Below are 57,671 nucleotides of genomic sequence, written 5' to 3'. Positions count from 1 at the left end.
ATGAGGTCACTCTGCGCAGCTACCTTCGTCCCGGCGATGTCATGCCCGGTCAGGTAGGGCTCGATGACCTCGGCCACCTCGTCGATGTCATCGGGCGGGGTGGGGCTGAGGCAGATGAAGATGAGCCCGCCGATGACGCGGAGGTTCACCGAGCGCAGAGAGAAGCAGCTCCGGTCGAAGCCGGGAGCTTGAACGCCTGCAGAGATGAGCTCTCCGGCAGGGGTGTAGGTCCATTGGTGGTAACCGCACACGATGTTGCCGACCGATCCGGACAGGTCACCCAGCAGCCGAGTCCCCCGGTGACGGCACACATTGTGGTGGGCACGGATCTCACCGTCGTCATCGCGGATGACGATGACGGAGTAGGCTCCGATGTCGACCGTGAGATAGTCACCGGGCTCGGGCACTTCGGCAGCAGAGGCAACGAAGATCCAGGTCGAGGCGAAGATCGCCTCGATATCGCGGGAGAAGAACTCCGGGCTGATGTAGAACGGCGCCGCCAGCGAATAGCCGGGCACACGTTCGTCGATGAGCCGGTCGATATCGGTCCTGCCGTGCCCGCCCGATCCGGCAGCCGCACCCGACCCAGCGGGTCCGCTCGTGCTGGAATCGGTCCGCTTCTGCTCTGGCGCCAGAGTCAATTCGTCCACCACCTCGTCGTGTCTCGGCCGCGCCTGCTGTCGGCCCCTTCGCCGACCGCGACCGTGGAGTTCGTGCTCCTGCCCCCAGTGTCCACCAGAGGTTTGCTGAAGAAAAGCGAATCTTCTTCATCCGAAACGTGCAATACTATTGCATGATCGATCCGCGTCTCCACGTCCTTCGGGTCCTTGCCGAAGTCGGCACTCTCACCGAGGCGGCACACCGCCTCGGATACACCCCTTCGGCCGTATCCCACCAGCTCAGAGGCCTGTCGAAAGATCTCGGCGTGCGCATCGTCGAACCGCGCGGTCGCGGACTCGTCCTCACCCGCGCCGGTCAGCTCCTCCTCGAGCGCTCTCAGGAGCTCTTCACCAGGTGGGAGGAGATCCGAGGCGAGCTCGACGGCCTCGGCACCAGTCGAGATACGCGCACCAGACGGCTGCGACTGTGCGGCTTCTCCACTGCCGCGGCCGCCCTGCTTCCACCGACAGCCCTGACGGTAATGGAGCGATTCCCGGGCGCCGAGGTCACGATCATCGAAGCCGACCCCGAGGAGTGCTTCGACCTTCTCATCTCCGACCATGCCGACGTCGCCGTGGTCGTGGCCACCGACCCGCTGCCGCCGCGCAGCGATCCCCGCTTCGAGCAGTCGGCACTGTTCAGCGATCGCCTCGATCTGCTGGTTCCCGTCGGACACCGCCTGGCAGAGAAGTCAGCTGTGGCGTTGAGCGAGGCCGCCGAGGAGTCCTGGATCCTCGACCGGGCGGGTTCACCGTATCACCGTCTGGTGCGCACGGCGTGTGCGGCTGCCGGTTTCCAACCGGGACAGGCCCATCAGTCTCGGGAGTGGGAGACGGGTGCGTCGTTGGTCTCGGCGGGACTCGGGGTCGCGCTCATTCCTCGCCTGGCACGCCTGCCGGACGGCTTCGATGTGGTGCGCGTGCCGCTGCGCGGTGATCCGGTGCCGTCACGGAAGATCCTCTCGGGCATCCGCCGCGGTTCGGGCGCTCAGCCGATCATCGCCTCGGCGTTGGAGGTCCTCCGGGAGTCTGCTGAAACGGCGGCCCACCAGGAGGCCTGACCATCCGGACCTGCGGTCGCATTCGACGCCGCTTCCGCGCGACGACGGTGGTGAGGACGATCCCGGCGATCAGCACCAGAACGGAAACCACGGCCACAACGAAACCGGTGATGAAGAAGCCGGAGGCGAAATCGTCGAAGGCGTCGACGTTGCCGCCGCCTCCGAGGAGGAACAGGAACATCGGGATGACGAGGATGCACAGCCCCACCCCGAGACCGAGGACTCCGGCGATGATGAGGAGGATTCCCGGCACCACGGACGGTTTCTTCGCAGGCACACCTCCCGACGGGAACCCACCGGGCTGGATCATCTGCGGGTGATGCGTCATCCGGGCCTCCTTCCTCTCCCCCGATCCTATCGGGGACTCGAAACCACGCCATGACCTGCGCGTAGAGTTGAAGCACATACTTCGAAAGACGGGCACCACGATGGACGATATGACCGCCGATGATCGGTCCAACCAGGTCGACAACGAAACTCGGACTTCCGCACCCGAGGACACGGCCGCCTCGGTGAGAGGTGGGACGCTCAAACGGACGATCGGCCTGAGCGAGCTCGTCTTCTTCGGACTCGTCTTCATCGGTCCCGCGGCCGCAGTCGGCGTATTCGGCACCCTCGATGCCCGCTCGGGCGGGGCCGTGGCACTCGTCTACATCGTCGCGACGATCGTCATGGCCTTCACCGCGGTCAGCTATATGCGCATGTCACGGGAGGTTCCCCGCGCGGGCACGGTGTTCGCCTACGCCTCGGCGGGAATCGGAAAACCGGCCGGTTTCGTCGCCGGCTGGATGATCCTCCTCGACTATCTCTTCATCCCCTCGGTCGCCTATCTGTTCACCGGGATCGCTCTGAACTCGATCTTCCCCGCGCTGCCCGTCTGGGTGTTCGTGGCCGTGGCCGTCATCCTCACCACCGGGCTCAATCTCGCCGGGGTCAAGGTCGCCTCCCGCGTGATCACCGGGGTCGTCCTCGCCGAGGTGGCCGTCCTCGCCCTGGTCCTCGTCCTCGGCATCGCCTACCTCGTCCAGCATGGGCCGACGCGGGGATGGTTGACCCCGCTGACCGGGGTCGATGCGTTCTCCGTGACAGCGGTGCTCGCTGCCGTGTCCGTGGCTGTCCTGTCGTATCTCGGCTTCGATTCGCTCGCCACATTCTCCGAGGAGGCCAAGGGCGGGCCGCGGATCGTCGGCCGTGCCACGCTGATCTGCCTCGTGCTCGCAGGTGTCTTCTTCGTCGCGCAGACCTGGGTGGGCAGTCTGCTCTCACCGTTGACTCCGGCGAACCTGCAGGCCGATCCCGCGCTCGAGGGAGCCGCCTACTACGACGCCGTCGACTCGACTCTCGGCCCGTGGCTGCACTGGCTGCTCGCCTTGGCCAAGGCCGTGGGCGCGGCGTTCTCCGCGATGATCGGTCAGGCCGCAGGCTCCCGCATCCTCATGGACATGGGACGATCCCGTCAGGTGCCGAAATTCCTCGCCGAGGTGGCCCCGAAGACCGGTGTTCCGTGGAAGGGAATACTCGTGGCCGCCGGCGGCAATGTGATCGTGGCCGGGTGGGCGGCGACCCGTGCCGATGGTCTCGACCAGCTGACCTCGATCGTCAACGTCGGGGCGCTGACGGCGTTCATCTTCCTTCAGGCCTCGGTGGTCGGATACTTCCTCGTGAAGAAGCAGGGCAGCGAGACTCCCAACTGGTTCAACCACGGCGTCATTCCGGTCATCGGCGCCGGTCTGCTCATCGCAGTGCTCGTCAGCGCAAACCCGCTGGCCCTGGTCATCGGGGCGGTCTGGCTCGTCATCGGCATTGCCGTGTTCGCGGTGAACAACCGGCGGCGCGCCCACGCCTGAGCCGGTCCGGCGGCCCATCATTCAGCCGCCGGTTGCGGGTGTGACCGGACGGACCGGCTCGGGAGTCTCAGTCCTGCAGGCGGGTCGTTCCGTCGTGGCCGCCGGAGGTGTTGAGCTGTTTGGCATAGCAGCTGTCGGGGCCGAGACCGTGCGATGAGCACCAGGACAGGGCGTCTTCGGGATCGTCGTAGCCGATGCCGACGACGGTGACCCAGAAGTTGTCTTCCTTGAAGCTGTTGAAATCACCGGACCAGAGGAGCTTCACACGGGGGAACTCTTCGCGCAGTCCTTCGAATTCCTCGAGGATCGATTCTTCGTCCCAGGTCTTCCCTTCGGCTTCGAGTCCGACTCGCTTTGAGCTCAGCTGCGGCACCCATTTGCCGTTGAGTTCACTCTTCGCTGTCTGCCCGTCGGTGTCAGCGAGCTGTTTGAGTGCCTTCTTCGGGTCATCCGGGAGTGCAGATTCTGCCTCGGTGGGTTCGGGCGCTGAGCTGGCTGTGGCCAATCCGTCAGCACTGGCGGCGTCCGTCGGCTCATCGGTGGAGGCGACATTGGCGGGGTCCTCGGAGTCCTTCGAGAAGAACGTCGCCGCTCCCCATCCGATGCCTCCGGCGAGGACGATGCCGACGATGACAAGGAGCGCGATCAGCCCGCCGCGCTTCTTCTGTGCAGGCGGTCCGGCCTGCTGATACGGTCCCGGACCGTAGCCCTGGGGCGGTTGGTAGGCGGGCTGTCCGGGCTGCTGATGCATTCCAGCGGCGGCAGCTGGGCCGCCGACAGGGAAGGCTTGGGCGCCCTGGCCTTGGGAGGGTCCGCTCTGCTGGTGGGGAGGCTGACCGTTGCGGTGAGGCGGTCCGCTCTGCGAGTGCGGGGTCTGGATATAGGGACGCTGCGGCTGAGGTGACTGAGGCGGCGGCGGAGGTGTGCCCCATCCATTGCCCGGCTGGGATCCGGGCTGCGAGGACCATTGACTTCCCGACCGGTCGTTGACGTCCCATTCGTTCTCATCCCCACGCCCGGGAGGGTTCGTACTCATCCGTCACTCCAGATCGATCACGCCGTATTTCAGAAAAAGTCCCAATATAGAACTTCTCTTGCATTAACAGCCTAATATAAGTTGTGAACTACACATGCTTGATCTGCTCAGTTGATTGTTTAGATGTGAATGACATTGCGGAGCTGTCGGGCAACTGCACTTGAGGACTGGGTATGCACGACGAATCCGACGAGACGACACCGACCGCTGCCGAGGATCCGAAGGATCAGACCGCCGAGGACCAGGAGAGTCCCGAAGACGAGGTTCCGGACGCCGCCGAGACCTCGGATGATCCTGCAGCTCAGGATTCTGAGGCCACCGAGGAGACCGCTCGCTGGGCGCCGCCGGAAGACGGCACGCCCACCACCGAGCAGACAGTCGACCCCTACCAACAAGCCCCCTACCAGCAGACGCCCTATCAGCAGGTGCCTTATCAGCAACGCCCTCACCAGCAGGGCCCCTACCAGTCCGGTCCTGTGCCCTACCCCGCACCACCGGGCTACCCGGCGAATGCCCCGAAGTCGAAATTCGCCTCGGCGCTGGCAAAGGGAGCGACGTGGAAAACGGCCCTGATCCCGCCGGGGATCGCCCTCCTCGGCGGCATCATCGTCTCCATCATCCTCACCGTCATCCTCACGTCGATGTCGGAATTCGACTCGCTGACCGAGGAGACCGGCCTCAACCTCGACAGCCTCAACTACGCCCTGCCGTTCATCCTCATGGCTCTGTCGCTGTTCGGTTCGGCGGCGTTGCGCTTGGACATCAACGCCCCTGACACCTTCAACGCCCAACTGGGCATCTTCACCACCGGCGCACCCCTGGTGGTCACCATCGTCACCGTGGGTCTGCTGTGGTGGATGACGAAATTGAGCGAACGCCGCTCCCCCGCACCCAACCGAATGTCCACGTGGATCCGCATCGGGGTCGCGACCCTGGCGATGACGCTCGTGCTCTTCCTCCTCCAGGTCATCTTCGCCGCCCGCGCCTCCGCCTTCGAAGAGGAAGGATCGTTCACCTTCACCTTCTCGGCGGTCACCATCCGATCGTTCTTCCTGCCGATGCTCGTCATCCTCATCACGAGCATCGCCGGTCGTGTCGCCGGACATTTCAAGGGCACCGAGGCGATCGGTGCACCGTTCCTGCGCTGGGCTGTTCCGCCTCTGCTGGTGACCTGGATCCACCTCGCCCTCACCGTGGCCGTGTTCTCGATCGTCGCGCTCTTCGTCCTGCCGCTGTCAGTCGAGATGCCGGGTCAGCTGGTGCCGCTGACGTTCGTCAACATGGGCCTCATCCTCACGTCGCTGACCCACCTCGGCGGAATCAGCGCCACCGCCCAAGGCGACTTGGGCTTGTACTCGGACACCTTCTCCGAGAGCCTCACCATGTTCAGCAGCGAGGCTCCCGGGCTGCTGTGGCTGGGCCTGCTCGTCGTCGTGGCCGCCGTGCTGATCGCAACGATCGTCGCCACCGTCACCCGGCGTCCGGCCTGGACCGTGATCGAGCAGGACAAGCAGCAGTGGTCGAGCGCGTGGAAGCTGCCTGTGGCGTTCTGCCTCGTCTGGGGTCTGCTGTCGCTGTTGGCCATCCCCGCGAACCTGTCGATGTCCGGATCCGCCGAGGCGGCCATGTTCTTCGGCGGTTCCGGTGCGGCCCGTGCGGGGATCGGCCCCCTTGCCTGGACGTTCCTCATCTTCGCCCTCTGGGGCGGGATCATCGAGGTGCTTTCGCGCACCCTCGGCCCGCGACTCGCCCTCACCTTCCCGGCCGTGGCGCGGATCGCCGCCGGACGGACCGTGCACCCGCACTGGGGACCATACCTGGGCATGAGCGAACCGCAGTTCGCGTTCATCCATCCCGATCTGGCTCGAGCCGCCGCCCCGACGCCACCGCCGGTTGCTCCCGGCCCCGGCGAAGTCGGACCGCACGACCCTGGCGGGTTCGGACCGCAGGGACCTGTCGGCCATCAGGGCCCGCCCGCATCGCCGAATGCGTTCGACTCGCAGGGCCAGCCGCCCCATCTCCAGCAGGGTCCGCAGCAGTTCTCTGGTCCGGTCGGTCCGCAGCAGCATCCGACCCCGTCCGACCAGCAGCCTTATGCCTACCCGCAGGGTGTCGCCGACCAGCCGGCCTATTCGACGCCGCAGGGCTCAGCCGGGCAGCAGTCAAACTCGGCTCCGCAGGGAATGTATGCGCCGCAGCCGTACGCGGGCCCGGCCAAGCCCTTCGACAAGAAGAAGACGACGCTCGTATCGGTCGTCGCCGGTGGTGCCGTCCTCCTCCTTGTGGCCGCACTCATCGTCGTCACCCAGCTCAACGGGCACATGTTCGGTCCCGAGGCGACGGTGGAGAAGTACTTCTCGGAGCTCTCCGACGGTGACGCCGAGGGTGCCCTCGAGGTCGCCGACGTCGACGTTCCGCAGGAGTCACGGACCCTTTTGACCAACGATGTCCTCGGCGGCTCCAAGGCACTGCCCGACGATGTCACCGTCGAGGATGCCGAGATCTCCGGAGACACGGCGACGGTCGCGGTCACCTACGACGTCGGCGGCTCCAAGGGCGACAGCACGCTGACCCTGCACAAAGCCGGAAAGAAGGCGCTGTTCTTCGACGACTGGGCGCTCAAGAGTCCCGACCTGCTCACTCTCACCGTCGACACTCCCGGCCTCAAAAAGGTCAAGGTCAATGGGATCGACGTCGACAGCGACGGGTCGACACTGTCCCTGCCGGCCTTCCCCGGTCTCTACACGATCGACCTGGCCGAGAAGTCCGATCTCATCACCGCAGACGCGGTCGAGGTGCGGGCGTTCCTCGGCGATGACCCGAACATGGAGGGTGAGGACACGCCGCTGCTCGCCGCCCATCCCTCGGACGCGTTCCGCAGCGAGGTCGACAAACAGGTCAAGACCCTCATCGACAGCTGCGCGAAGAAGACGGTCGCCCAGCCCGACGGGTGCCCGTTCGGATCCTCGCTGGCCGACAGCTATGACGCCACCGGCCTCACCTGGTCGATCTCGTCGTATCCGACGGTGACCGTCGCCGATGACTCCATGGGTGCCGACCAGTATTCGAACCCCGAGGACGCGACCGGTCCGAACGGCGGTCCGGCGTGGCTGATCTCCTCCGACACCTCCGGTGAGGCGCTCGTGACCGGCAGCTACGACATGTTCGACGAGTCCGAACCCTTCGATGACACCGTGACCTTCGACCTCAACGGCACGGCCGAGATCGTCGACGGCAAGATCGTCATCACCGTCAACGACGACCCATGGGACTGGTGACCGAGGCAGCGTGACCCGGCCCGGGGCACGCCGTTCAGTCGACGAAGATCGCCGAGGCGGGGCTGCTGATCCGTTTGACGAGTCCCAGTCCTTCGTCAACGTAGGCGGCGCGTTCGTCGCCGGGGACCATCGCCCCACCGGTGAGCCACACGAGGTGGACGCCGGTCGCGGACCGAGCCGCCGCGTCGCCCATCCGCCACGGAATGGTCAGCCCGGCGGTAGCGGAGGGTTCGACATCGATGCCTTCGGTCTCATGGAGCACCCCGACTCCCGCGCGGATGACCTCGTCGGGAACCGCGGCGAAGCCGGAGATGAGCGGCCCGATCATCGGTCCGATGAAGCGTGAGGGGCGGGCGACCGCCAGCCCGTCGGCCGCGGTGGCTCCGGACAGCCCGATGTCCTGAACGGAGATGCCGCTGTGCCGATCGGAGCGCACGCCGAGGAACATCGCCGGTGCCTGGCTCGGTCCGACGAAGACGCAGCGCACGGCAGTGCCGAAGACCCGTTTGAGCCCGAAGGTCACTCCCCCGGGGCCGCCTCCGATTCCGCACGGCAGGTAGACGGTGAGCGGATTCTGTTCGTCGATGGTCACACCTGCGGCCGCGAACTGGCGCTCCAGCCGCAGGGCAGCCACCGAATATCCGGCGAAGAGGCTCTTCGAGTCCTCGTCGTCGACGAAGTGCGTGTTTTCGGCGGCCTCGGCCGAGGCACGGCCGGCCTCGACGGCTTCGACGAAGTCGCCGGCATGTTCGATGACGTCGACCCCGTGGTCGCGCAGCATCGTCTTCTTCCATTCCCTGGCGTCGGCTGACATATGCACCGAGGCGGCGAATCCGAGGCGAGCGCTCAGGATCCCGATCGACAGCCCGAGGTTGCCCGTCGAACCGACGACGATGCGGTGGTTCGCGGCGATCGCACGAAACTCAAGAGTCGAATAGGTGGCGGGATCAAGAGCCTCGAGCCCGTGCTCGGCGGCGACCGCCTCGGCGAATTCGAGCACCTCGTGGAAGCCGCCGCGGGCCTTGATCGACCCGCTCACCGGCAGGGAGTCGTCGCGTTTGAGCCACAGGCGTCCGCCCAGCTCGGATCCGAACAGACCGTCGAGGCAATGCTGCGCCGCAGGCGCCGGAACCAGAGCCGATTCGATCATTCCGCCGCTGACGTCTGGAAACGCCGATGCGAGCTCGGCTGGAACGGTCGCCGTCTCCGGGAAGGTCTCTGCGAACCAGGGGGCGAAGCGGTCGAACCGGGCCGCCGCGAAATCCATCACGTCGCCGAGGTCGGGCAGGGCCGCCTCGGTGGGGGTGGAGCGGAGCCATGTGGTCGGGGCACCCGATGCGAGGGATCGGATGATCTCGTCGGTGCTGAGTTCGTCAGGCAGGTCGGTCATGCACCGATCGTAGCCCGGCGGGGTGCGGGCCTCAGCTCTTGACGATCTTCTTCGCGGATTCGAGGACGTCGCCGAGTTCGTTCAGCCATTTCGCGTAGCCGTCATAGGTGTAGGCGCGTTTGTCGTCCCAGGTGCCGAGCTGGTCCTCCTTGACTGCGGGCAGGCTCTTGTACACCGGGTTGTCTTCGTAGTCGGTCGAGGCGTCGTGGACGAGGACGACGTCGGCCGGGTAGTCCGACATCTTCTCCCAGGAGACTTCTGCCCAACTGCTCTCTCCTGTGGCGTCGGGGCCGACGAGGGTGAGCCCGTCCTCGTTGAGCATCTCGGCGATGCCCAAGGAGTTCGAGGTGTAGTTGATCTCCGCGGTGAAGTTCGCCAGCAGCACTGTCAGCTGGTCCTGCTTCTTCGCCACGCTGCGGATGCGTGCCCGAGCGTCGTCGAAGGCCTTCCGCTTGTCCGCGATGGCGCCGGTGTCCGTGTCCTTGCCCAGCGCCTCGGCGATGGCCGCGTACTGAGCGAACATCGCGTCGGGACCCTGCCCGCCGAGTTTGACCGGGACGAACGGCACGAGCTCGCTGACCTGGCCTTTCACCTTCTCGTCCCACCAGGTCCACCCGTCGCCGGCCTCATTGCCGTAGGCGACGAGGATGTCCGGCTCGGCAACCGCGAGGGCCTCGATATCGAGTTCCATATCGGTGCCGACGACCTCGACTCCTTCCGAGTCGAAGGACTTGCCCGGGGACTCGTTCTGTCCGAACCCGAAGACCGCGACCGGCGTGATTCCGTACTGCGCGAGTCCGGCTGCCGAATAGAAGTCCGCGGCGATGCGCTTCGCCGGGCGGTCGAGTTCGATCGTCAGCCCGTCATAGCCTTCGGGCGAATACGTGAAGTTCGGGACGCTGCCCGCAGTGCCGGTAGCGCCGTCACCCGCATCGCCATCGGCTTCGCCGCGGCAGCCGACGAGGGCGAACGGGGCGAGAACGGACAGGGCAAGGAGCTGACGACGACGCATCGAGAGCCTTTCGGTGGGCGTCCCCGCAGGGACGGAACTGGTGCGCCTGTAGTGACGCCGGGACCACCGTAGCACTATTTGGAAAGGCTAGCCTTACTAAATTAGAGTAGAGTAGCGTTGCGGATGTTGACATATCCACGACAGCTGCACACACGAACACAACGCGTCCCCGCGGGGACGCCCTCACGGCCACATGGTCCTGGGGATGCGAAGGAGAATCAGTGTCACGAGCCCCCATCGGTGCCTTCGAAGCAGAGGTCCTCGCCGTCGAAGACCTCAGCCCGTCATTCCGTCGGGTGACTTTCGGGGGTGCGGGACTCGAGGAATTCGGCCCGAACACCCACCCTCGTGATCTGCGGATCAAACTCGTCATCCCTCCTCAGCGTGCCGCTGCGCCGCAGTTCGATCTGCCGGCATTCCTCACCGAGCAGGAAGCCGCTGGAGTGTCTTGGTACCAGGCCTGGCTGCAGGTCAGCCCCGAGGAGCGCGGCGCGATGCGCACCTACACCGTGCGCGAATGGGACGATGCCAAGCGCAGACTCGTCATCGACATGGTCCTCCACACCGATGAGCACGGCCACTCGGGTCCGGCGGCCGAGTGGGCCGAAGCCGCCGAGGTGGGCCACCGCCTCCATATCATCGGCCCCTCCCGTGCCTCGGAGACTCCGTGCGCCGGGATCGAGTTCGCCCCGGGAGATGCCCACCAGATCCTGCTCGCCGGCGACGAGACGGCTGTGCCCGCCATCGCCTCGATCCTCGATTCGCTCAAGGACAGCCAGGCGCAGGGCAAGGCCGTTCTCGAAGTCCCGAGCGCCGAGGACATCATCGATATCAACGCGCCCACCGGCTTCGAGATCGAATGGCTGTCGCGCGGGGAGGCCGACTTCGGTCAGCTCCTCGAACCTGCCGTCCGCGAGGCGGTGCGGTCGGAGACCCGGATCCCCGTCGGAGCCGGAGCGGCAGGCTCGGCCGGCGGGCCGGATGGTCAGGTCCGGGAACTCGACGATGTCAACATCGACGAAGAGATCCTCTGGGACGTTCCCGCGGCCCTCACCGAGGCGGCTCAAGGCAGTTCGAGTGCGACGGAGAAGGATGACCGCCCCTTCTATGCCTGGATCGCCGGAGAGGCCGGACCGGTCAAGCGTCTGCGCCGCTACCTCGTCCAGGAAGTCGGGGTCGACCGCAAGCAGATCGCATTCATGGGCTACTGGCGTCAGGGCAAGGCCGAGGGCTGATCCGGCGACCGTCGCAGAGCTCCGATGATCTGCGGCCCGATCGCGGCAGCCGCCCCGGCCAGGCAGAGCACACCGCCCACTGCGGCCAGCGGAGGCGGGACCTCTCCGAGAACGATCCAGGCCATCACGACGACTATCGCGGGGACGAGGAGACTCGAAGAGCTGAGCAGACCTGCCGGCAGATGCTTGAGCGCATATCCCCAGAGGTTGAAGGCGATAGCGGTCGGTACGACTCCCAGGTAGATGATCTGCAGCGTCATCTCGATGGGTGCCGTGGCCACCTCGTCGATGAGGCCGGGGGCGAAGACGAGACTGACGAGTGCGCCGATGAGGATTCCCATCCAGGTCACGGTCACCGAGTCCTCTCCGGACAGGAAGTGCTTCTGCAGCAGCACGCAGGCGGCGTAGAGCACTGCGGCGACGAGACTGAGGACGAGACCGCCGACGGTGAAGAAGCCGGTGAAGCTGGCTGCCGTGATCAGCCCGATTCCGAGCAGAGAGACGATGATGCCGATGAGCAGGCGCTTCGGCAGCCCTTCTCCGAAGACGAGGCCGGCGAAGACGGCGATGATCAGCGGTGCGATATTGACGATCATCGAGGCGGTTCCGGCATCGATCGACCGTTCCGCAGCGTTGAGGACGACGACGTAGGCAGAGAACCAGGCGACTCCCCACAGGACGAGAATCAGCCAGACGACCTTGCCGGAGGGGAATCGGGGGCGGCGGAAGAGCATCCACGCGGAGAGCACCACAGCCGCGGACGCGCCGCGCAGCAGCGCCATCGGACCAGGTGAGAAGAATTCGCCGGCATCGCGGATGACGACGAATGATGACGCCCAGAACGTCATGGTGAGCAGGGCAGCGATCCAGGGCAGGACGCGGGGCGCTGTCATCTGGTGAGGATTCGGACTCGCGACTCGAGGACTGAGGGCTGATCTGTTCATAGGAACGATTATTCGTCGCATGATCGTGAAAGAAAAGCGCACACTATTGCACAACTGTCCGTGATGTGCGTACGGTTCGACTGTGTACAACGTTGCCCACCTGAAGTCGTTCAAATCGGTCGCACTCACCGGGTCCGTCCGGTCCGCCGCACAGCATCTCAGTCTCTCACCGTCTGCGGTCAGCCATCACCTCAAGATTCTCGAACAGGAGACCGGTCTGACTCTGTTTCAGCGACAGGGACGCGGCCTGTGCCTGACGGACACCGGTTCGGCGATCATGTCCGACGTCGACTCCGTGCTCGAGAGCTCGGGGCGATTGGGCCAACGCATCTCGGACCTGCATGAGAATCGGATCGGACGCCTGTCGATCGGGTACTTCGGCACGGCCGGCACCCAGTGGATGCCCGAACTCGTCTCCTACCTCGAGAACCGCCATCCCGATGTCGCCGTGCAGCTCAACCTGGCAGAGGGCCCCTGGAACGAATTCCACTCCGATGTCCAGGTCGTGATCGCAGATTCCGAGGATCCCGTGTTCCCATCGCAGGTGGAGAGCCACTTCCTCACCGAGGATCCGTATGTGGTCGCAGTGCCCGACGATCACCCCCTGGCTTCGCGTCCGGAGGTCAGCCTCGACGAGCTGGAGAATCATCCTTGGATCGACAACGACACCGGCGACGGTCCGTGTCGGACGATCCTCTTCGACGCCTGCGCACGTGCAGGGGTGGCGGTGCACTTCAAGCACGAGGCTCACAGCTTCGCCACTGCCCTGCACATGGTCAGTCGGGGTTTGGGTCTGACGATCCTCCCGCGGCTCGGTGTCGAACCCCTGCCTCCCGGGGTGGCCATCATCCGGCTGGCGGCGCCCGAACCGATCCGCTTCATCCACGCGATCAGCGATCCGGGCCACCCGCAGCAGGAACTCATCGAGGAAGCGGTCACAGCCCTGTGCGAGCTCGCCACCGGCTGACGATGGAAAGACCGCCGGCCTCCTGCTTCGGGGGCGCGCCGCCACGGCGCATGCGTGCACTAGCGACAGCCCGACTGCGTTCAGATCTCGGCGAGCATCTTCCCTGGGTTGAGGATGCCCAGCGGGTCGAGCGCGTTCTTCACGGCCAGCTGGATCCGTCGTGATCCTTCGTCGAGTTCGTTCGGCAGCCAAGCGCGCTTGAGGAACCCGACCCCGTGTTCGCCGGTGATCGTGCCGCCGAGTTCGAGGCCGACGCGCATGATCTCAGCGAACACCCCTTCGGCCTTCGCCGTCTCGGCCGCATCGCCGGAGTCGAAGAACACCGATGGGTGCATATTTCCGTCGCCGGCGTGCGCGACGAGGGCGATCTCGAGTCCGGATGATGACCGCAGCTCGGCCAGACGGTCACAGAATTCGGGCACGGCGGTGCGCGGCAGGCATACATCGTCGAGCAGCTGACCGCCGCCGTGAGCGTTGGCGAATTTCTCGTAGGCCGGCTGGATCATCCGCCGGGCGGTGATGAGAGCCGCGGAATCGCTCGGGTCGTCGGAGTACGCGACGTCGAGGGCACCGCAGCGCTGGGCCACCTCGGTGAAGGTCGACATCGCGGCCTCCGCATCGGTCGGGTTGTCGTCGACCTGCATGATGAGCATCGACCCGGCATCGCCGTCGAGGCCGAAGTCGCCGTAGTCGTTGAGCATGCGCAGGCTGGCCCCGTCGAGGAATTCGAACAGGCTCGGCACCCCGCCGCCGGCCATGAAGTCGGCGACGGTCTGCAGTCCGCTGCGCTCATCCGGGAAGGTCGCGATCGCGGTGAACGGCTCGGGCAGGGCGGGCACGAGGCGCAGCGTCGCTTCGACGACGATGCCCAGGGTGCCTTCGGAGCCGATGAAGAGATGGCGCATATCGAGTCCGGCCACGCCCTTGGCCGTCTGCGGGCCGAGCGTGGTGATGGTCCCGTCGGCGAGTACGACTTTGAGTGAGCGCACGTAGTCCCTGGTCACACCGTATTTCACGCAGCAGAGTCCGCCGGCGTTCGTTGCGATGTTCCCACCGATCGATGACAGTGCCACCGATCCGGGGTCCGGCGGGTAGGACAGTCCGAACGGGGCGAGGTGGTCCTTGAGGTCCTGGTTGATGATGCCCGGTTGGACGGTGACGAGACGTTCGGCCTCGTTGACGGCCACGACGTCCTTCATCTTCGACACGTTGAGCAGGATCGCTCCCGGTGAGGCGTTCGCGCCTCCCGAGATCCCGGACCTCGCCCCCTGCGGGACGACCGGCACCCGATGTGCGCTGGCGAAGGCCATGACCTCTTGGACGTCTTCCGCCGAGGCGGCCCTGACCAGGGCGATCGCCCCCTCGCGCGGGCAGAACAGGGCCTCGTCGCTCGAGTGGGCGTCGATGACATCCGGGTCAGTCGTCAGCGCACCCGGACTCAGTTTCGCCGCGAGGTCGTCGAGCGCCACCGGGTCGAGGGCGGGGAAGTCGGGTGCGGTGGACGTCGGGGTCGTCAATTCTGCTCCTCGGATCGGTGGGTCGAAGGCGGACGGCGGGCCGTTACTTCATCACGTCCAGATTATCGGGAGCGGGTGCGGCCCGGAGGATGAGGGTGACGATGCCGGCGGCGACCATGGCCGCGCCGACGACCCACATGCCGGCATTCTGGGTGCCGGTGAGATCGGCCAGCCAACCGGTGATGTAGGGGGCGAAGAAGCCCGCGGAGTTGCCGAGCGAGTTGATGAGCGCGAGTCCCGCGGCGGCACCGGCACCGGCGAGGAAGGTCTGCGGCAGCGGCCAGAAGGTCGGCAGGGCGGCGCAGATCGCCATGCAGGTGATCGTCACGGCGATCATCGTGGTGAACGGTGAGGACAGGTAGAGGGCGATGGGGATCGCCACACCGCCGATGAACAGCGGGATGGCCACGTGCCACACACGCTCACCCGTGCGATCGCCGTGCCGGGACCAGAAGTACATGGCCAGGGCACCGAAGACATAGGGGATGGCCGTGATGAGGCCGATCTCGACGATCGAGTACTCGACGCCGAAGGACTCCTGGAAGCCGGCGATGATCGTCGGGAGGAAGAAGCTCATGGCGTAGAGGCCGTAGACCATGCCGAAGTAGACGAATGACAGGGCCCAGACGCGGGGCTGGAGCAGCGACCGGCGGACCGGGTAGTGGAAGGTCTCTTCCTTGCTCTTCTCCTCGGCGTCCATCGTCGACTGCAGCCAGTTGCGCTCTTCGGCGCTCAGCCACTTCGCGTCCCGCGGGCGGTCGGTGAGGTAGAAGATGCACATGATGCCCAGGAGAACGGCGGGCACGCCTTCGATGATGAACATGAAGCGCCAGCCGGCGAAGTTCTCGAAGATCGAGTTGCCGCTGGAGATCAGCCACGACGACAGGGGCGAACCCACGACGCTGGAGAGCGGGATGGCGAGCATGAACAGAGCCGTGGCCCGCGCGCGCATCGAGGTCGGGAACCAGTACGTGAGGTAGAGAATGATGCCCGGGAAGAATCCCGCCTCGGCGACTCCGAGAAGGAACCGCAGCACGTAGAGCCAGCCGTGGTTGGGCACGAATGCCATGGCCGCGGCGACGACGCCCCAGCTGATGAGGATGCGGGCGAGCCAGATGCGGGCGCCGAACTTGTGCAGAGCGAGGTTCGAGGGCACTTCGAGGATGAGGTAGCCGAAGAAGAAGATGCCTGCGGCGAACCCGAACTGGGTCGCGTTCATCGCGAGGTCTTCGTTCATTCCGCCCGGTCCGGCGATGCCGATGTTCGTCCGATCGAGGTAGTTGATGAAGTACATCGCGATGACGAACGGGATGAGACGGATGAGGACCTTGCGCAGGGTCCTCTTCTCCAGTGCCGAATCGGCGGGGGTCTGTCCGCTGGTCGGCGGGCTCACCTCGGATGACATGGGATCTCCTTCGATCAAGTCGGGCCACGGTGGTGGCGCGGGGATGCGCCGCGAACATGGTCGTCGGCGCATGATGGCAACACATTACGACAGCGCGGGCGGCTGACCTAGCGTTCGCAGCAAAAGTACCGAATACCGGGACGGGGACTTCAATCGGCTCGTTCAAGCCGGCGCCCGGATGTCGAACCGTGCTCGACTCGACATCCGCGTTCCGCCTTGAACGACGTTTCGGTTGCCCGCTCGCCGTCGGGCAACTGGTCAGTACGATGAAGTCACTGAGGCGCGGATACCATTGCGAGGAGGGCGACATGCAGCCGATGACGGAACTCGAAGCCGAGACTCTACGCGACTACTACGGCAAGTTCGCCCGCCTCGAAGCGGCCGGCACCTCCCCGATCTACACCGCATGGGCCGAGGGAGTCGCCGCGGATGACGAGATTCTCTCGCTCCTGCTCGAACTGCCCCGACCGAAGCGCCAGGCCAATCTGCTCTTCGGCGCAGCCCGCCACCTCGGCGCCGGCGAAGGCTCCTATGCTGACCTGCGTGCATGGCTGCTTGATCACTGGGCGAAGGTCCGCGAGCTCATGCTCGCCCGGTCGACCCAGACGAATGAGGCGGGTCGCTGCGCGACGCTCCTTCCAGCACTCGCACGGGTTCCAGGACCGCTTGCACTCATCGAGGTAGGCGCCTCAGCGGGGCTCTGCCTCTACCCTGACCGGTACAGTTACCGATTCACCGTCACCGAGGCGGCCGGGTCGTCCGGTTCAGATTCCGAGAAGTCGGCGACGCTCGACCCTGCGGACGGTCCGAGCCCGGTCGTGCTCGAATGCGTACTGACGAACTCCACGGTCCCGGACCACCTCCCCGAGGTCGCGTGGCGGGCCGGAATCGATCTCAATCCTCTCGATATCACCGATGCTGACCAGCGGGAATGGCTGACTTCGCTGATCTGGCCGGAGCATGAGTCGAGACGGGAGCGCCTCCTCGCCGCTGCCTCGGTCGCGGCCGCCGATCCCCCGCACCTCGTCCGCGGCGACCTGCTCGACACCGTCGAAACCCTGCTTGCCGAGGTGCCAGCCGGGACCCAACCGATCGTCTTCCACAGTGCGGTGCTGGCCTATGTCGACGCCGAGGCGCGTGCCCGCTTCGCTTCGCTCATGCAATCGCGCGACGACGTCGTGTGGATCAGCAATGAGGGCGCCGGCGTTCTGCCTGACACTCGCGCTCAGCTCGAGACACTCGGGATCGAGCCCGATGGGCGATTCGTGCTCAGCGTCGACGGCCAAGCTGTCGCTCTGACCGGACCGCACGGGCAGAGCTATGTCGGCATCGCGGTGATCCCCTGATGCGCCGACCCGCTCGGAATCGGGGCCGTGCTCAAGCAGTCGACGCCCCCAGGAGGCTCGTTCAAGGCAGAGCGCAGACGTCGACCCGTGCGCCTTTCGAGGACTGAGTTGCGCCTTGATCGAGGCTGGGTCGAAGAGCGAAGCCTTGAACGAAGCGTCGACAGCGAGGCAGCGAGGCAGCGAACAGCGGCGGACAGTGCCCACCGAGGGAGACGTCTAAGAGCTTGCTGGCGTCCACCCGAGCTTCGGGCCGATCTCAGTGGCAAGTTGGTGGAGGATGTGCTTCCAGTCATCGAGTTCGAACTCGAACGGAAGTTCGAAGAGATAGTCATCCGAAGCCTGGAAAGCCGGGTTGGACAGCAGGTAGTCGACGATCTCCTCGGTCGAGCCGAGCAGGTCCGGTGCGATGATCGTGTTCTTCCCGTGGACCTGCTTCGTCCGCGGAGTCCGCTCCTCTGCGTACTTCCGGTACTTGGCCGCCTGTACCGGACTCGCGCTATCGGTTGGAACGATCACGCGTGCCAGGCTCACTCGTCCATTCTCAACAGAGAGCGATTCGCGGTAAGTCTCGATCTGGTTGACCTGGTTGAGAGAGAAGTCCTCGATCCCGTCCTCTGCCGAGGTGATGTTGCTCATCAGCCAGTTCAATCCAGCCTCGCCCGACCAGGTGGCCGAGCGCAGCGATCCCCCTCCGTACCAGAGGCGATCGCTCAGTCCGGGCGCATGCGGTTCCACCCGTTCGGAATCGATGTCCCCGCCGAAGCCTTTGTACTCGGGCTTCTCCCGTACCGAGCCTCCCGCGAGGAGATCACGCAGACGCTCGATGCGCGCGTAGCTGTAGTCTTCGCCGCGCCATCCCTCACCATGGACGATGTCATTGACCTCCTCGGCGAATGCGGGCGGATGCACGCTCAATCCAGCCAGAACCCGACCTCCGGAGAGGACGTCGGCAACGGCGAGATCCTCGGCCAGTCGAAACGGATTCTCATGACCGACGGGAATCACCGCACTGCCCAGCCCGATCCGCTGCGTGTGCTGGGCTAAAGCAGCGAAGTACACTGCCGGCGACGGCAGACCGGACTGCATGTGCCGAGTTCGGACCCATCCGCTGTCGAGCCCGAGCTCCTCGGCGAAGCGGAACAGTTCGATACCCTCGGCCAGGCCGCGACCAGGATCATCGCGATCGAAGGGAACGAGGTGGATGAACCCGAGATGGCCGACTCGGTCATTTGTCGACGTGCTCACGGTGCCTCTCTTCTGATGCCTTGAAGGCATCGTCCGACGATGGTTGAATGCTTGACTTCTATCAGCTCCGCCTGAGAACTCTAGCCAGGCTCGTCACACTCGGCCCTCGAGGTAATCGCGGGGCGTCGTTCAAGCCGCAGCGCGGATGTCGAACTGTGCACCTTTCGACAAGTGCTCGCCGCCTTGAACGACGGAGCTTGGTTTCGAAAAGCGAGGGCCGCTATGAACGATGCGGCCGTGGTCGCCCGATGACTCCCAGATCGCGAAATCACGCCCAACCGACGACGAGGCGGGCCGCCTCGGCGGGGATCATCGGATCGACCCCGGTGAGTTCGGCGAAGCGGCGCAGACGATTCGCCACCGTATTGCGATGGCAGAACAGCTGCGCGGCAGACGCACCGATGCTCCCCGAAGCGAGATAGACCTGCACCGCCTCGATGAGGCGCTCCCGCTCGACCGGGCCGCAGGCGGCCAGCGCGGACTCGACATCGGCGAGGATCGGATTGCCGGCGGCATTGAGCGACCGTGCGGCCAACCGCGCCCACCCACTGCGCCACGTCATCGCAGTCGTCTCATCAGCGGCGATGACATCGGCGAGATCTCGCGCGGTCAGCGCCGACCGCCGCAGGGTGCCGATCCCTTCGGCGCGGACATACCCCACCCTGGCCTCGGCGATCTTGCCGGCGAGCGCCCCCAACGAATGACCGGTTCCGCCCCCGAATGGAGTGGAAGCATGTCCCGCACCACCTGGAACCTGCGTGAACGCAATGAGAACCTCGCCGAGGTGGTGCGTGAACATGGTCCCGCCCGCGCGGGCATGATCGGAGATGATCACCCGCAGCGCCCGGACGTCGTCCCCGGTGGCGGCGATGACGAGCAGCGGAGAGTCGACATCGAGACCGAGCCCGGTCGCGATCCTCGACAGGCGCTCCGCGGTGGGATCGGGATCATCGAAGAGGCTTGCGATGAGGCCCGCATGCACCGAATCCTCTTCCGCGCGCATCCGGGTGCGCTCGGCGGTATAGGCCTGTTGGACCTGAGAGACGTATTCGTCGACGGTGGATAAGACGATGCCGGTGTGCCGGATGACGAGTTCCGCATCCTCCTGATTCGCCACACGGGTGAGCACCTCCCAGAGCACATTGAAATCGTGGCGGATCGCGGTCATCAGCGCCTCGAGCGGAATTCCAGCCCGTGCCCGGGAGACCCCGACCTCCGTCGATACCGCCACGGGGCCGTCGAACCCACCGGCGCGCAGCCCCTCGATGAGGGTGGAGAAGGAGAGCCGACCGGTCCGCCGCAGCTCCGAGACCGGAATCGGTGCGGGATCGTAGCCGGAGACCGTGACGACGCGGATCATGAACCGTTCAGTCAGCTCGTCGAGATCGAGAGCGTCGAGGAGCTCGAGCCAGCGACGTTCGTCTCCGGGCTCCGGACGGTCCCGAAGCTGTCGTGTGCCCGCAATTCCAACCTGTTCATCCATCACACGCTCCAGAATATGTGCATCTGCACAAGCACTGCCCACTTTTCGGCGACAAATGTGCCTGGATCAGGACATGTGGCACTCTGTAAGGTCGATACCTGCCGGTCGATCGCAACGATCGACCGATGCACCACCCGCACCCGGACTCGGCCGACCAGGCCCAGGTCCCCGGACTCGACGGAGAGAATCCATGAGCGAGCAGAACACCACGGCGTCCGCCGAGCTCAATGCCACAACGGAACTGAGCATCAAGGACGCGAACAAGGTCGCCGCCGGCGCCCTGATCGGCACCGCCCTCGAGTGGTACGACTTCTTCCTCTTCTCGGCAGCGGCCGCCCTGGTCTTCAACGTCCAGTACTTCACCAGCGAGAACGCCACGGCCGCCGCCATGGCCTCATTCGCCACCTTCGGCGTCGGGCTGGCCGCTCGTCCCATCGGCGGTCTGATCTTCGGCCGCATGGGCGACAAGATCGGGCGCCGCAAGGTCCTGCTCATCACGATCATCGGCATCGGCGTCGTCACCGGACTCATCGGCCTCCTGCCCACCTATGCTGCGATCGGCTTCGCCGCCCCCGCCCTGCTCGTGCTCCTGCGCATCCTCCAGGGTCTCTTCGTCGGCGGCGAATGGTCGGGCGCGATGACGCTCGTCGTCGAGAACGCCCCGCTCCACCTGCGTGCCCGTTATGCAGCGATCCCGCAGATCGGCTCCCCGATCGGCACGATCCTGTCCTCCGGCGGCTTCTTCATCATGACCCTGGTGTTCTCACAGGACAGCTTCGACTCGTTCGGCTGGAGGATCCCATTCCTCGTGGCCCTGCCGCTGCTCGTCGTCGCCGTCTACCTCCGCTCCCGCCTAGAAGAGTCCCCGGTCTTCCGTCAGCTCGAAGAGTCCGGCGAGGTCGAGAAGAGCCCCATCCGCACCACCTTCCGTGACTCGTGGAAGCAGATCATCATCGGCATGGCCGCGGCTCTGCTCGGCGTCGGCGGCTTCTACCTCGTCACCGCATTCTGCGTCTGGTACGGCGTCAACGTCCTCGGCTACGACGATTCGCTCCTCCTGCTCGGCAGCATGGTCGCCGCCGCCGTCGAGATCGGAGCCCTGATCTGGGGCGGTGCCCTGGGCACGAAGTTCGGAGCCTCGAAGGTCATCCTCTGGGGTGGTGTCGCCTCGGCGGTGGTCGCCGTTCCTGCGTTCTTCATGTTCGAGTCCGGCAATCCGGTCCTCGTCGTCATCGCCATGACCCTGGCCGTGTCCACTCTGTCCCTGCCCTACGCGGCATCGGGCACCGTGCTCACCGGACTGTTCCCCGCCACCACTCGCTACACGGGTGTGGGCATGGCGCAGAACGCCGCAGGCATGCTCTCCGGGTTCATCCCGCTGCTGGCCACGAGCTTCGTCGCCTCCGCCGGAGACCACTGGTGGCCGGCCGCCGCGATGCTCGTCTTCCTCTCCCTGTTCACGGCGTTCGCCGGCTACGTCGCTCCTCGGATGAGCGTCGACCTCCCCGGCTTCAAACATTGAGACTCGCACAGCGCTGGGAACCCAGCGCAGCACCGGGCCGGGAGCCCCGGACCTCACACCGTTCGATCGTCGAAAGGACACCCACACCATGTCGCGTTCCGCCGGCCACCTCATCGTCGACACTCTGGAGAGCGCGGGCATCGAGCGCGTCTACGCGGTCCCCGGTGAGTCCTACCTCGACGTCCTCGACGGACTGTATGACGCGAAGATCGAGACCGTCGTGTGCCGGCAGGAGGGCGGTGCGGGGTTCATGGCGCTGGCCGAATCCCGGCTGACCGGCCGTCCCGGAATCACCATGGTCACCCGCGGTCCAGGGGCGGCGAATGCGATGATCGCTGTCCACACCGCCTGGCAGGATGCAACCGCGCTCGTCCTGTTCGTCGGCCTCGTCCCCCTCAACGATCGCTCCCGCGAATCCTTCCAGGAGTTCAGCCTGCCCGAGTGGTTCTCCTCGACGGCGAAGCGCGTGCTCACCATCGATGATGAGGACCGTGCAGGTGAGATCACCGCCGATGCCCTGCGCATCGCCGCATCCGGTCGCCCCGGGCCCGTCGTCGTCGGCCTGCCCGAGGATGTCCTCGTCCGTCTCACCGAGGCCCCGACTCCGACCCTCCCCGAGGTGGCCCCACCGACCCCTGCCCCCGCCGTCATCGATGGCTTGGCTTCGCGGATCGCGGCGGCCGAGCGTCCCGCATTCGTGCTCGGCGGGGATGGGTGGCACAACGGCTGCGGAGCCGAGCTGGCCGGTCTGGCCGCCTCGGCGGGGGTGCCGATCTTCTGCGATTGGCGCGCCTACGATGCGATTCCGCATTCCTCACCGGCGTGGGCGGGTTGGCTCGGCTACGGTCGTGCCGATGCTGTGGCGGCAGGTTTCGCCGAGGCGGACCTCGTCATCTTCGTCGGCTGCACCCGCTCCGATGTCTTAAGCGACGGCTACACGATCGGTTTCGACGCCGAGACCATACTCGTCTCCCTCGATATGGAGGCCACCCAGCACGCAGGGCGCATCGATGAGCACATCATCGCCTCCGCGGACTCCTTCACTCGCGCCCTGACCAGGACCGATGCCGCTGATGTTCGGGATGCGAGCCAGCTGCGCGGTGACCGGACGGATGAGTGGATGCAGGGACGCGCGGACGCGCAGTCCCGGTTCGCCGCTCATCGCCCCGACGCCGAGGCGACACCGGAGAATCCGGGCCGTGCCGGGGTCGATCTCGGGGTGGCGTTCGGGATTCTCGATGACCGCCTCGGCGGGGAGGCGATCCTCACCTACGGGGCGGGCAATGCGACGATCTGGGGGCACCGGTTCATCCGACATGAGCGCCCGTCCAGCCTCGTCGGAGCCCGCAACGGGGCGATGGGTCTCGCCGTTCCCGCCGCGGTGGCCGCTTCTCTGGCGTACCCGGAGCGGCGTGCGGTCGCGGTCTGCGGCGATGGGGACTTCCTCATGAACGGTCAGGAGATCGCCACGGCCTTCGCCCACGGCGGATCACCGCTCATCATCGTCGTCGACAACGGCGTGTACGGCACGATCGTGTCTCACCAGGAGAATCACTATCCGGGACGGCCCTCGGGCACGCGCATGGTCAATCCGAACTTCGCGGCGTGGATGTCGGCATTCGATCTCAGCAGTTCCGGGGCCGCCTCGGCGAGCAAAGCGTCCATGAACGGCGACGGGGCCTCCGTAACCGGGCCGACCGGGCACGGGGAGCGCGTCGAAACGACCGAGGAATTCGGGCCGGCGCTCGACCGGGCCCTTGCCCACGACGGGCCCGCCCTCATCCATGTGCTCATCGATCCGGCGACGATGCCGCCGGCCGCCGACGAAACCGCCTGATCCATCCTGGGTGCCCACCCGGCACCACCGACCTGACACCGGCACCGCCGGCGCCGCACACGTCCCCCGCACAGTCGCAACCCACCCGCCCGCGACACCTCTCGAAAGGACCCGCTATGACCGTTTCACCCTCTCTGATCAACGCCGATCGCGAAGCCGAGTTCCTCGCCGATTGGGCCGTGCATTCGCGTTTCGGCGCCGTCGAGGGCACGAACGGAGTCGACCGGCAGGCGGCGAGCGCCGCCGATGGTCAGCAGCGGAAGTGGTTCGCCGAGCTGCTCGTCAAGCACGGTTTCAGCGTGCACCGGGATCCGATCGGCAATCAGTTCGGGCTCCTTGAGCTCGTGCCCGGGGCCCCGTATGTGCTGACTGGTTCGCATATGGATTCGCAGCCGACGGCCGGCCGTTTCGACGGTGCCTACGGGGTGATGGCTTCGGCGCATGCATGTTTCGCGATCGCCGATGAGATGCGAGCGGACCCGTCGAAGGCGAAGTTCAACCTCGCAGTGGTCAACTGGTTCAACGAAGAGGGCTCCCGGTTCAAGCCCTCCATGATGGGATCGAATGTCTTCACCGGCAAGGCCGAGCTGGAAGCGGCACTGACCACGCGTGATGCTGCTGGAATCACCGTCGCCGAGGCGCTCGACGAGTTGGGAGAGCGCGGAGACTTCACGGTCCCGGAGATCGCCTCCTATGCGGAGATCCACGTCCAGCAGGGTCGCAGCATGGAAGAGGACGGGGTGACGATCGGGCTGGTCAATGCCACGTGGGCGGCGCACAAGTACGAGTTCAAGGTCACCGGCGCACAGGCGCACAGCGGGTCGACGCTCATGGCCGATCGTCAGGATGCCCTGCTCGGTGCGGCCCGCCTGGTGGTCGCTGCGCGTGAGCTCGTCGACGACTTCGAGCCCGGTGCCCTGCATACTGCGTGCGGTCAGCTCACCGTCTACCCGAATTCTCCGGTCGTCGTCGCCAGCGAGGTCAGCCTGCTTCTCGATCTGCGCTCCCCCAGCGCCGAGGTGATCGCCGCCGCCCATGAGAAGCTCATGGCCACGATCGCCCAGGTCAGCGCCGATGATCGCGTGGAGATCGAGATCGTCGCCGAGCACAGCTGGGATCAGAACCCGTACTCCGAAGACGGGGTCGAACTGGCACGCACCGCTGCCGAGGACTTGGGACTCACCTCGGCGAAGGTGATGACCGTGGCCGGGCACGATTCCACGAACATGAAGGACGAAGTGCCCACCGTCATGCTCTTCATTCCCAGCGTCGACGGGGTCTCGCACAGTCTGGCCGAGTTCACAAAGGACGAGGACCTCGTCTCGGGTCTCCATCACCTCACCGAGGTGGTTCGCCGGCTCGCCGCCGGCGCGCTGGCAGAGTGACCGCGAAGGAGGTCAGTCCTCCCAGGGATTGAGCAACCTGACTCCCGTATTCGCGAAGTCAGCGACGTTCCTCGTCACCAGGGTCAGAGAGTGTGCGAGTGCGGTCCCTGCGATCAGGCTGTCCATGTCGGGCATCGCGTCAGGGACGTGCAATCGCGATGCCTGCACAGCCACTTCGGCATCGACGGCAAGAATTCTTCTGTCGAAGAGCTGAGAAACCTGTTCGTCGAACCACTGCCGAAGGACGGATCCAGCGCGTGCGTCCCGCCGCTCTTTCCGTCGGACTCCGACGTCGAGTTCGAGGACCGTAATGGCGCTGATGGCCAGATCGTCGATCCTCTGTGCGGCGATCCAGGAGCCGACGGGAGTCCGGTTGCCGCGGCGAGCGTCACTGATGATGTTGGTGTCGAGCAGATATCTCACAGTTCGGGCACCCGCAGCGATCGCTGAGAACGATGCGGCAGATCGAGGTCCGAATCATCGTCGTGGATGACGAGGGTATCTCCGACGAGGTCCGATCTGCCGCTGAGTTGATCGTACTCATCGGCAGTCAGCAGAACGTGCGCGCGACGACCATGTTCGGTGATGGTGACCGGTCCGTGTCTGGCCGCACGTTTGGCCGCCGATACGTCCCGGTTGAATTCCCGACTCGACATCGTGGTCATCATCCACCTCCCGAAATGTCACTACTGTAGGTACATTTTATCTCGGGGTTGTGGACGAATCCATAGCCAGATGCCGAGTGGACAGGACTCTCGGACCCGCGGTCATCAGTCGATGGAGTCGACGTCTTGGTTCTCGTCGACGAGCTTCTTCGCCAGCGGCTCCCACTTGTCGTAAGCGTCGGGGTATCCGGAGTGCTGCACTTCCTGTGCGGCGTCACCGGGTTCGATGCTCTCCCAGTTGTCGATCTGGGTCAGCCCCGGATTGTCGGTTCCGGAGTCGACGCCGTAGAAGGCTTTCGATGCGTACACGGTGTCGGTGACTTCGTCGGCCGATCCCCAGTTCATCGAGGGACGCTGCTGGAAGGCGCCGGCGGAGTCGCGGTCGCCTCCGTCGAGGTCGTTGAGGCTCGATTCCTGCAGCGCGGTCATCACGGCGATCGTCTGAGCCTCCTTCGACAGGTCCGCGCCCTTGCCGACGCCGATGATGGTGCGCGCGTTGTCGATCTGCTCCTCGCTCAGCTCATCGGGGTCGTCGATCCCTCCGGTCGAGCCGGCGTCGGACTGGGTTGCTTCACCCTCCTGGCTGACGCCTCCGGAGATCGGGTCGGCCGAGGCCGAGGTCGCCGTTGCCAGGGAGACTCCCCCGGCGAGAATGGCTGCGGACAGTGCAGTCACCGCAAGTGTGCGCGCACGTTTCATCTGTTCTCACTTTCTCTTGATCGGGTGCTCGACCCGGTCGGCGATTCCTGGTGCGCGGCACACGTGGTGGGTTCTGCGGCATCTGCCCTGTGGTCGGCACAGGAACACCAATGCAGAAGGTGCCGTGGAATCGCCCCACACAACACTGACGGACCGATTGGCCCTGTTCAATGCAGAGAGACTTCGAGATGACTTATTCTCGCCGCAACGAGTCGTCACGGATCCGTGTGCATGCGATCAGAGTTCGCTGAACGCCGCGCGGTCACCAGCAGTGCTCCCACCCGCCCGTGACCGGGGTCTCGATCCGCTCGTCCGGCGGTTCGCAGGCGCGAGCCAGGGAAATTTCAGGCGCCGGCGGCGATCGATGGGGGTCGATCCTCGGCGATCCTGCACTTCGAGGCCGGCCCTGTTCCTCCGAGGCGGCCCTCCTCGTCGGACGCGTCGTCGCCGCGTCCCATGGGAGGGGCGCGGCGACGATGTGCGCTCAGGTGCGCGGAGTACGGTCGGCGGATCGGAGCCGCCGGATCGGCATCGGATCAGTGCCGGATCACGGGCAGTTCAGATCACAGACCGTTCAGGCGGTAGGGGACGAAGCTGTCGTCCTGGTCGTACGGGTAGGAGACTTCGTGGGCGACCGAGCCGAGCGAACCGTTCTCCTCGAGGGCGTGATAGGCGGTTTTATCGTCGTTGGCCCAACCGTTGAAGATCACGACGTGGCCGTTGGCGCCTTCGGTGCCGGGGCCGCCCTTCATCAGGACGTCGCCGGGCTTCAGTTCGTCCTTATCGATCTTGTGGGAGACATCCGGCAGGGTCACGGTGTTGAGGCTGTCGTCGAGTCCCCAGGCCATCGAGACGAATCCCGAGCAGTCCATGCGGTACTGCTTTCCCTGTGGATCCGGATGGGTGGTGTCCCAGTTGTAGGGCACCCCCTGGTCGACCCAGGTCTGGGCGCGGCTGATGATCTCATCGCGACGATCATCGGCCTGGGTGGATGTCTTCTGGCCGGACTCCGACTGCGCGGTCGTGGCCTTGCCGGAATCTCCCTGTGCTGCGTAGCTGTGTGCCGGGGCAGCGTCGGCCTGAGCGGGTGCGGTGGCCATCATGGTGCCGCCTGCGAGGAGACCTGCGGTGAGGACGGTGGTGGTGAGTGTGCGTGAAACCTTCATCATCTCTCCTGATCGTTCTCGGGTGTGCATGTGTGATTTCGGAATGTGCGGTTTCGGGTGGTGCGACTTCAGGTCAGCGGAACGGGTCTCAGCTGATCGGGGCAACATCCTGGTTGCCGTTGACGAGCTCGGTCGCCAAGGGATCCCACTTGTCGTACTCGGCGGGGAAGGCGGAGCCCTGCACTGCCTGAGCTGCGGCTCCCGGGACCATCGTCTCCCATCCTTCGATCTGGATGAGGCCGAGGTTCGAGCCTTCGGGGTTGACGCCATAGAACGACTTCGAGGCGTAGACCGGGTCGGTCACCTGGGCCAGAGTGCCCCAGCCCATGGACGGACGCTGCTGGAACAGTCCGGCGGAGTCGCGGTCTCCGCCGTCGAGGTTGTAGAGGCTCGATTCCTGCAGGGCCGTCATCACGGCGATCTTCTGTGCCTGCGTCGACAGGTCCGCGCCCTTGCCGACGGCGATGATCGTGCGCGCGTTGTCGATCTGCTCCTGGGTGAGCTGAGTGGCGTCCTGAGCGCTCGGAACCTTGCCGCCGTCGAGTGCTTTGCTCGTGAACGGAGCGGCCTCCTTTGAGACTGCAGCCGGCTCTGCGGACGCGGCGGTCGCCATGGAGACACCGCCGGCGATGACAGCCGCGGAAAGGGCTGTCACTGCAATTTTGCGTACGAGTTTCATCGGTTTCCTGTTCTCTTGAGGGGCAGTTGCCGTGAGCGAGAACTCGAGACCAGCTGAGTGGGGAAGCGATCGGAAACCAACATCGATCACGCAAGCGATCCTGTCGTTTCGCTCACGTCCTCCAGACTGTCCGATCCGATGAGAGGCCTCAACAAACTCCGTTTCAACATCACGTCACAGGGTTCTCAACACGAGTTCAACACCACGTGAACCAGGTCACTCGGACCTGAAGGCCTGCAGCGTCCGATCTCGCCCGACGACGAAGGAGGCACCCACTGCGATGACACTCGCTGCCGCAATCATGGCGCCGGTGCCGAGCAATCCGACGATGAGACCGATGAGCGGATTGACGATGACCTGAGGGGCCTGTTGGACGACGATGAGCAGACTCTGAAATCTCGATACCTTGGACGCAGGGGCCAGCAGCACATAGACCGGGAAGACATGCGCGGTGAAGACCACGACCCCGGCCCCGACGAGGGCGGTCGCTGCGAGACCCACTCGCCAGTCAGCCGACACAGCCAGCACGATGAGCCCCAGGGCCACGACGCACGGACCGATGACCATCGGAGTCCACACCCGATTCGCAATGCCGCGCCATGCGAACACGCCGCTCGTCAGCAGGCCCCCGGCGATCCATCCGGATTCGATGAGCCCCGCCTCGGCGGCGGTCCAGCCGCGCTCGCGGGCGGCAAGGGGAATGCCGAGGAGTACCGACGGGATCACGGCTCCGGCCATGAGGGACACACCGGTCAGCAGCGCCGGCACTCCCGGCGTCGCCCGCGCCGCTCGCACCCCGTCGACGATTCCGCGCACGCTGACCGGGTCGGGCAGGTGATCCCCTCGCCGAGGCGGTCGGATCGCAAGCAGGGCGATGAGCATGATCAGGCATCCGAGCACATCGAGCAGTGCCACCCCGGACAGGCTGATGATCCCGATGAGGATTCCGCCCAGCGGCGGGGCGATGGTGCGCGCCAGCTGTCCGGCCATGCCCGATCGGGCCATGGCTGTGCCCAATGATCTCTCGGGGACGAAGAGCCGTGGGAAGACTCCGACGGCGGGCCGATAGAACGCTGCCGCCGACCCGATGAGCACGGCGGCCGCCAGGAGCACCGGCGGAGCCGCCGACCAGACGGCAACGGCGAGTGCGATCCCCGAGCCGATGAGCACGAAGGCGAGTGTGCACGCGAGCATCACCCGACGCGGCCCGAATCTGTCGGCGACCGCGCCGCCGAGCAGCCCGAGCAGCACCGCAGGCAGGACGGTGAGCGTGAATACCCAGGCGGCGAGATGAGGGCCGTAGCCGGAGGCCACCCATGTCAGAGCGAACGCGAGGATCCCGGTGCCGAGTTCGGTGACGACCGAGGTGAGCACCCAGGCGTTGAATCCTTTCGGCAGCGGGACCCGGTCCCCGCCTGAGACTCCCATTTCGACGGGGCTCAGGCTCTGCGGGGCATGACGAGCGCCAGGAAGTCGGGTTGGCTGGGAGCACGCCAGATGAGGGGGTCGTCCTCGTTGCCCCAGTCGCAGATCAGTTCGTCGCCGATTCCCGCGTCGACGATGGACTTCATGGAGCCGGCGGAGAGTTCGAATCTCGACGCGTCCCTCGGCAGCCGCACTCCGGATTCAGGGGACCGGCCTGTGGCTTCGTCGACGAGCCGCAGGATCTCTTCGCGTGAGAACCGGCTTCTGCCTCTGCGGCGCGCGGCGGCCGCCTCCACGGTGCGACCGATGTCGGGGAACCGGCGGTCGGACTGCGACAGGATCGTCGACTCTCCGTCGGAGTGCTCGATCGACATGCGCACCTGTGCGGGGTGGTCGACGGATCCTCCGGTGACAGCGATCATGAGGCTCACCTCGCAGCTCGTGGTCGGGAGCGACAGCAGCGCCGAGGCGGTGACAACCGTCGACACCCCCACCGGCCTCTTCGGACCGTCTGCGGGCGTCGGAGCATCGATCTCGGCGGGGATGTGCGTGCGCGCCATCAGCACATAACCGTCGGTCACGGCCAAGGTGAGGGAGTCGGGTTTGATCTCCACGCTCAGGTGGTCGAAGGGCGAATCGGCGGGGGCCGTCCCCTTCGTCTGCGCCAGCTGACGCACCGCGGCGGCGAGCACGGCGGAGTCGACCCGAGCGCGGCTGAGCGTCGTCTCGGTCCGGGATCGGAGCACTGATCTCAGGTCGTCGACCAGCGCCGCGGCGGACTCGGCTCGTCCGATGGCCTCGGCGAGCCAGTCGTCGAGGATGGCCTCGGCGATCACCGGTTCGCTGTCGAGGATGGTCCCGATCGTGCGCAGCCGAAAGCCTGCGTCACGCAGGCGTCGGATCCAGATCGCACGCTGCTGCTGGTCGAGCCCGTAGTACCGATAGCCGGTACGGTCCTCGACATGTGCGGGCGACAGAAGGCCGCTGCTGTCGTACCCCCGCAGGGCGCTGGCGCTGAGTCCGACGGCACGAGCGAAGTCACCGATCGTCTGCAGCGACCGGCTCGTCGACTGCGGCACTCGTGCGGTGTCGGGTTCGCGGGTGGGGTCCATGGACCCATCATCGACTTTCACCCTGGCTGAAGGTCAAGAGCGCGGGAGATAGTCGTTGCGCAGCCACGTCGGACCCACCGGACAGTTCCTCAGTCCAGGCCTCTGTCCCTGTGTACGCTGATCCCATGTCCGTACCGCTGCCGCCAGATGCCGCAACGGCCATCAGGTCCTACCTGCGTGCCGCCGATCGGATCCTACCCGGCGGCATCATCGCCTGCGCCGTCACCGGATCGATCGCCCTCGGCGCCTATCGTCCGGGCCGCAGCGACATCGACCTCGTCGCGGTCATCGCCGATGAGTGGCTGGACCGTCCGGATCTCATTCGGCGGCTGCGGCTGCTCCACCTCTCGCAGGTGCCCCGCCTAGTAGTAGGGGCGGCGCGCGGACGAGGTGTGAGTGCGTGCTGCAATACCGTCTTCATCGCCGAATCCGAGGTCAGTCGCCCCGTCACCGAGATCCGACCGATCGCTTCCCATACGGGTGAGATCTTCGATTCGCACGGCGCGTTCGACGTCAATCCGGTGATCTGGAAGGAGCTCGTCGACGGCGGCATCACTGTGCGGGGACGACCGATCGCTGCATGGGGTCTCGATGCGCAGCCGGAGGCGCTTCGACCATGGGTCCGCACGAACCTGCGCGAGTACTGGACTCCGTTGGCCGCACAGCTGCGCGACCGACCGCGGAGAACTCCACGCACGCTGTTCCATCGTCTCCTCACGTCCCCGCGGGGACTGAGCGCCGGCACGGTTGCGTGGTGCGTGCTCGGTCCCGCGCGCATGCATCGCACGCTCGCGACCGGTGAGATCATCGGCAAGGAGGCAGCGGGTCGCCACGGATTGGACGCATTCCCTCAGCATGCCCCCATCACCGAGGTGGCCCTGGCCAAGGTGCGCGGCGCGCGGATCCCGTCCGCACCGTCACGTGCACAGTGGCGGGCATTGACCGCCTCGGCGATGGAGGACATGATCACCGCATCACTCGGCTGATCGACGACCGTAGTGGGTTGAGCGGCCGCCGGGAACTCGACGACGGTTGCGGTGATCTTGGGGTCAGCCGAACTCCCCCTATTTCGCGATGAAGTGGAGGCGCTTATTCACGAACTCACCCATCCCGATCGGACCCATCTCACGACCGAAACCAGACCGCTTCACCCCACCGAACGGCAACTCAGCCGCCTCCGCCGCAATCGTGTTCACATGCGTCATCCCCACCTCAAGACGAGCCGCCACACGATCAGCACGCCCCTCATCAGCAGAGAACACAGACCCACCCAAACCAAGGGCACAATCATTGGCCAACTCGAGAGCCTCCTCGTCACTGCTGACCTTGAAGACAGTGGCCACCGGCCCGAAGAGCTCCTCACCATACGACTCCGAGTCTCGGGGCACATCAACGAGCACAGTCGGCGCATAGTACGCCGCCGGGCCCTCTCCCAGCTCACCACCGACGAGCACCCGAGCACCTTCGGACACGGCTTTCTTCACCTGCGCATCGACGGTTTCGGCAGCAGCACGGCTCGACAACGGCACATACTCACCCTCACCCAGATTCAGCGGATCCCCCGGAGTGAGTCCGGTACCCAATCGCACGAGTTCGGCGACGAAGTCGTCGTAGATGTCGTCCATGACGATGAGGCGTTTGTTCGAGTTGCAGACTTGTCCGGCGTTATACGTCCGGAATTCCCACGCCTCACGAGCCACCGCGGCCACATCGTCGGCGTCGAGTACAACCATCGGGTCGATGCCGCCGAGTTCGAGCACGGCCTTCTTGAGGTTCTGACCGGCCTGGGCACCGATGATCGCACCCGCCCGCTCCGACCCGGTCAACGACACACCCTGAACCCGAGGGTCAGCAATGAGCGCAGCGATCTGGTCATGGTTGGCAAAAAGGTGGGAGTACCCGCCGGCAGGGACACCGGCGGCGTGGAAGATCTCCTCGATCAACAGCGCCGACCGTCCACAGATATCGGCGTGCTTGAGCATGATCGTATTGCCCAACACGAGGTTCGGGGCGGCGAACCGGGCCACCTGGTAGTAGGGGAAGTTCCACGGCATCACACCCAGCAGGGCACCGACCGGCAGGGATTCGATCCGTGCGGTACCGGGGATGGTCGACGGGATCTGGTAATCCGTGGCCAGACTGGGGCCGTGGACGCCGTAGTAGTCGATGATGTCGGCAGCGAACTCGACCTCGTCAACGGACTCGGCATACGACTTGCCCATCTCCACCGAAATGGTCCTGGCGAGTTCGTCCTTGCGTTCATGGAAGATCTCCGCAGCCCTTCGCACAACCGACGCCCGCTCCTGAATATCGGTGTCCTTCCACATCAGGTACGTGGAGTGGGCGGAAGTCACGGTGGACTCGATCTCGGCATTCGTTGCCTCGGGAAAGGTCTCGACGACCTCGCCAGTGGCGGGATTCTGAACACGATAGTTCGACATGGTTGCTCCTTCGCAGTCTCGGGTCGGAATCGCATCTGCGCGACCGGAGACGGTCAATGGTGAGAATTTCTGGTGGGCGGTCAGTGCTGCGACCAGGGCAGCGCGCCCGGATATGGGGATTGTGAGGCGATGAATGGCGTCGCTGCGGCCCCATCACCGCAGTCAGTTATCACCCATACCATCGACGGAAGCGCCCGAATCGGCGCGAACGATCATTCCGACTTGATCGTAATACAGGTCACGGAGTTTCGCCGAGGCGGCCGCCCACCGACCCGGCGAGCGGTTCGTCGTCGTGGCCGCCCGTCCGATAGTGCCACGAGGGTCCTCAGCGCACGACTTCGCGGTGTGTGGTGTCGAGTCGGCGCGTCCAGCCCCGGCCGTCGAGGTGTTCGAGCAGGGGGATGACGACGCGTCGGGTCGTCCCCAGCGCCTGCCTCGCCTGGCTTGTGGTGAAGGGCTGGTCGAGACCGGCGAGGATCCGCATCGCCTGCGCGGGGGTGCGCGGAGCCACGATGATTCCGTCGCCGAGGCGCAGGATCCGTCCCGCCTTCGCGGCGACCGCGAGCTCCCGCGCTCCGAGGCCGAGTTCTCGCAGGTCATCGGCTTCCGGTGCCGCGAACGGGTCGGCTGCGAGCAGGCGTTCGATCTCGGCGATACCGGCTTCGGCGGCACCGAGTCCCGCGGCATGCCCGGGCGGGCGGACCATTCCGTCGACGGCTTCGAGCCCGGCGCGGGAGATGATCTGGTTGAGCAGTGCGCGAATCGCGCCGCCGGAGCCTTCGGGCAGAGGCAGAGCCGGTTGGATTTTCGCCTTCGCCGGGGAGTCGCGTTTCGATTCGGCGCCGCGTCTGCGACCTGAGTCCGGAGTTCGCTGAAGTGCCTCTGCGACGGCTTTGACGGGCACTCCCGCGGCCATCGGCGTGGCGGCGAGTTCGCCTCGGACCAGGGATTTTGTCGCCTCGACCCAGGAGGTCAGCGTCGGCGAGTGGACGAGCCACTCACCCACTTCCTCAACATCGGCAGGCAAGGATTCGTCGACGGGAACCTGCAGACCGAACCGGGTAAGGACGGTGCGTTCGACGGCTCCGCGGCGGGCCACCTCGGCGAGGATATCGCCTTTCACAGGATGCTCGGCAAGCTCATGAGCTCGCCTGGCGCCGTCGCCTCGTCGGGACAGTTCGGGCGGGTCGACGTCGAGCACGAGGAGGCCGGCGAAGACGTTGCGGCTTCCTGGCGCGCGGAGCACAATCCGGTCGCTGACCTGCAGGGGAAGCGGTCGGTCGAGGGTGAGCCGGGCGTGGTCGGCATCGAATGCCCGCAATCGTGCGGGCACGGCGGCGGTGCCGATATGGGCCATGAGTTCGTGGATGCCGGAGTCGAGGGTCTCGCCCATGGTGCGGCGCACGTCGATCGTGTCGACGATCGGCCAGTCCCCGCTCGTGAGCAGTGCGTCGCCGCGGTGGAGGTCGTCGGCGGGGACGTCGCGCAGGTTGACGGCCACGCGGGCCTGCGGGACCACCTCGGTAGTGGTGGAATTACGGGACTGCAGACCCCGCACACCCACGATCCGGTCGATGGTCTCTCCGCGCAGCTCGACTGTATCGCCCGTGGTCAGTGTGCCTGCCGTGAGGGTCCCGGTGACGACGGTGCCGGCTCCCTTGATGGTGAAGGCCCGGTCGACCCACAAACGCACCCTCCCCGAGGTGGTCGGAGGCTCGGCCGTGGCCGTGACCTCGTCGAGGACGCTGATGAGTTCGGGCAGGCCCTGCCCGGTCGTGGCTGACACCGTGACGATCGGCGCTGCTTCGAGTGGTGTTCCACGCAGCTGCGCTCTGACCTGAGCCTTTGTGGTCTCGACGGAGTCGGGGGCGAGGTCGGCCCGGGTGATGACGACGAGGCCGTGGGTGATGCCGAGCGCATTGATCGCGTCGCGATGGTCAGTCGATTGGGCTTGCCAGCCCTTGTCTGCGGCGATGACGAAGCAGGCGATGGGGGCGGGGCCGAGCCCGGCGAGCATGTTCGCAAGGAACTTTTCGTGCCCCGGAACGTCGACGAAGGCGAGTTCGCGGCCCGAGGGCAGGGTCGTCCAGGCGAAACCGAGGTCGATGGTCAGCCCGCGCTTCTTCTCTTCGGCCCACCGATCGGGTTCCATTCCGGTCAGGGCATTGACCAGCGTCGACTTCCCATGATCGACGTGTCCGGCGGTGGCGATGACGAAAGTGTCAGGCATTGTCAGCACGGACTCGCTTGATGGCGGCAGCGATGCGGTTGTCTTTGCTTTCGGGTACGCAGCGCAGGTCGACCAAGCATCGTCCCTGGTGGACTCGGGCGACGATCGCAGGATCGCCGCGGCGCAGCGGCTCGGCGAAGGCTTCGGGCAGTTCGACTGCCCAGCCGGACAGGGGCACTCCGGGGGCTCCCCCGCCGCCGACTCGTCCGTCGTGGTCGACGATCGTGGCACCGACCGCCTCGGCGAGAGTTTCGGTGCGTTTCCGCAGGTGAACTGTGTCGATGTGGAGGGCGTCGTGGATCGGGTTCGCCGTGTGCGTGATCGTGGCTTCCAGCGCCGCGAGGGTGAGTTTGTCGGTGCGCATCGCTCTGGCCAGAGGGTGTTTGGCCAGTGTCTGCACTGCTTCGGTGCGGCCGAGGATGAGTCCGGCCTGCGGGCCGCCGAGGAGTTTGTCGCCGGAGACGATGACGAGGTCGGCGCCGGCGCGCAGGGCGGTGTCGATATCGGGTTCGTCGGGCAATGCCGGGTCGGGAGTGAAGAGCCCGGACCCGAGGTCGACGATGAGCGGCAGGTTGTGCTCATCGGCGAGTCCGCGCAGGTCAGCCACGTCGACGGAGGAGGTGAATCCTTCGACGCGGAAGTTGCTCGTGTGCACCTTGAGCAGGCAGGACGTGTCGTCGCTGATGGCCTCGGCGTAGTCGGCCACGTGGGTGCGGTTCGTCGTGCCGACCTCGCGCAGGCTGGAGCCGGTCGTCGTCATGAGGTCGGTGAGGCGGAACCCGGCACCGATTTCGATGAGTTCGCCGCGGCTGATGATGATCTCGCCGGAACCTGTGCCGCGTCCGCGCACCGCAGTGACGGCCAGCAGCAGGGCGGCCGCACCGTTGTTGACCACGAGAGCATCCTCGGCAGCCGGGCTCGCCTGCAGCAGGGCGGCCTTCGCTCCGGTGCCCCGCTTGCTGCGTTTGCCGGTGCCGAGGTCCATTTCGACGTCGACATATCCGGCCGCCTCGGTGATCGCCTGGGTTGCCGCAGGTGAGAGCGGTGCCCGGCCGAGGTTCGTGTGGACGAGGATGCCGGTGGCGTTGAGCACTGGGGTCAGGGAGGAAGCCGAACGGGAGCTGAGCTTGGAGGTGATGGCGGGGGCCACCTCGGCGACGGGGATCTCGCCGGCTCGGGCGGCGTTCTGCACCTCGGAGATGATGGCCTTGATGGTCGCCTGGTTGAGGCGCTCACCTGCTGCGATGACCTCGGGAAGGGCGAGGAGATGATCCGTGCGCGGAATGGATCGACGCGGGTCGGACTCGACCATCTGACCTCCTCCTCTGTGCGGGGTCATGGCGGCGCCGCTTGGTCGGCGGAACCGCGAAACGGTTGGCGGAGGCGGACGGGAATCGAACCCGCCAGACCGAGATACTCGGTCTCACTGGTTTTGAAGACCAGGGCGCCCACCAGGACACGGACGCCTCCATAAGGAATCCTATCGCGAGTGTGAGCGAGGTGAAGCGAAGGGCCGATGCGGCCGGGGCGGCGCTCGATTGACCAAACGAACCAGTATTGAGCGCGCCGGTACCGATCTTCCGACCGAGTTCACTCACCATTCGCTCAGGCTTCTCCGAGCGCGACTTAAGGTGACAAGGTTCCCAGCCATCACCACTCGAAGGTCGCCATGCCCTCTTCGCTTCATCCTGCCTGGTCACGCCGCCGATCCCATCCCGCCGGAGGGCGACTATTCATCCCCGCCATCCTCGCCACACTGGCGGTCCTCGCTGCCCATGTCGCACCCATCGGAACGCTCCCCGGTCTTCCCGGTCCCGCCTCGACACCGGCCCATGCTGCAGCACCAAGCGAGGACGACCTCGGCAAGGACGGGTCGGCACTGCGCGACGTCGAAACCAAACGCGTGGCTCCGGGACTCGACCTGACGAACTTCTCCCGTCTCGAGGACGGAGGGTGGAACAACGGCAATGTGCTCACCGCGGACCTCACCACGGACTCCCTGTCGATGGACGTCCGCGACACGGGAAAGGTCGCCGGCGCCGGTACCACCAGCGAGATCATGGCGGGCGGACCCGAGGGGAAGAAGGCCGTGGCCGCCGTCAACGGCACGTTCTTCGACATCAACCAGTCGTGGGCACCGATCTACACCTCGGTGTCTCGGGAGGGAATGCGCATCGGCTCGAAGGAGGCCAAACCGGCGCTCACGCTCGAGGACAAGAAGGCAGCCGTGTCGATGCTCTCCGCGGCGGGAACGCTGACCCATGACGGGCAGGAGACGGAACTCGGCGGATTGAACAACCCGGAGCTGAGCCCCGACACCATCGGTGTGTACAACGAGGCGTGGGGAGACCATACGCTCGACCGTCCGGTCGGCGGCCCCGATGACATAGCCGCCGAGGTCGCCCGCGTCACTGTCGTCGACGGAAAGGTCACCGAAACCTCGGGCATGGTAGACGAAGCGGGCGACCCGGAAATCCCGGCAGAAGGACAGGTCCTGCTCGGCCGCGATGCCGGGGCGAAGACGCTGTCGGAACTCGAAGTCGGCGACGACGTCGATGTCGAGATCGGACCGAGCGAGGATGTCGACATGGGGATCGCGGGCAGCCACCAGATCCTGGCCGACGGCTCGGTTCCCGACCTCCCCGCCGGCGACCTCGAAGACACCGAACACCCGCGCACCGCGGTGGGCATCAGCAAGGACGGTTCGGAGCTGTTCGTCACCACCATCGACGGACGCAGCGAGTCCTCGGGAGGCATGAGTCTCGAGGACATGGGCGAGTTCTTCTCTGACATCGGCGCCTACAACGCGGTCAACCTCGACGGCGGCGGGTCGACGACGATGCTCGCCCGCACAGCCGGCGCAGATGCTCCGGCACTGCAGAACGACCCGTCCGACGGTAAGCAGCGCACCGTCGCCAATGCCCTCGTCTTCTACTCAGATGCCCCCGCGGAGCAGCTGGCCGATGCGCAGATCGAACCCGAACTCGACGGACAGACCACCGTGCTCAAGGGGCTGAGCCGATCGATGAGGGGCACCGGGCTCGGTGAGAATCTCGAACCGATCGCCTCCTCCGGAACGTTCTCCGCCGACGGCGGAGTGAAGCTCGCCGACTCCGATGAGTCGAACGCCCGCGTGACCGGTGAGACCACCGGCAAGGGTCGCGTAAGCTATGCCGTCGACGGGCACACCGCGCGACAGGACCTCGATGTGCTCGGCGAACCGGTCGGACTCTGGTCGAGCGCGCGGAGCATCAACCTCGAGGACGCCCAGGACTCGCAGACGGTGTCCCTGACCGGCTTCGACTCCGAGGGCAGGCGTTCTCTCATCGAAACCGGCGACATCGACGTCGACGCCGACGAAGGGCTGAGGGTCGACACCGACAGCCTCGGCGAACTCGTCGTCTCCGCCGATTCGTCGACGGCTGGGAAAGGCAAGGACTCCCGCGACGACGAACCGACGTCCGGGAACGTGAAGCTCACCGTCGGAGACGTGACAACGACGATCCCGGTGACCGTCGGCACCGAAACGACCGAGGTCCTCGACTTCTCCGACACCTCGGCGTTCACCGACGGCCACGATCGGGCCACCGGCTCATTCACCGCAGGTGAGCCCAGCCCTGATGGCAAGCCGAGCATCGATCTCACGTATGACTTCTCTACCTCCTCGGCGACGCGCGGCTACTACCTCATCCCGAAGGAGCCGGTGAAGCTGGAAGGCAACACGGTGGCGTTCGAGATGATGGTCCGCGGCGACGGCACCGGGGCCTGGCCGAGGCTGCAGGTGAGCACTCCCGACGGCACAGTGACGAACATCGACGGCGACCACATCACCTTCGACGGGTGGCAGAAGGTCCGCTTCACCGTCCCGGAGGGGCTCTCCCAACCGCTCACCCTCGAACGGATCCGGATGATGGAGACCCGGTCTGCCGAGAAGTACAAGGGGGACATTTCGATTTCGGACCTCCAGGCGATCTCCACGCCTGAGACCGACGATCCGGCCACCTCGGCGCGGCATGATCCGGCGCTGCTGACGACCGGGACCGTCGCTGACCGTCCGCAGAACATCGCCGTGATGAGCGACGCCCAGTTCGTCGCCACCGACCCGGATTCCGAAGCTGTCAAGGGTGCCAGGCGGACGCTCAAGGAGATCCGTGCCGCAAAGCCGGATCTGCTCGTCATCAACGGCGACCTCGTCGACGAGGCCTCTCCGGAGGATTTCGAGCTGGCGAAAACGATCATCGACGAGGAGTGGGATGAGTCGATCCCCTACATCTACGTGCCCGGCAACCACGAGATCATGGGTGGGGAGATCGACAACTTCGAGGCCGCGTTCGGTTCCCCGACGGGCGAGCGCACCGTGGGGCGGACGAAGATCGTGACCCTGAATTCCTCGGACGGAACGTTGAACGGCAGCGATGATTCGCAGTTGAACATGCTCGAAGACGCCCTCGGCGAGGTGGCCGAACGTGACGAGCTGACCGGCATCACCGTGTTCTTCCACCATCCCCCGCAGGATCCGCTGCCGTCGAAGACGAGCCAGCTCGGGGACCGGCGGGAGGCCGAGGAACTCGAGAAGAAGCTCGGAGAGTTCCGCAAGGACAGCGGGAAGTCCGCGGCCGTGATCAACGGCCATGTGGGGGCGTTCCACGGGTCCGCGGTCGAGGGCGTGAGCTACCTCATCAACGGAAACTCCGGGAAGGGTCCGGCCGGCACTCCGGCGACCGGCGGATTCACCGGATGGACGATGCTCGGCGTCGATCCCGGCGTCGGTGACGTCGGTGACGATCCGAGCACGGCCGATCGGGTCGGATGGCTGGCCGCGGAGACGAAGCCGCGCGTCGATTCGATCTCACTCGAGGCACCCGGCTCCCTGGCCCCGGGTCAATCCGCGGACGTCGCTGCGTCCTTCACTCAGGGTGAGCGCACCGTTCCCGTCGGGTGGCCGGCGACGGCTCAGTGGGGTGGTGACGGGGTCGTGGTCGATTCCGGCGCCGAGGTGGCCATGCAGCAAGCGACGGGCGCGAAGGTCAGTGCCCAGTCAGTGAAATCCGGGGCCCCCGAGGCGGCCTCCGACGTCGTCCGCGTCAACCCGGCGACGGGTCAGATCACCGCGGAAAACCCGGGAACAGCGACCCTCGAGGTCACCGTCAACGGCAAGACCGCGAAGGCCACCGTCGAGGTCGCGGGGGAAGAACCGCCTCCGGGTCCCGGCGATGACGACGGATCTGAGGACAGCGGAGCATCGGCCGACAGTGCGGGAGCTGAGGACGGCTCCGACGCTTCCTCCACGGGAGGCGAGGACGGCTCATCGGAGGGGTCGGACGATGACGGCGCCTCGACCAAGGCCTCGGCCGGTGCCGATGAGGATTCCTCGGAGGGAAGCGGTTCGGACGGAGCCTCGTCGAATGCCTCTTCGAGTGACTCGGGCGGCAGCGAGGCGAGCGGCTCGTCGGACAGCGAATCGGACGGCACTTCGTCGACCGCCTCGTCGAGAAGCGATGCGAACGCGGACGGGTCGTCTGACGGGAACGGCGATCTGCCGCGCACGGGCGGGCCGGTTCTGCTCACCGCACTGCTCGGCGCGTTGCTGGTCATCGGCGGAATCATCGCCGTCGGCGCGGCCCGCGCGCGGCGGGCCGGCCGCCCGGCGGGGAGGCACTGACCCGGGCGAACGACTGGCCGTGCGCCCGTACGGAGGTGCACGGCCGCTTCGGCGACGGAGTGGAATCGGGCGTCCGTCGACGCCCTTGACCGCCGGTGTTAGTCTCGCAGTATGACTGCGATTCAGGACCGTCTGACCTCGTTCGCCCACGGTGGAGGATGCGCCTGCAAGATCCCTCCCGGCGAGCTCGAGGACGCGGTGCGCGGCCTGGTCGGTCAGCCCGGCCCGGATGTCCTCGTCGGCCTCGATGACGGCGATGATGCCTCGGCGGTGCGAGTCCGCGATGACCTCGCGGTGCTCTCGACCGCGGATTTCTTCACCCCGGTCGTCGATGACGCCTACGACTGGGGACGGATCGCGGCGGCCAATGCGCTCTCGGACATCTACGCGATGGGCGGAACCCCCGTCACAGCGATCAACCTCGTCGGGTGGCCGCGGGAGAAGCTGCCGATGGAGCTGCTCACCGAGGTCCTGCGCGGCGGGCTCGACGTCGCAGCGCAGGCGAACTGCCCCGTGGCCGGCGGCCATTCGATCGACGACCCCGAACCGAAGTACGGCATGGCCGTGACCGGTGTGGCCCACCCGGATGAACTCATGCGCAACGATTCCGCCGAGGCGGGGCTGCCCCTGACATTGACCAAGCCGATCGGCGTGGGGATCCTCAACAACCGGCACAAGCAGACCGGCGAGGTCTCCGAGGAGGCCATCGCCACGATGACCGCGCTCAATGCCGTAGCGTCACGGGAGGCCGTGGCTGCAGGCATACGAGCGGCCACGGATATCACCGGGTTCGGTCTGCTCGGGCACCTGTTCAAGATGGCCCGTGCCTCAGGAGTCGGAGCGGTCATCGATGCGGCCGCGGTACCCCGCCTCGGCGGTGTCGATGAGTCGATCGCTGACGGGTATGTGTCCGGCGGGACCAGGCGAAACCTCGACTGGGTACGACCTCATCTGACCGCGGATGATTCCGTGACCGAGGACGACCTGCTGCTTCTGGCCGATGCGCAGACCTCCGGCGGACTGCTCGTCGTCGGCGAACTGCCTGGTCACCCCGTCATCGGTGAGATCGTCGCCGGTTCAGGCGTGCACGTGAGGTGAGGGGCTAGGGCTGAGGGATCCCAGCCTCGATGCCGGCGATGATGATGTCGAGACCGCGTCGGTAGAGCCGGTGATTGCGCTCGGTGCCCGCAGGGTGATTTTCAATCAAACTGGTGAGCCGCGAGTCCTCTGACGCAGGAGCGAAGATCACCTGCGGCGACAGCGCGTCGAGTGCGGCTCCGAAGGCAAACGCATCGAGCACCTCGATCGTCGTGAGAAGCTCGGTCTCCGGCACACCCGCATCGGCCAACACGTCGATGAGGGACTCGTAGAGAGTCAACGTCCCGGGTTCCTCGACTGTGACTCCGAGCAGGTGGATCATCACCCGCGGATGATCCGAATACAGCCGCCACAGCGAATCCACCATAGCCTTCAGGTTGTCTTTCCATGACCCCTGATCAGGGATGTTCAGGGCGTATTCGACGCTGAGAACCTCACGCATCGCGTGGATGACCCCTTCACGTCCGTCGACATGATGGTAGATCGAGGACAGACTGACCCCGAGCTTCTTGGCCAAGGGCTGGATCTTGAGCTCACCGCCGCCATCGATCATCCCAATCGCTGCGCGTCCGATCTTCTCCCGGCTCAGCAGTGGGGAACTAGGTCGTGCCATGAAGCGCTCACTTCCTCAAGGACGTCCGGACGCCCAGGCGCTTAAGGGGCCCGAATTCTGGACGTATCGCTACTCGCCTGCGCATTGACAAGGTCTCGGTGTACGGGCACCATTCTATATAACCGAAAACTTTTCGTTTAATTCGCGAAACTCGCACTGGCAAAGGGGCCGACCTATGAGTTCCACTTCCACCTCCGCACCGCCGACACCGGATGATCCGCGGGTCCCCCTCGGGCCGCGGAACGGATCTGCAGTCTTCCTCGTCTCTCTCGCCGGACTCATGCTTGCCAACCTCGCTCCGCTGATCATGTCGGTCTTCGAGCAGATCGGATTCGACGTCGTCGCCTCAGGCAACATCCTCACGTGGGGACTCTTCACTTCGGCGATCATCGGGTTAGCGACCTCCCGTGCCGCAGCCGGGACCAGGAGACGCACCATCGCCGCCAGCGGACTCGGCATTGCGACTATTGCCTTTCTCGTCGCTGCGCTGGTCACCGGACCCACAGCGCTCATCGTCATCAGCTTCCTCATCGGCTCGGCGGGACTCGGCACTGCGGTATCGACCTCAGGTGCCGCGATTGCCGCACTGCGGAACCCCAACCGGGTCAGCGCATCGTCCGGAGTCGTCAACAGACTCCTCGTCATGGTCGTCCTCGCCGTCATTCCCATCCTCGGCCTGGCCCAGATCACCGTCTTCGGATCACTGGCCCTGCTATCGCTGGTCAGCTTCGCCGTGACGGTCTGGTTGCCGAGCACACCTGAAACATCGACGACCGAGGTGCTCGCCGAAACCCGAGCCGAGGCGACACCCTTATCGAGTCGACCACGCACACCGCGCACAGTCCTCCTCGCAGGAATCGGCGTGCTCATAGTATTCCCCCTGTGGGGAACCAGCGAAGATTCTGTCTGGACACTTGCCCCGACTCTTGGTGATGCGGTCGGCATGTCCGATCAGACCCTCGGCTTTGCGCTCAGCGCGGCTGCGGGCATCGGCGCCGGAGCAATGCTCGTTGTGACCCTGCTCGGCAGCCGAATCGGACGCGCCCTGCCCTTGGGCATCGCACTGGCACTCGGAGGAGCGATCAAGATCTGGATCGGTGTGGAGACGGACCCCGCAATGCTCGCCACTCTCATCATCGCGGTGAACACCATCTACGCCTTCGCCTTCACGCTCTTCATTGCCACTGCCGCCGGTCTCGATGCGCGAGGAAACTGGTCAGGACCGCTGATCGGGGCCTATATCGTCGGTTCGAGCTTTGCCCCGATCATCGGAGCCTGGATCATCGACGGTGTCGGAATTCCGACCTTCGGACTGATCGTGGGTCTCGTCAGCTTCGTCCTCATCATTCCGACGATGCTCATCGCACGCGTATCAACCCGCGTAGAGAAGACGCTCAACAGCCTCGACGAGGCCGCAGTAACCCACGAAAGGACACCATGACCACGGTCTATGAGAATGCCGTTGTCTTCACCGGAGACGAACACGCACCGATCGGCCAGGCAGTGGCGATCGACGCCGGCCGTATTCTCGCGGTCGGAGACACCTCAGCGGTCCTCGATATCGCGGGAGACTCCGCGCAGCGGATCGACCTCGAAGGCAGCCTCCTCGCTCCCGGATTCGTCGAGGGACACACGCACCTGATGATGCTCGGCCAGACGCTCGACAAAGTTCAGCTGCGGGACTGCACGAGTCTCGAGGAGATCCAAGAGCGCTTGGCGCTCAAGCGACATGAGCAGCCCAAAGCCCCGTGCGTGCTGGGCTCGGGTTGGATGTTCGACGCCATCCCCGGCGACCGGCCCACGGCTGACATGATCGACGAGGTGGTCAGCGACGTCCCCGTGCTCCTCGACTCCAATGATGTGCATTCCGCTTGGGTGAATACAGCAGCGCTTGAGGCCATGGGCATTACAGAGGCGACACCGAACCCGCACGGCGGCGAAATCGTCCGTAATGGGCAGGGGCAGGCGACAGGGTTCCTCCTCGAAAACGCGGCGATCGAGTACGCATGGTCCTATCTCGAGTCCGTCACGACCGATGAGGATCGTGATCGGTTCCTCGACAGCGCCTTCCGCGTCTATCTGGAGAACGGAGTGACATCGGCGACCGACATGGCGGTGGGCGAAGCAGAGGCGGCGACTTTCCGCCGTCGACTCGAGAGGGACGGACGACTGCCGTTTCCCATCACTGCTCACTGGCTGCTGCGGCCCACCGGCGATCCGGCCCGCGATCTCGCCGCTGTCGCACGAGCCGCCGAGATTCGCGACCAGTTCGCCGAACTTCCCGGCTCCGAATGGTTCCGCATCGTCGGCGTGAAGTTCATCCTCGATGGGGTCATCGATGCCTGCACTGCAGCCATGCGCGACCCCTATGTCGACGGAACGCAGGCCGGGCCGATCTGGTCGTTCGAATCGGCGGCTCCGGTCGCTGTCGCTGCCGATGCCCATGGACTCGAGCTTGCCATGCACGCCATCGGTGACCACGCCAGTGAGATCGCCCTCGACCTTGTGGCCGAATGCGTGCGCGTCAATGGACCCCGAATCCGGTCCCCGCGGATCGAACACCTCGAGTCGGTGACCGATGAGACGATCGCACGCATGGCCGGCCTCGGCGTCGTTGCATCGATGCAGCCGGTGCACTGCGATCCGGCGATCATGGGCAATTGGATGACGGTGCTCGGAGGGCAACGCGCCGAGAACGGGTTCCCGTGGCAGAAGTTCCGTGAGGCCGGAGTCCACATTGCTCTGGGCACGGATGCGCCGACGGCACCGCATCAGATGTCGCACAACCTCTTCATCGCCTTGACCACCCGCTCGGCATTAGAACCTGGGGATACCAACTATCATCCGGAGCGAGCCTTCACGCCAGCCCAAGCATTGGGTGCGCTCACGCATGCCGCGGCGCGGGCAGGGGGATTCGCCGACGGCATTGGCCGGATCACCCCAGGGGGTCGTGCCAACCTCGTCGTTCTCGACGTCGATCCCTTCTCCGATAGTGAAGACCGACTGCTCGAGGCGCAGGTGCGCGCCACGATTGTTGACGGTGAATTGGTGTGGAGGAAAAGTGATTCAGTCGTAGATGGCTGACCTGGAATAAGAGCCATTGCCCACAGGCCGCGTCTTCAAATGACGGTGCTGCGACTCGGCGTCACCGCGATACCTGCTCAGCGCGGGGTGATGTCCTCGTCGCGGAACTGGCGGAAGCTGGCCATACAGAACCAGAAGATGACCCCCTGGACGAGTCCGAACAACAGTGTCTTCCACCAACTGAACATCCCATTGCTCAAACCAAGGAAATTCATTAGGAAGTAGATCAGCGGAAAGGCCACCGCGACCGCCACACCGAACCTAAGGCTCTGACGATCCTTGAGCAGCTTCTTCATAGGTCTCTCACGCTACCCGACGCACTTCAATTTGCAAGCAATGTTGCTGAATAAGGTGCCTGGTGAGGCTGTTTTTGACGCCGATCAGCGTTCGCCGAGGGAGATTTCGCGCAGCGAGTTCGAGCATCCTTCATCGGTCGTCGCACACCACCCCGTTGCACCGAGGTGTTTTCGCACTGAAGGCGAGGGGTTCCGCCGGAACTGTATGAAGAGCCACTCGCGAGTGGGTGCTGGCACTGCCGGTGCCCAGCAACACGAACGGTGAGGGGTGCTCACGGTGAGGGGCGCTCGCGCTTAGCGGTGATGCCTTGCCCGCCCGTCTACCGGCCGGTGGTGATGGAGTCGTCGGTGATGCCGCAAGCCCGACGCTCTTCGAGGCGAGCGCGCTGCGGTTCGACCACGTGACGCGGGTCCTTCGTCGATTCGATGCCGGCTTCCAGCACACCGAAACGCGTGTACGCCGAGGCGGCCGCCAAGGCCGCACCGGAGACGACGGACAGCCCCCGCAGCACAGCACGCGTCTTCCAACTCCGCTTTGCGACTCCAGCAGAGCCTGCACTTCCGACAGCCTCAGCAACTGCGCCAGCCACATCTGAAGCACTCGCTGAGCCGCCAGAGCTACGCCCACCCAGCTTCTTCGCGAACACGCGCGCCCCCACCTCGACGACGGCGGCTCCGACGGCTCCGGCGATGAGCAGCTTCTCGGCGCGGTGGAGCTTGTGTCCCGGTTCGCCGTCGTCCATCGGATCGACCTCGGCGGGGTGCATGCGCTTCCTCATCGCCGACATCGCATAAGCCTCTCCAGCGGTGCCGGTGAGGGCGAACAGTCGGGCCGGGCCGGTCTCGGTCACCGGTGCCAATGCCATCGCGGCACCTCCGGCGGCCATCGATGCCGAGGACACGAATACGTACGGCAGACCGTTGCGACCGGCGGCGTTCCAAGTCGGAACGGCCGTCGCCCCGAGAAGCACAGCGGTATATGCGGCCAGCGGAGTGGCGAAGAAGGCGGATTCGACGGCCGCGGGCGTCTCCATCGCATGGAGCACCTTGCGCAGCGGGCCCAGAGGCAGCAGCTTCTCACCGGTGATCCGGTCGAGTTCGATCGCGAAGGTCACTCCCGATCCGACGCCGAAGCCGGAGAGGATCCAGGTGCCCAAGCTCATCGGCGATGAGACTTTGACGACGCGCATCATATTGAGGAATCGTTCGGGCCTGCCGAGGTCAGCCACGAGAGCGGCACCGCCGATGCCGGTCGCGGCGATCGCAGTCATCCGGGAGGCGATGCGCAGACCGGGCCGATCGGTCAGCTGCGCGCCGAAGCCCAACAGAGACGAACCGCCCGCCAGACCGCCGAGGAACAGGTAGGCCCCGATCTCATCGCCCCACGGTGGAGCCTTGACGATCGGTCGACCGTAGTAGGACGTGAATTCGACGTCCTCGACCATCGGCATCTCACGGTTGCCGTCGGCACCGCGGTTCTTCCACCCGCCGCCACGGCCGTTGCCGCCGCGACCGCCCCGACGGCCACCGGAACCGTCAGGTCCGCTGGGACCTCCGCGGCCGCCTCGGCGGCGTTTTCTGCGTCCGCCTTCCGGCTCGGGTGGGCGGTAGGAATCGTACTCTGAGGTGCTCATGAACGGCGGCTCCCGAGGAACGCGAGTCCGGCCGCGGCGACCATGCCCAGCGCCGCGATCCCGGCGTTGGCGTACATCTTCGGCAGATCCTTCGTCGCGACCCGCGGGTCCGGCGGCAGGCCGTAGACCTCGGGTTCGTCGAGGAGGAGGAACACCGATCCGGTGCCGCCGACCCCGTCGTTCGGGTTCGCCCCGTAGAGGCGAGCCTCGGTCAGGCCCTTCGCGTGGAGTTCGGCCACGCGGTCGTGCGCCTGGTCGACCATGTCCTCACGGTCGCCGAACTTGATCGACTGCGTCGGGCAGGTCTGCGCGCAGGCTGGTTCCTGACCCTCGACGAGGCGGTCGTAGCAGAGGGTGCACTTGTTCGCGGTGCCCGCGTTCGGCACGTCCATGTCCGCGGCCTTGCGATCATCCCGGTCGGTGGGGGTGTTGATCGTGCCGTCGTCTCGGCGTTCGATGACGCCGAAGGGGCAGCCGGCCACGCAGGTTCCGCAGCCGTTGCAGACATCGTTCTGGACGACGACGGTGTCGAATTCGGTGCGGAAGAGCGCACCGGTCGGGCACACGTCGAGGCAGCCTGCGTGCGTGCAGTGTTTGCACACGTCGGAGGACATCAGCCAGCGGAAGTCCGCGGTGTCCGGGGGTGTTGTGTCGACGTTCGACAGGTCGGTCGGCTCCAGGGCACCCGGTGCCAGTAGATCAACGTTGAGGTCGGGGGTCGTCGGCAGACCGGCGGAGGTTCGGCCCTCGGCCGCCGCACCCAAGGCCCCGTCCAGCGGCTGCGCGGCGGCAGACTCATCGGTGCGCGGGCGGATCGTGGGCATGCCGAGATTGACGAGCTTGCGCCCGGATTCCCGCGCCTTCTCGATGCGTTCGGAATCCTGTTCGATGAACGCGACGTGCCGCCACGTGTTCGCCCCGAGGCTGCCCGTGTTGTCGTACGAGGAACCGAGCAGTTCGAAGGTGCCGTCCTGCGGGTTGCGGTTCCACTCCTTGCACGCGACTTCGCAGGCCTTGCAACCGATGCAGATCGAGGTGTCGGTGAAGAATCCCTTGCGGTTGTGCGCGGAATCGTGCCAGTGCCCGTCCGCCAACGTGCCGTCATCGATCGTCGGTGTCGACATCAGTCGTCCTCCTCCTCGTTCTCCTGCCGATCCCGAGCCGCCCGGGCGCGAGCTTCCGCTTCGGCCACCTCGGTTTCGGCGATCGCACTGCCGTCGGCGTGCCGGCCGTGGTCGGGGTCGCCGTCGCTGGGGTCCCCGTCGTCGGCACGGTTCGACACCGCAGTCTCGGCGGGTTCGGTCGCCTCGGTGGGTTCGATGGTGATCCTACCGCTGCGATCATCGGCGCTGTCGACCGTCGCCGAGGCGGTCGTGCCGTCCCCGTCGGAGGCTCCATCGCGTCCCCCATCCAGGGTCTTGCCCGGGGTGACGCCGACGGCCGAGTCGCCGCCTCGGTGAGCGTGCCCACCGGCGCTGCGACCCTGTCCGGCGTGATGGGAGGCCTCGACATCCTCGGCGGGAACGGTGACCTGCTGGTTGCCGGATTCGGGGCTGAGACCGGCCTCGCGTTGGTACTTCTCGACGAAGTCGACGAGTTCGGGTCCGCGGGGACGGCGGCCGGGCATGATCGTTCCGGCCACGTACTTGCTGTTCTGGATGTAGACGTTGGGGTCCATCGTCACACCGAGCAGGTCGTTGGCGGAATCGCCTTCGACGACGGCTCCCTGACCGCCCACGCCCCAGTGGTAGGGCAGACCGATCTGGTGGACCGTCTTCCCGCCGATCGTCAGCGGGGTCATCCGCTTCGTCACGAGGACGCGGGCTTCGATCGCCGCCCGCGGGGAGACCAAGGTCGCCCAACCGTAGGGTTCGAGCCCCACCTCGGCGGCGAGTTCGGGTGAGATCTCGCAGAACATCTCCGGCTGCAGCTCCGACAGGTACGGCAGCCACCGGGACATACCTCCGGCGGTGTGGTGCTCTGTGAGTCGGTAGGTCGTGAACACATAGGGGAAGACCTCGGACCCGGGCACCCCGGCACCGGGAGCGGACAGATTGTCCTCACGGCGCATGACCATCCGGGTCGGGCTGTTCTGCTGGGAGTACAGCGGGTTCGCGACCGTCGATTCCTGCGGTTCGTAGTGGGTGGGAATCGGTCCGTCGATCATGCCGCTGGGTGCGAACAGCCACCCCTTGCCGTCGGCCTGCATGATGAACGGATCGTCACCGTCGAGGTTCGCGGGTCCGCCGTAGGCGGCATCCGATCGGGCGGCGGGTGCGCGGTCGATCGGGAAGTCGGGCACGTCCTTGCCGGTCCACTTCCCCGTCTCGTCGTCCCACCACACGAACTTCTTCCGCTCCGACCAGGGAGTTCCGTCGGGTGCGGCCGAGGCACGGTTGTACAGGATCCGGCGGTTCGCCGGCCATGCCCACGCCCATTCGGCGGCGGTCTCGTCCTGCTCATCCCGCGGTTTGCGGCGGGCGGCCATGTTCTGGCCTCCGGCGTAGACGCCGGCGTAGATCCAGCAGCCTCCGGCGGTGGTCCCGTCGTCGGTCATCTGGTTGAAGTTGTCCAAGGGCTCGCCGTCGCGGTCGCCGCCGATGAAGTAGCCGTTGATCTCCTTGACGACCGCCTCGGCGTCGACTTCACCCTCCTCGTCGACCGGGTAGTCCCAGGTCATGTCGAGCAGCGGTCGATCGCGGGGGTCGTCGGAATCCTTCAGCTTCTCGCGCACGGCTTGGCCGAGTTCGTAGAAGAAGTCGAGTTCGCTCTGCGCGTCCCCGGGCGGGTTGACGGCCTTGTGGCGCCACTGCACAAGACGCTGGGTCTGCGTGAAGGTGCCGGCCTTCTCCGTGTGGTTGGCCGCGGGCAGGAAGAACATCTCGGTGTCGATGTCCTCGGTCTTCAGCTCCCCTGTCTCGATCTCGGGGCCGTCCTTCCACCAGGTGGCGGATTCGATGAGGCTGAAGTCGCGGACGACCATCCACTTCAGGTGACTCATCGCCATGCGCTGCATGCGCCCGTTGGCCGAGCCCACTGCCGGGTTCTGCCCGAGCAGGAAGTACCCGTCGACACCGTCGTTGAGCATACGCACCGCGGTCTGGTAGGTGCCGTGGGCGCCGTTGATGCGCGGCAGATAGTCAAAGGCGAAGTCGTTGTCCTGCGTGGCCGCGTCGCCCCACCAGGCCTTGAGCAGGCTGGTGGCGTAGGCACGGCCGTTGGCCCAGTAGCCCTTGTGGGTCTCCGGGGTGCCGACGGCCGCGACGTAGTCGTCGAAGGTGTCGTGGACTCCGGCACTGGGCATCGGCAGGTAGCCGGGCAGCAGGTTGAACAGGGTCGGGATATCAGTCGATCCCTGGATCGTCGCGTGCCCGCGCAGCGCCATGATTCCGCCGCCCGGTCGGCCCATGTTGCCGAGCAGCAGCTGGAGGATCGAGGCGGTGCGGATGAATTGCGCGCCGAGGCTGTGCTGGGTCCACCCGACCGCGTAGGCGAAGCACGTGGTCCGTTCCCGGCCCGAGTTCTCGGTCACCGATTCGTAGAGGTAGTCGAAGTCTGCGGGTTTGATTCCGCAGTTCTCCTCGACCATCTCAGGCGTGTAGCGCGAGTAGTGGTGCCGCAGAATCTGGAACACCGACTTCGGGTCCTTCAGGCTCGGGTCCTTGAGCGGTGCACCGTGCTCATCCGTCTGGTACGACCACGTCGAATTCTCGTAGGAGTTCGTGTCCGGGTCGAACCCGGAGAACAGTCCGTCGAGATCCTCGGTGTCGACATAGTCGTCGCTGATGAGGTTCGCGGCGTTGGTGTAGGCGCGCACGTACTCGTCGAAGTAACGGCCCTCGGTGAGCACACGGTTGATGAGCGCACCGAGCAGCACGATGTCGGAGCCGGCCCGAATGGGCACGTGCTTATCGGCGATCGCGGTGGTGCGCGTGAAACGAGGATCGACGTGGATGATGCGGGCACCCCGGGCCTTGGCCTCGCTCACCCACTGGAAGCCCACCGGGTGGCACTCGGCCATATTGGAACCCTGGATGATGATGCAGTCCGCATTCGCCATATCCTGGACGGGTTGTGTGGCGCCGCCGCGCCCGAACGAAGTTCCCAAACTGGGAACGGTGGCGGAGTGTCAAATACGCGCCTGGTTCTCGATCTGTATCGCCCCGGCCGCGGTGTAGAGCTTCTTGGCGAGGTAGTTCTCCTCGTTGTCGATGGTCGCCCCGCCAAGGCTGGCAATGCCCATCGTCCGCCGCAGCGGGTGGCCTTTGTCGTCGAAGTCCTCCCAGTGGTTGCGGCGGGCCTCGATGAATCGGTCGGCGATCATGTCGATCGCCGTCGGCAGGTCGATCTTCGTCCAGTCCTTGGCCTTCGGGGCCCGGTAGAGGACGTCGGTGACACGACCGGGAGCGTTGACAAGCTGTTCGCTGGCTGCGCCCTTCGGGCACAGGCGGCCGCGAGAGATCGGTGAGTCCGGGTCGCCTTCGATCTGCACGACCTTGTCATCCTTGACGAAGATCTTCTGCCCACAGCCGACGGCGCAATAGGGGCACACGGATTGGACGACCTTGTCGGCCGTGACCGTGCGTGGAGTGGTGTCCCGAGTCTGCTGGGACACGACGGATTCGCCGCGTCCCGTCTTATCCGACGTGCGCAGCTGCCGGAGTACCGGCCACTCGAGGAAGCTGAACCGAGCCATGGCACCACCTTAGCCCCTCACGGGGCGGAAATGCACCAGGTGAGACCGGGTTTTCGACCCCATCTCAGGGGGTTGGGAATCGCCCGGCTCGCCGAGGCGGCTGCGCAGTCTTGATCGACCGCGCAGCCGCCTCGGTGTCGGGTTCCGGGTTCCGGGTCTCTGGGTTGGCCGAGTTCAGACCCGGCGGGCCAGGAGGATCGCGTCCTCGAGTTCGGCGGGTTCGCCCGACGGGGAGGTCACTTCTCGGGTGCGGGTGTCGGCGAGTTCGATCTCCCAGCGGTGCGGGCTGGCGCCGATGAGGAGGGCGAAGTCTCCGTTCGGGCTGACCAGTTCATGGTGGTGGTCCATGCCGTGCTCGAACTTCTCGCTGTGTTCGGCGGCCCACGGCGGCATCGTCGCATGGGAGACGAGCAGGAGAGCCCCGCCCGGTGCCACGTGTGCGGCGACGCGGGTGAGGAGCTCTTCCCGGGTATCGGGCAACCGGGTGTGGAGGAAGGATCCGGTGACGAGGTCGAAGCCGCCTCGGCGATCGGGGTCCTCCGGTTCCCAGGTGGAGACGTCGGCGACGGCGAATTCGGCGGAGATTCCGCGGGATTCGGCGGCCCGGCGGGCGCGGTCGATGGCCGTGGTCGACAGGTCGATGCCGGTGGCGTCCCAGCCGTTCTCGGACATCCAGACGACGTCCGCGCCTTCACCGCAGCCGACGTCGAGGACGCGGCCGGGGGTCATATCGGTGACGACGGCGACGAGGGATTCGTTCGGATTTCCGGACCAGATGGCGTCGTCAGCCTCGGCGTAGCGCTCTTCCCAGGCGGCCACGGAATCGGGTACGCCGGTATTGTCTGCGCCGGTTCTGTCTGCGTGGGTGTGGTCGTTGTGGCTGCTGGTCGCTGTCACTTGTCGACGCCCGGGTCGGCAGGGATCGAATCGGGGGCGGCACCGTCCGCGCTGTCGGTCTCTGCGGCAGCGGCGGCTTCCTGCTTGGCCAGTTCGGCACGGACCTCGTCCATGTCGAGTCCCTTGACGGCGGTGATGACCTGTTCGAGCTGCGGGGCGGCGAGCGCGCCGGGCTGGGCGAAGACGACGATGCCCTGGCGGAAGGCGACGAGGGTCGGGATCGAGGAGATCGCGAAGAGTCCGGCCAGCTGCTGCTGGGCTTCGGTGTCGATCTTGCCGAAGACGATGTCGGGGTTGGCCTCGGCGGCCTGTTCGAAGACCGGGGCGAACTGCTTGCAGGGGCCGCACCAATCGGCCCAGAAGTCGAGGAGGATGATCTCGTTGTCGTTGATGGTCGACTCGAAGTTGTCTTGCGTGATTTCGATCGTAGACATGCCGTCCAGTCTAGGAGCCGCGGATGAATATCGCCTGGACGGAGATCACATGACGGGGCCGATGTCCGGGACAACGGGGCGGCTGAAACGGAGCTGACAACCGCCACGACGGGGATCAACTCAGCGGGTGCCCGATGCTCACCTGCCGAGGTCGGCGATCGGTTCGTCGTCGATGATGGCGGTGAACACGGCGTCCGCCTCGGCGGATTTGACCACCCGGTTGGGGTCTTCCGGTGCGGGTGTCCACGGCATGATCTCGAAGGTGATGTCGTCCTCGGGCACGGAGGCCACCGTCGTAGCCAGGGAGGCCAGCGAACGCATCGAGTCGAGTTCGTCGTCGACGCCGATCGTCGAGGTCACAGCGTCGAGGAATCCGTACAGGCGGTCGGGCCGGGTGAGGACCTGGCCGCTCTTGGCGCGGTCGATGATGGCCCCCATGACCATCTGCTGGTTGCCCATCCGTGAGATGTCGCTGCCATCGCCCACGGCGTGCCGTGTCCGGGCCAGGGCGAGGGCGTCGTCTCCGCCGATCGTCTGGTGGCCGGCGGGCAGGTCGAGGTTCGCCTTCGGGTCGTTGAGAGGTTCGTCGAGGTCGACGGTGATCCCGTCGAGCGCGTCGACGATCGCTGAGAATCCGTCGAAGTCGACGTTGATGAAGTGGTCGACGCGCACCCCGGTGAGTTCCTCCGCCGCTGATACGGAGCAGGCCGGACCCGCATTGAGGGCCGAGTTGATCATCCCGTGCGTGGCCGCCGACGCGCCGTGGCCGGTATCGTCGCAGGCGGGAATGTCCATGATCGTGTCACGTGGGATCTGCACGGCGTCGATGCGGCCGCCGTCGGCGGCGACGTGAGCGAGGATCATCGCATCGCTGCGGGCACCCTCGGCACTGCCGAATCCTTGCCCCGAGGCGGTCCCGGAGTTCGCGCCTTTACCTGTGCCCGAGTCATCGGAGGCGTCCTTCGCCGAGGCGAGATCGCGAGTGTCGGATCCGATGATGAGGACGTTCGTCTCATCGGTCAGCTTCTCCGGAACGTCGCCGCCGTGGGCGCGCAGCGGGGACGAGGAGATATTCGCGCCGAGGTTGTGCACCGCCACCGCGATCGTCACGGGGGCACCGATGATGAGGACCGCAGCCACGGCGACGAAGGTGCGCCGGCGCCGGTACTTCGCGGCGAGGCGTCGCTGTCGGCGGGGTCCTGGCGGCGGTGACGATTCTTCGTTGTCCACGGTTCGGGTGCTCCTGCGTCCGGGGTCACGGCGGATTGCATACAAAACGGAATGTATACAATCCTAGATGCCTGCGCTGTCGAGTGCACATCGCTGTGTTCCATCTCTCGACTGAAATCATTCGGCCGAAATCACCCGCAGAGCGATCACTCTGTTAAGCTGGAATCGTTCTCGCACAGAAATGTGCGGAGCAGATGGTGTCTGAAGAGCAGGTAGATTCGCTCGTCACCATGTGTTTGCCCATCGGCGCGTGTCTGCCTTCCGCGCCCCTCATGATTTTTCCCAGTTCAGTCGTCTGACGACTTCCGTCCAGCACCTTCGAGTGCATGATCGAAACCGAGTATCCCCACGATTTCGTCTGAGACAGAGACCTCACATCAGAGAACTCATCCTCACCAGCGATTCCGAGTCCTCGGTTCACCCACAGATTTTCGTTGGATCTGCGTCTGAAGATCCAGTCCAGCCAGCGGGAAAGCCGGATCCAGCAATGGGTCCGACCATCACGATCGCAGCAGCGGTCATCAGTTAAAAAATAAGGATACAAAGATTATGGCAACAGGTACCGTGAAATGGTTCAACGCGGAAAAGGGTTTCGGATTCATCCAGCCTGACGACGGTTCGGCTGACGTGTTCACTCACTTCTCCGCGATCGAAGCCTCCGGCTACCGCGAGCTCACCGAGGGTCAGAACGTCGAGTTCGATTCTGAGATGGGCTCCAAGGGCCTGCAGGCGACTCGCGTCCGCGGCCTCTGAGACTCTTTGAGAGTCTCACCTAGAGACTTCTGAGATTCACCAGCGACCCTGCGTTCACCCATTTGGTGTGAACGCAGGGTCGCTGTCATCTCCTCCCCAATTGCTACCTGACGGGGGCCTAGCAACCTGGCGCCAGGTTGCTGGGCCGCCGTCACCGGCGTTGACAGGCACCCTTCCTTGCTCTACTTAGAGTCAGTGCCAACGGCCGTGAACCCTGACGTTGGAGGAGCGATGAAGCACTCGGTACTCACCCGTTGGATCGTCGCATTCATCCTACTCGCCGCCGCCTGCATACTGAGTTCCCAAGCGGCGCCGTTCCATGACTTTGCCGCGTTTCTGTGGTTTTTGGCCCTCGTTCTGCTGATCACCGCCACGACACTCGCGGTCATTCGTGACCGTCGACGACGCCGATCTGGCTGAACACTCCGGCAGCTCCACGCACTTCGGCCCGCCCGGTTATCCTGAACTCATGCCGCCCTGCGACACTCCTCGTCTGCGCCTGCGGGAGATGACCGACGACGATCTCGACGATATGGCCGCCCTCCTCGGCGATCCGCAGGTGATGGAGTATTACCCTCACTCCAAAGACCGCACCGAGGCGGCTGCGTGGATCCGGTGGAACCGACGCAATTACGCAGAGCACGGGTTCGGGCTGTGGATCGTGGAGACGCGCAAAGGTGAGTTCCTCGGCGACTGCGGCCTGACTTGGCAGACCGTCAACGGCGCACCTCACCTTGAGGTCGGTTTTCATGTGAAACCGTCCGACCAAGGTAATGGGTTCGCCACCGAGGCGGCTTTGGCCTGCGTCGATCACGCTCGGGAGCTCGAGGTGGCTGCAATACCGACCGCCATCATCCACCGAGACAATCGACCGTCGCAGCGTGTGGCCGAGAAGCTCGGGATGCAGCGCAACCCCGAACTCCGACACAAGTCCCCCGACCACGAGGTGTTCTCACTGGACCTGTGACCGCCCTAATTGCTACCTGACGGGGGCCCAGATACCTCGCGCGAGGTTGCTGGGCCGATCCTTCTATGTCTGTCAAGCCGGCGTGGGAATTGTTTCTAGCCCGTTGAGAATCTTGAAAACTCGACGCGCGAGATACCATTTGAGCTTGCGCTTGAGTTCCCTCTTCGACTTCTTCGTCGGGTCCTCACCAAAGCGCTGGGCAACATAATCCCTGGTCCGCTCATCGTGGATCATCCGGTTCGTGATCACCGTGTGCAAGGCCCGGTTCAACTGCCGATCCCCACCCCTGTTCAACCGGTGTCGTTGCGTGTTGCCCGACGAAGCAGGAATCGGATTCGCCCCTGCCAGGGCTGCGAACGCAGCCGCGTTACGGACTCGTCCCGGATGCGACCAGGCGGTGAAGAACACCGCGGCAGTGAACGTACCGATCCCGGGTTCGGCCAGCAAGACTGCCGCCGGACTGGCCTCAACAAGTTCAGCGAGCTTGTCATGGTTGTCCTGCAGATCGTCGTCAAAATCGAGGACGCGTTGAGCTAAACGGACCGCTTCGTCCCGGGACGTGGCCAGGCCGATGTCTTCCTTCCTGTCCCGCCATTTCGCGATCTCGACGAACTGGGCATCGGTCAACGAGTTACGGGCATCAATTCCCAGAGCGACAGTGCGCACCAACGCGGTCAGGGAGTTGATCATCCGGGTCCGTTCGGTGGTCATCGCGTCCCGG

At 65.6% G+C, this 57,671-nt stretch carries 44 protein-coding genes, 1 tRNA gene and 1 pseudogene (1 of these 46 running past the window's edge); 16 read left to right on the top strand and 30 right to left on the bottom strand.

From position 1 onward, the window contains the following. Positions 1-641: the 5' end (the start) of an aromatic ring-hydroxylating oxygenase subunit alpha gene (locus HK108_RS13445; protein WP_258233346.1), read on the bottom strand. 721 nt of this gene lie to the left of the window's left edge; 641 of the gene's 1,362 nt are visible here — the first part of the coding sequence; the start codon lies at positions 639-641; the stop codon falls past the left edge of the window. 152 nt (positions 642-793) lie between these two features. Between HK108_RS13445 and HK108_RS13440 the strand changes: the two genes are divergently transcribed. Continuing rightward, a complete protein-coding gene (locus HK108_RS13440; RefSeq protein WP_181271869.1) occupies positions 794-1,720 on the top strand; it encodes a LysR family transcriptional regulator in 927 nt (308 codons plus the stop codon). Here the strand turns inward: HK108_RS13440 and HK108_RS13435 are convergent. Beyond that, a complete protein-coding gene (locus HK108_RS13435; protein ID WP_181271868.1) occupies positions 1,656-2,048 on the bottom strand; it encodes a hypothetical protein in 393 nt (130 codons plus the stop codon). The genes HK108_RS13440 and HK108_RS13435 overlap by 65 nt on opposite strands. Before the next feature lie 100 nt (positions 2,049-2,148). Here HK108_RS13435 and HK108_RS13430 point away from each other — a divergent pair, with 100 nt between their 5' ends. Next, on the top strand, positions 2,149-3,567 hold the full coding sequence (locus HK108_RS13430; RefSeq protein ID WP_229664142.1) for an APC family permease: 1,419 nt from the start codon (positions 2,149-2,151) through the stop codon (positions 3,565-3,567). A 67-nt stretch (positions 3,568-3,634) separates the two neighbouring features. Here the strand turns inward: HK108_RS13430 and HK108_RS18925 are convergent, their stop codons facing one another. After that, positions 3,635-4,603 carry a flagellar basal body-associated FliL family protein gene (locus tag HK108_RS18925; RefSeq protein WP_229664141.1) on the bottom strand — a complete coding sequence of 323 codons (969 nt, stop codon included), beginning with the start codon at positions 4,601-4,603 and terminating at the stop codon, positions 3,635-3,637. Positions 4,604-4,776: 173 nt separating this feature from the next. Between HK108_RS18925 and HK108_RS13420 the strand changes: the two genes are divergently transcribed. Further along, positions 4,777-7,881, top strand: coding sequence for a hypothetical protein (locus HK108_RS13420; RefSeq protein ID WP_229664140.1), 3,105 nt, complete (start codon positions 4,777-4,779; stop codon positions 7,879-7,881). A gap of 34 nt (positions 7,882-7,915) precedes the next feature. On the opposite strand, the gene dsdA is transcribed toward HK108_RS13420, so the two are convergent. Together dsdA and HK108_RS13410 are read right to left on the bottom strand one after the other, a co-directional pair. Next, the gene (gene dsdA / locus HK108_RS13415; RefSeq protein ID WP_181271867.1) at positions 7,916-9,271 is read right to left on the bottom strand and encodes a D-serine ammonia-lyase; all 1,356 of its coding nucleotides are present in this window, start codon (positions 9,269-9,271) and stop codon (positions 7,916-7,918) included. A 31-nt stretch (positions 9,272-9,302) separates the two neighbouring features. Next, positions 9,303-10,283, bottom strand: a complete 981-nt coding sequence (locus HK108_RS13410; RefSeq protein WP_181271866.1) for an ABC transporter substrate-binding protein — start codon at positions 10,281-10,283, stop codon at positions 9,303-9,305. A 221-nt stretch (positions 10,284-10,504) separates the two neighbouring features. Here HK108_RS13410 and HK108_RS13405 point away from each other — a divergent pair, with 221 nt between their 5' ends. Continuing rightward, positions 10,505-11,518, top strand: coding sequence for a siderophore-interacting protein (locus HK108_RS13405; protein ID WP_181271865.1), 1,014 nt, complete (start codon positions 10,505-10,507; stop codon positions 11,516-11,518). On the opposite strand, the gene HK108_RS13400 is transcribed toward HK108_RS13405, so the two are convergent. Further along, positions 11,497-12,411: a DMT family transporter gene (locus HK108_RS13400; protein ID WP_181271864.1), complete on the bottom strand. Its 915-nt coding sequence runs from the start codon at positions 12,409-12,411 to the stop codon at positions 11,497-11,499. The genes HK108_RS13405 and HK108_RS13400 overlap by 22 nt on opposite strands. A 133-nt stretch (positions 12,412-12,544) precedes the next feature. Between HK108_RS13400 and HK108_RS13395 the strand changes: the two genes are divergently transcribed. After that, positions 12,545-13,429 carry a LysR family transcriptional regulator gene (locus tag HK108_RS13395; RefSeq protein WP_181271863.1) on the top strand — a complete coding sequence of 295 codons (885 nt, stop codon included), beginning with the start codon at positions 12,545-12,547 and terminating at the stop codon, positions 13,427-13,429. Positions 13,430-13,509: 80 nt separating this feature from the next. On the opposite strand, the gene HK108_RS13390 is transcribed toward HK108_RS13395, so the two are convergent. Both HK108_RS13390 and HK108_RS13385 read right to left on the bottom strand, forming a co-directional pair. Further along, on the bottom strand, positions 13,510-14,946 hold the full coding sequence (locus HK108_RS13390; protein ID WP_219922418.1) for an FAD-binding oxidoreductase: 1,437 nt from the start codon (positions 14,944-14,946) through the stop codon (positions 13,510-13,512). A 43-nt stretch (positions 14,947-14,989) separates the two neighbouring features. Further along, a complete protein-coding gene (locus tag HK108_RS13385; protein WP_139467539.1) occupies positions 14,990-16,351 on the bottom strand; it encodes an MFS transporter in 1,362 nt (453 codons plus the stop codon). A gap of 308 nt (positions 16,352-16,659) precedes the next feature. Between HK108_RS13385 and HK108_RS13380 the strand changes: the two genes are divergently transcribed. Continuing rightward, positions 16,660-17,697, top strand: a complete 1,038-nt coding sequence (locus tag HK108_RS13380; protein WP_181271862.1) for a DUF2332 domain-containing protein — start codon at positions 16,660-16,662, stop codon at positions 17,695-17,697. A gap of 216 nt (positions 17,698-17,913) precedes the next feature. Here HK108_RS13380 and HK108_RS13375 read toward each other — a convergent pair whose 3' ends face one another. Next, positions 17,914-18,942, bottom strand: coding sequence for an LLM class flavin-dependent oxidoreductase (locus HK108_RS13375; protein ID WP_181271861.1), 1,029 nt, complete (start codon positions 18,940-18,942; stop codon positions 17,914-17,916). A gap of 268 nt (positions 18,943-19,210) precedes the next feature. Beyond that, positions 19,211-20,425 (bottom strand): PucR family transcriptional regulator, encoded by a 1,215-nt coding sequence (locus HK108_RS13370; RefSeq protein ID WP_181271860.1) that lies wholly within the window; start codon positions 20,423-20,425, stop codon positions 19,211-19,213. Positions 20,426-20,615: 190 nt separating this feature from the next. Between HK108_RS13370 and HK108_RS13365 the strand changes: the two genes are divergently transcribed. The 3 genes from HK108_RS13365 (at position 20,616) to HK108_RS13355 (ending at position 25,169) form a co-directional block, all read left to right on the top strand. Further along, the gene (locus HK108_RS13365; RefSeq protein ID WP_181271859.1) at positions 20,616-21,947 is read left to right on the top strand and encodes an MFS transporter; all 1,332 of its coding nucleotides are present in this window, start codon (positions 20,616-20,618) and stop codon (positions 21,945-21,947) included. Positions 21,948-22,035: 88 nt separating this feature from the next. Further along, on the top strand, positions 22,036-23,784 hold the full coding sequence (locus HK108_RS13360) for a thiamine pyrophosphate-dependent enzyme (RefSeq protein ID WP_181271858.1): 1,749 nt from the start codon (positions 22,036-22,038) through the stop codon (positions 23,782-23,784). Between the two features lie 116 nt (positions 23,785-23,900). Then, a complete protein-coding gene (locus HK108_RS13355) occupies positions 23,901-25,169 on the top strand; it encodes a M20 family metallo-hydrolase (RefSeq protein ID WP_181271857.1) in 1,269 nt (422 codons plus the stop codon). A 12-nt stretch (positions 25,170-25,181) separates the two neighbouring features. Here HK108_RS13355 and HK108_RS13350 read toward each other — a convergent pair whose 3' ends face one another. The 7 genes from HK108_RS13350 to HK108_RS13320 form a co-directional block, all read right to left on the bottom strand. Next, positions 25,182-25,592 carry a type II toxin-antitoxin system VapC family toxin gene (locus HK108_RS13350; RefSeq protein WP_181271856.1) on the bottom strand — a complete coding sequence of 137 codons (411 nt, stop codon included), beginning with the start codon at positions 25,590-25,592 and terminating at the stop codon, positions 25,182-25,184. Continuing rightward, on the bottom strand, positions 25,589-25,834 hold the full coding sequence (locus HK108_RS13345) for a type II toxin-antitoxin system prevent-host-death family antitoxin (RefSeq protein ID WP_181271855.1): 246 nt from the start codon (positions 25,832-25,834) through the stop codon (positions 25,589-25,591). The genes HK108_RS13350 and HK108_RS13345 overlap by 4 nt, the downstream gene beginning before the upstream one ends. A 105-nt stretch (positions 25,835-25,939) precedes the next feature. Then, positions 25,940-26,533: a hypothetical protein gene (locus HK108_RS13340; RefSeq protein WP_139909425.1), complete on the bottom strand. Its 594-nt coding sequence runs from the start codon at positions 26,531-26,533 to the stop codon at positions 25,940-25,942. A 563-nt stretch (positions 26,534-27,096) separates the two neighbouring features. Continuing rightward, a complete protein-coding gene (locus HK108_RS13335) occupies positions 27,097-27,699 on the bottom strand; it encodes an NlpC/P60 family protein (protein ID WP_139909426.1) in 603 nt (200 codons plus the stop codon). Between the two features lie 88 nt (positions 27,700-27,787). Continuing rightward, on the bottom strand, positions 27,788-28,378 hold the full coding sequence (locus HK108_RS13330) for a hypothetical protein (protein WP_181271854.1): 591 nt from the start codon (positions 28,376-28,378) through the stop codon (positions 27,788-27,790). Positions 28,379-28,594: 216 nt separating this feature from the next. Then, positions 28,595-29,806: an MFS transporter gene (locus tag HK108_RS13325; protein WP_181271853.1), complete on the bottom strand. Its 1,212-nt coding sequence runs from the start codon at positions 29,804-29,806 to the stop codon at positions 28,595-28,597. Positions 29,807-29,817: 11 nt separating this feature from the next. Further along, entirely contained in the window at positions 29,818-30,915 is a 1,098-nt protein-coding gene (locus HK108_RS13320) for a MerR family transcriptional regulator (protein ID WP_181271852.1), read from the bottom strand. A gap of 125 nt (positions 30,916-31,040) precedes the next feature. Between HK108_RS13320 and HK108_RS13315 the strand changes: the two genes are divergently transcribed. Next, positions 31,041-31,901 carry an aminoglycoside adenylyltransferase domain-containing protein gene (locus tag HK108_RS13315; RefSeq protein WP_181271851.1) on the top strand — a complete coding sequence of 287 codons (861 nt, stop codon included), beginning with the start codon at positions 31,041-31,043 and terminating at the stop codon, positions 31,899-31,901. 78 nt (positions 31,902-31,979) lie between these two features. Here HK108_RS13315 and HK108_RS13310 read toward each other — a convergent pair whose 3' ends face one another. The 4 genes from HK108_RS13310 to HK108_RS13295 form a co-directional block, all read right to left on the bottom strand. Continuing rightward, complete coding sequence (locus HK108_RS13310; protein WP_181271850.1) at positions 31,980-33,356, bottom strand: NAD-dependent succinate-semialdehyde dehydrogenase; 1,377 nt, start codon at positions 33,354-33,356, stop codon at positions 31,980-31,982. Positions 33,357-33,681: 325 nt separating this feature from the next. Beyond that, a complete protein-coding gene (gene selB, locus HK108_RS13305) occupies positions 33,682-35,586 on the bottom strand; it encodes a selenocysteine-specific translation elongation factor (protein WP_181271849.1) in 1,905 nt (634 codons plus the stop codon). Then, positions 35,579-36,898, bottom strand: coding sequence for an L-seryl-tRNA(Sec) selenium transferase (gene selA, locus HK108_RS13300; protein WP_181271848.1), 1,320 nt, complete (start codon positions 36,896-36,898; stop codon positions 35,579-35,581). The genes selB and selA overlap by 8 nt, the downstream gene beginning before the upstream one ends. Positions 36,899-36,961: 63 nt before the next feature. Then, positions 36,962-37,056, bottom strand: a tRNA-Sec gene (locus tag HK108_RS13295). A gap of 199 nt (positions 37,057-37,255) precedes the next feature. Between HK108_RS13295 and HK108_RS13290 the strand changes: the two genes are divergently transcribed. Continuing rightward, the gene (locus HK108_RS13290; protein ID WP_181271847.1) at positions 37,256-41,248 is read left to right on the top strand and encodes a phosphodiester glycosidase family protein; all 3,993 of its coding nucleotides are present in this window, start codon (positions 37,256-37,258) and stop codon (positions 41,246-41,248) included. A gap of 111 nt (positions 41,249-41,359) precedes the next feature. After that, positions 41,360-42,346 (top strand): selenide, water dikinase SelD, encoded by a 987-nt coding sequence (selD, locus tag HK108_RS13285; RefSeq protein ID WP_181271846.1) that lies wholly within the window; start codon positions 41,360-41,362, stop codon positions 42,344-42,346. 4 nt (positions 42,347-42,350) lie between these two features. Here selD and HK108_RS13280 read toward each other — a convergent pair whose 3' ends face one another. After that, on the bottom strand, positions 42,351-42,959 hold the full coding sequence (locus HK108_RS13280) for a TetR/AcrR family transcriptional regulator (RefSeq protein ID WP_172173284.1): 609 nt from the start codon (positions 42,957-42,959) through the stop codon (positions 42,351-42,353). A 175-nt stretch (positions 42,960-43,134) separates the two neighbouring features. Here HK108_RS13280 and HK108_RS13275 point away from each other — a divergent pair, with 175 nt between their 5' ends. Next, entirely contained in the window at positions 43,135-44,400 is a 1,266-nt protein-coding gene (locus tag HK108_RS13275; RefSeq protein WP_181271845.1) for an MFS transporter, read from the top strand. Beyond that, positions 44,397-46,043 (top strand): amidohydrolase, encoded by a 1,647-nt coding sequence (locus HK108_RS13270; protein ID WP_181271844.1) that lies wholly within the window; start codon positions 44,397-44,399, stop codon positions 46,041-46,043. The genes HK108_RS13275 and HK108_RS13270 overlap by 4 nt, the downstream gene beginning before the upstream one ends. Positions 46,044-46,120: 77 nt before the next feature. Here the strand turns inward: HK108_RS13270 and HK108_RS13265 are convergent, their stop codons facing one another. The 7 genes and pseudogenes from HK108_RS13265 to HK108_RS13230 all read right to left on the bottom strand — a co-directional run bounded on the left by HK108_RS13265 (position 46,121) and on the right by HK108_RS13230 (position 55,230). After that, on the bottom strand, positions 46,121-46,339 hold the full coding sequence (locus tag HK108_RS13265) for a hypothetical protein (RefSeq protein ID WP_181271843.1): 219 nt from the start codon (positions 46,337-46,339) through the stop codon (positions 46,121-46,123). Between the two features lie 320 nt (positions 46,340-46,659). Next, the gene (gene nrfD, locus HK108_RS13260; protein WP_181271842.1) at positions 46,660-47,973 is read right to left on the bottom strand and encodes an NrfD/PsrC family molybdoenzyme membrane anchor subunit; all 1,314 of its coding nucleotides are present in this window, start codon (positions 47,971-47,973) and stop codon (positions 46,660-46,662) included. Continuing rightward, positions 47,970-49,097, bottom strand: a complete 1,128-nt coding sequence (locus HK108_RS13255; protein ID WP_181271841.1) for a 4Fe-4S dicluster domain-containing protein — start codon at positions 49,095-49,097, stop codon at positions 47,970-47,972. The genes nrfD and HK108_RS13255 overlap by 4 nt, the downstream gene beginning before the upstream one ends. A 410-nt stretch (positions 49,098-49,507) precedes the next feature. Next, positions 49,508-52,669 (bottom strand): annotated as a pseudogene (fdnG, locus tag HK108_RS13250) (formate dehydrogenase-N subunit alpha); the annotation flags it as partial. Positions 52,670-52,843: 174 nt separating this feature from the next. Continuing rightward, positions 52,844-53,566 carry a class I SAM-dependent methyltransferase gene (locus tag HK108_RS13240; protein WP_181271839.1) on the bottom strand — a complete coding sequence of 241 codons (723 nt, stop codon included), beginning with the start codon at positions 53,564-53,566 and terminating at the stop codon, positions 52,844-52,846. Further along, the gene (gene trxA, locus HK108_RS13235) at positions 53,563-54,000 is read right to left on the bottom strand and encodes a thioredoxin (RefSeq protein ID WP_139467566.1); all 438 of its coding nucleotides are present in this window, start codon (positions 53,998-54,000) and stop codon (positions 53,563-53,565) included. Before trxA ends, HK108_RS13240 begins: the two co-directional genes overlap by 4 nt. Before the next feature lie 138 nt (positions 54,001-54,138). Beyond that, on the bottom strand, positions 54,139-55,230 hold the full coding sequence (locus tag HK108_RS13230) for an LCP family protein (protein WP_181271838.1): 1,092 nt from the start codon (positions 55,228-55,230) through the stop codon (positions 54,139-54,141). A gap of 549 nt (positions 55,231-55,779) precedes the next feature. Between HK108_RS13230 and HK108_RS13225 the strand changes: the two genes are divergently transcribed. Both HK108_RS13225 and HK108_RS13220 read left to right on the top strand, forming a co-directional pair. Further along, positions 55,780-55,983: a cold-shock protein gene (locus HK108_RS13225; protein ID WP_062240453.1), complete on the top strand. Its 204-nt coding sequence runs from the start codon at positions 55,780-55,782 to the stop codon at positions 55,981-55,983. A 391-nt stretch (positions 55,984-56,374) separates the two neighbouring features. After that, positions 56,375-56,950: a GNAT family N-acetyltransferase gene (locus HK108_RS13220; RefSeq protein WP_229664139.1), complete on the top strand. Its 576-nt coding sequence runs from the start codon at positions 56,375-56,377 to the stop codon at positions 56,948-56,950. Between the two features lie 72 nt (positions 56,951-57,022). Here the strand turns inward: HK108_RS13220 and HK108_RS13215 are convergent. Then, a partial coding sequence (locus HK108_RS13215; RefSeq protein ID WP_219922406.1) for a transposase occupies positions 57,023-57,671 on the bottom strand: 649 nt, incomplete at its 5' end.

Source organism: Brevibacterium sediminis, assembly GCF_013623905.1.
Classification (GTDB): domain Bacteria; phylum Actinomycetota; class Actinomycetes; order Actinomycetales; family Brevibacteriaceae; genus Brevibacterium; species Brevibacterium sediminis.
This window is presented reverse-complemented; position numbering and strand designations above follow the sequence as displayed.

Bases quoted from the DNA above. Each gene is read 5' to 3' on its own strand.
- HK108_RS13275 (WP_181271845.1), top strand. From the start codon at position 43,135: ATGAGTTCCACTTCCACCTCCGCACCGCCGACACCGGATGATCCGCGG.
- HK108_RS13280 (WP_172173284.1), bottom strand. From the start codon at position 42,959: ATGGCACGACCTAGTTCCCCACTGCTGAGCCGGGAGAAGATCGGACGC.
- HK108_RS13430 (WP_229664142.1), top strand. From the start codon at position 2,149: ATGGACGATATGACCGCCGATGATCGGTCCAACCAGGTCGACAACGAA.
- HK108_RS13255 (WP_181271841.1), bottom strand. From the start codon at position 49,097: ATGTCGACACCGACGATCGATGACGGCACGTTGGCGGACGGGCACTGG.
- HK108_RS13320 (WP_181271852.1), bottom strand. From the start codon at position 30,915: ATGGACCCCACCCGCGAACCCGACACCGCACGAGTGCCGCAGTCGACG.
- HK108_RS13345 (WP_181271855.1), bottom strand. From the start codon at position 25,834: ATGACCACGATGTCGAGTCGGGAATTCAACCGGGACGTATCGGCGGCC.
- HK108_RS18925 (WP_229664141.1), bottom strand. From the start codon at position 4,603: ATGAGTACGAACCCTCCCGGGCGTGGGGATGAGAACGAATGGGACGTC.
- HK108_RS13335 (WP_139909426.1), bottom strand. From the start codon at position 27,699: ATGAAGGTTTCACGCACACTCACCACCACCGTCCTCACCGCAGGTCTC.
- HK108_RS13325 (WP_181271853.1), bottom strand. From the start codon at position 29,806: ATGGGAGTCTCAGGCGGGGACCGGGTCCCGCTGCCGAAAGGATTCAAC.
- HK108_RS13360 (WP_181271858.1), top strand. From the start codon at position 22,036: ATGTCGCGTTCCGCCGGCCACCTCATCGTCGACACTCTGGAGAGCGCG.
- HK108_RS13400 (WP_181271864.1), bottom strand. From the start codon at position 12,411: ATGACAGCGCCCCGCGTCCTGCCCTGGATCGCTGCCCTGCTCACCATG.
- HK108_RS13380 (WP_181271862.1), top strand. From the start codon at position 16,660: ATGCAGCCGATGACGGAACTCGAAGCCGAGACTCTACGCGACTACTAC.
- HK108_RS13355 (WP_181271857.1), top strand. From the start codon at position 23,901: ATGACCGTTTCACCCTCTCTGATCAACGCCGATCGCGAAGCCGAGTTC.
- HK108_RS13290 (WP_181271847.1), top strand. From the start codon at position 37,256: ATGCCCTCTTCGCTTCATCCTGCCTGGTCACGCCGCCGATCCCATCCC.
- HK108_RS13435 (WP_181271868.1), bottom strand. From the start codon at position 2,048: ATGACGCATCACCCGCAGATGATCCAGCCCGGTGGGTTCCCGTCGGGA.
- selD (WP_181271846.1), top strand. From the start codon at position 41,360: ATGACTGCGATTCAGGACCGTCTGACCTCGTTCGCCCACGGTGGAGGA.
- dsdA (WP_181271867.1), bottom strand. From the start codon at position 9,271: ATGACCGACCTGCCTGACGAACTCAGCACCGACGAGATCATCCGATCC.
- HK108_RS13440 (WP_181271869.1), top strand. From the start codon at position 794: ATGATCGATCCGCGTCTCCACGTCCTTCGGGTCCTTGCCGAAGTCGGC.
- nrfD (WP_181271842.1), bottom strand. From the start codon at position 47,973: ATGAGCACCTCAGAGTACGATTCCTACCGCCCACCCGAGCCGGAAGGC.
- trxA (WP_139467566.1), bottom strand. From the start codon at position 54,000: ATGTCTACGATCGAAATCACGCAAGACAACTTCGAGTCGACCATCAAC.
- HK108_RS13410 (WP_181271866.1), bottom strand. From the start codon at position 10,283: ATGCGTCGTCGTCAGCTCCTTGCCCTGTCCGTTCTCGCCCCGTTCGCC.
- selA (WP_181271848.1), bottom strand. From the start codon at position 36,898: ATGGTCGAGTCCGACCCGCGTCGATCCATTCCGCGCACGGATCATCTC.
- HK108_RS13385 (WP_139467539.1), bottom strand. From the start codon at position 16,351: ATGTCATCCGAGGTGAGCCCGCCGACCAGCGGACAGACCCCCGCCGAT.
- HK108_RS13310 (WP_181271850.1), bottom strand. From the start codon at position 33,356: ATGTCGAACTATCGTGTTCAGAATCCCGCCACTGGCGAGGTCGTCGAG.
- HK108_RS13265 (WP_181271843.1), bottom strand. From the start codon at position 46,339: ATGAAGAAGCTGCTCAAGGATCGTCAGAGCCTTAGGTTCGGTGTGGCG.
- HK108_RS13420 (WP_229664140.1), top strand. From the start codon at position 4,777: ATGCACGACGAATCCGACGAGACGACACCGACCGCTGCCGAGGATCCG.
- HK108_RS13365 (WP_181271859.1), top strand. From the start codon at position 20,616: ATGAGCGAGCAGAACACCACGGCGTCCGCCGAGCTCAATGCCACAACG.
- HK108_RS13270 (WP_181271844.1), top strand. From the start codon at position 44,397: ATGACCACGGTCTATGAGAATGCCGTTGTCTTCACCGGAGACGAACAC.
- selB (WP_181271849.1), bottom strand. From the start codon at position 35,586: ATGCCTGACACTTTCGTCATCGCCACCGCCGGACACGTCGATCATGGG.
- HK108_RS13330 (WP_181271854.1), bottom strand. From the start codon at position 28,378: ATGAAACTCGTACGCAAAATTGCAGTGACAGCCCTTTCCGCGGCTGTC.
- HK108_RS13315 (WP_181271851.1), top strand. From the start codon at position 31,041: ATGTCCGTACCGCTGCCGCCAGATGCCGCAACGGCCATCAGGTCCTAC.
- HK108_RS13225 (WP_062240453.1), top strand. From the start codon at position 55,780: ATGGCAACAGGTACCGTGAAATGGTTCAACGCGGAAAAGGGTTTCGGA.
- HK108_RS13340 (WP_139909425.1), bottom strand. From the start codon at position 26,533: ATGAAACGTGCGCGCACACTTGCGGTGACTGCACTGTCCGCAGCCATT.
- HK108_RS13370 (WP_181271860.1), bottom strand. From the start codon at position 20,425: ATGGATGAACAGGTTGGAATTGCGGGCACACGACAGCTTCGGGACCGT.